Source organism: Streptomyces tamarix, assembly GCF_032423885.1.
GTDB lineage: Bacteria > Actinomycetota > Actinomycetes > Streptomycetales > Streptomycetaceae > Streptomyces > Streptomyces tamarix.
This window is the reverse complement of record NZ_JAWCTQ010000023.1, coordinates 56,813-112,628: the sequence shown is the minus strand read 5'-3', so window position 1 is coordinate 112,628 and position 55,816 is coordinate 56,813. Positions and strand designations below refer to the sequence as shown.

General features: G+C 75.0%; 52 protein-coding genes and 1 pseudogene (1 of these 53 only partly in view). 13 read left to right on the top strand and 40 right to left on the bottom strand.

Features of this window, described 5'->3' with window-relative positions; translation table 11 throughout:
- Nucleotides 1-350: 350 nt before the first annotated feature.
- Entirely contained in the window at nt 351-1,607 is a 1,257-nt protein-coding gene (locus tag RND61_RS19240) for a serine/threonine protein kinase (protein ID WP_315879233.1), read from the top strand.
- Here RND61_RS19240 and RND61_RS19235 read toward each other — a convergent pair.
- From RND61_RS19235 to RND61_RS19200, 8 genes are all read right to left on the bottom strand, one after another.
- On the bottom strand, nt 1,598-2,416 hold the full coding sequence (locus RND61_RS19235) for a TrmH family RNA methyltransferase (protein ID WP_315879232.1): 819 nt from the start codon (nt 2,414-2,416) through the stop codon (nt 1,598-1,600). The two genes, RND61_RS19240 and RND61_RS19235, sit on opposite strands and share 10 nt — an antisense overlap.
- A gap of 43 nt (nt 2,417-2,459) precedes the next feature.
- A complete protein-coding gene (gene cobA / locus RND61_RS19230; RefSeq protein WP_315879231.1) occupies nt 2,460-3,692 on the bottom strand; it encodes a uroporphyrinogen-III C-methyltransferase in 1,233 nt (410 codons plus the stop codon).
- A gap of 206 nt (nt 3,693-3,898) precedes the next feature.
- Nucleotides 3,899-7,606 (bottom strand): nicotinate-nucleotide--dimethylbenzimidazole phosphoribosyltransferase, encoded by a 3,708-nt coding sequence (gene cobT / locus RND61_RS19225; protein WP_315879230.1) that lies wholly within the window; start codon nt 7,604-7,606, stop codon nt 3,899-3,901.
- Nucleotides 7,607-7,911: 305 nt separating this feature from the next.
- The gene (cbiE, locus tag RND61_RS19220; protein WP_315879229.1) at nt 7,912-9,129 is read right to left on the bottom strand and encodes a precorrin-6y C5,15-methyltransferase (decarboxylating) subunit CbiE; all 1,218 of its coding nucleotides are present in this window, start codon (nt 9,127-9,129) and stop codon (nt 7,912-7,914) included.
- An 82-nt stretch (nt 9,130-9,211) separates the two neighbouring features.
- The gene (locus RND61_RS19215) at nt 9,212-9,904 is read right to left on the bottom strand and encodes a GNAT family N-acetyltransferase (RefSeq protein ID WP_315879228.1); all 693 of its coding nucleotides are present in this window, start codon (nt 9,902-9,904) and stop codon (nt 9,212-9,214) included.
- 85 nt (nt 9,905-9,989) lie between these two features.
- Nucleotides 9,990-10,841 carry a MetQ/NlpA family ABC transporter substrate-binding protein gene (locus RND61_RS19210; RefSeq protein ID WP_315879227.1) on the bottom strand — a complete coding sequence of 284 codons (852 nt, stop codon included), beginning with the start codon at nt 10,839-10,841 and terminating at the stop codon, nt 9,990-9,992.
- A gap of 105 nt (nt 10,842-10,946) precedes the next feature.
- Nucleotides 10,947-11,618 (bottom strand): methionine ABC transporter permease, encoded by a 672-nt coding sequence (locus tag RND61_RS19205; protein WP_315879226.1) that lies wholly within the window; start codon nt 11,616-11,618, stop codon nt 10,947-10,949.
- The gene (locus tag RND61_RS19200; protein ID WP_315879225.1) at nt 11,615-12,700 is read right to left on the bottom strand and encodes a methionine ABC transporter ATP-binding protein; all 1,086 of its coding nucleotides are present in this window, start codon (nt 12,698-12,700) and stop codon (nt 11,615-11,617) included. The genes RND61_RS19205 and RND61_RS19200 overlap by 4 nt, the downstream gene beginning before the upstream one ends.
- 547 nt (nt 12,701-13,247) lie before the next feature.
- Here RND61_RS19200 and RND61_RS19195 point away from each other — a divergent pair.
- Nucleotides 13,248-13,610: a hypothetical protein gene (locus RND61_RS19195; RefSeq protein ID WP_315879224.1), complete on the top strand. Its 363-nt coding sequence runs from the start codon at nt 13,248-13,250 to the stop codon at nt 13,608-13,610.
- A 1-nt stretch (nt 13,611) separates the two neighbouring features.
- Nucleotides 13,612-14,016, top strand: a complete 405-nt coding sequence (locus tag RND61_RS19190; protein ID WP_315879223.1) for a hypothetical protein — start codon at nt 13,612-13,614, stop codon at nt 14,014-14,016.
- On the opposite strand, the gene RND61_RS19185 is transcribed toward RND61_RS19190, so the two are convergent.
- The 3 genes from RND61_RS19185 to RND61_RS19175 form a co-directional block, all read right to left on the bottom strand.
- Nucleotides 14,013-14,495 (bottom strand): GNAT family N-acetyltransferase, encoded by a 483-nt coding sequence (locus RND61_RS19185; RefSeq protein WP_315879222.1) that lies wholly within the window; start codon nt 14,493-14,495, stop codon nt 14,013-14,015. The two genes, RND61_RS19190 and RND61_RS19185, sit on opposite strands and share 4 nt — an antisense overlap.
- Before the next feature lie 39 nt (nt 14,496-14,534).
- On the bottom strand, nt 14,535-15,101 hold the full coding sequence (locus RND61_RS19180; RefSeq protein ID WP_315879221.1) for a sigma-70 family RNA polymerase sigma factor: 567 nt from the start codon (nt 15,099-15,101) through the stop codon (nt 14,535-14,537).
- A 249-nt stretch (nt 15,102-15,350) separates the two neighbouring features.
- Nucleotides 15,351-16,535, bottom strand: a complete 1,185-nt coding sequence (locus RND61_RS19175; protein ID WP_315879220.1) for a glycerophosphodiester phosphodiesterase — start codon at nt 16,533-16,535, stop codon at nt 15,351-15,353.
- 239 nt (nt 16,536-16,774) lie between these two features.
- Here RND61_RS19175 and RND61_RS19170 point away from each other — a divergent pair, with 239 nt between their 5' ends.
- Complete coding sequence (locus RND61_RS19170) at nt 16,775-17,446, top strand: lysophospholipid acyltransferase family protein (protein ID WP_391653737.1); 672 nt, start codon at nt 16,775-16,777, stop codon at nt 17,444-17,446.
- 73 nt (nt 17,447-17,519) lie between these two features.
- Here RND61_RS19170 and RND61_RS19165 read toward each other — a convergent pair whose 3' ends face one another.
- From RND61_RS19165 to RND61_RS19150, 4 genes are all read right to left on the bottom strand, one after another.
- Entirely contained in the window at nt 17,520-19,064 is a 1,545-nt protein-coding gene (locus RND61_RS19165) for an MFS transporter (RefSeq protein ID WP_315879219.1), read from the bottom strand.
- Nucleotides 19,061-19,609: a TetR/AcrR family transcriptional regulator gene (locus RND61_RS19160; protein ID WP_315879218.1), complete on the bottom strand. Its 549-nt coding sequence runs from the start codon at nt 19,607-19,609 to the stop codon at nt 19,061-19,063. The genes RND61_RS19165 and RND61_RS19160 overlap by 4 nt, the downstream gene beginning before the upstream one ends.
- Before the next feature lie 196 nt (nt 19,610-19,805).
- Nucleotides 19,806-21,236, bottom strand: a complete 1,431-nt coding sequence (gene argH, locus RND61_RS19155; protein WP_315879217.1) for an argininosuccinate lyase — start codon at nt 21,234-21,236, stop codon at nt 19,806-19,808.
- A 114-nt stretch (nt 21,237-21,350) separates the two neighbouring features.
- Nucleotides 21,351-22,544, bottom strand: coding sequence for an argininosuccinate synthase (locus RND61_RS19150; RefSeq protein ID WP_315879216.1), 1,194 nt, complete (start codon nt 22,542-22,544; stop codon nt 21,351-21,353).
- A gap of 104 nt (nt 22,545-22,648) precedes the next feature.
- Here RND61_RS19150 and RND61_RS19145 point away from each other — a divergent pair, with 104 nt between their 5' ends.
- Together RND61_RS19145 and RND61_RS19140 are read left to right on the top strand one after the other, a co-directional pair.
- Complete coding sequence (locus RND61_RS19145; RefSeq protein WP_315879215.1) at nt 22,649-23,275, top strand: pyridoxamine 5'-phosphate oxidase family protein; 627 nt, start codon at nt 22,649-22,651, stop codon at nt 23,273-23,275.
- 27 nt (nt 23,276-23,302) lie between these two features.
- Nucleotides 23,303-23,983, top strand: coding sequence for a L,D-transpeptidase family protein (locus RND61_RS19140; protein WP_315879214.1), 681 nt, complete (start codon nt 23,303-23,305; stop codon nt 23,981-23,983).
- Between the two features lie 21 nt (nt 23,984-24,004).
- Here RND61_RS19140 and RND61_RS19135 read toward each other — a convergent pair whose 3' ends face one another.
- Genes RND61_RS19135 through argC form a run of 5 tightly spaced genes read right to left on the bottom strand, consistent with a single transcriptional unit; the run spans nt 24,005 to nt 28,814 of the window.
- Nucleotides 24,005-24,541: an arginine repressor gene (locus RND61_RS19135; protein ID WP_315879213.1), complete on the bottom strand. Its 537-nt coding sequence runs from the start codon at nt 24,539-24,541 to the stop codon at nt 24,005-24,007.
- A gap of 7 nt (nt 24,542-24,548) precedes the next feature.
- Nucleotides 24,549-25,742, bottom strand: a complete 1,194-nt coding sequence (locus RND61_RS19130; RefSeq protein WP_315879212.1) for an acetylornithine transaminase — start codon at nt 25,740-25,742, stop codon at nt 24,549-24,551.
- Nucleotides 25,739-26,641, bottom strand: coding sequence for an acetylglutamate kinase (gene argB / locus RND61_RS19125; RefSeq protein ID WP_315879211.1), 903 nt, complete (start codon nt 26,639-26,641; stop codon nt 25,739-25,741). The genes RND61_RS19130 and argB overlap by 4 nt, the downstream gene beginning before the upstream one ends.
- On the bottom strand, nt 26,638-27,789 hold the full coding sequence (gene argJ / locus RND61_RS19120; protein ID WP_315879210.1) for a bifunctional glutamate N-acetyltransferase/amino-acid acetyltransferase ArgJ: 1,152 nt from the start codon (nt 27,787-27,789) through the stop codon (nt 26,638-26,640). Before argJ ends, argB begins: the two co-directional genes overlap by 4 nt.
- Nucleotides 27,786-28,814 carry an N-acetyl-gamma-glutamyl-phosphate reductase gene (gene argC / locus RND61_RS19115; RefSeq protein WP_315879209.1) on the bottom strand — a complete coding sequence of 343 codons (1,029 nt, stop codon included), beginning with the start codon at nt 28,812-28,814 and terminating at the stop codon, nt 27,786-27,788. The genes argJ and argC overlap by 4 nt, the downstream gene beginning before the upstream one ends.
- A 179-nt stretch (nt 28,815-28,993) precedes the next feature.
- On the opposite strand from argC, the gene RND61_RS19110 reads away from it, so the two are divergent.
- Entirely contained in the window at nt 28,994-29,491 is a 498-nt protein-coding gene (locus RND61_RS19110) for a cupin domain-containing protein (protein ID WP_391653733.1), read from the top strand.
- On the opposite strand, the pseudogene RND61_RS19105 reads toward RND61_RS19110, so the two are convergent.
- Nucleotides 29,400-30,647 (bottom strand): annotated as a pseudogene (locus tag RND61_RS19105) (MFS transporter); the annotation flags it as partial. The gene RND61_RS19110 and the pseudogene RND61_RS19105 overlap by 92 nt on opposite strands.
- 38 nt (nt 30,648-30,685) lie before the next feature.
- On the opposite strand from RND61_RS19105, the gene RND61_RS19100 reads away from it, so the two are divergent.
- Nucleotides 30,686-31,270 (top strand): CGNR zinc finger domain-containing protein, encoded by a 585-nt coding sequence (locus tag RND61_RS19100; RefSeq protein ID WP_315879208.1) that lies wholly within the window; start codon nt 30,686-30,688, stop codon nt 31,268-31,270.
- Between the two features lies 1 nt (nt 31,271).
- On the opposite strand, the gene RND61_RS19095 is transcribed toward RND61_RS19100, so the two are convergent.
- Nucleotides 31,272-32,432, bottom strand: a complete 1,161-nt coding sequence (locus RND61_RS19095) for a methyltransferase (protein ID WP_315879207.1) — start codon at nt 32,430-32,432, stop codon at nt 31,272-31,274.
- 69 nt (nt 32,433-32,501) lie between these two features.
- The gene (locus RND61_RS19090) at nt 32,502-32,936 is read right to left on the bottom strand and encodes a GNAT family N-acetyltransferase (protein ID WP_315879206.1); all 435 of its coding nucleotides are present in this window, start codon (nt 32,934-32,936) and stop codon (nt 32,502-32,504) included.
- A 58-nt stretch (nt 32,937-32,994) separates the two neighbouring features.
- Between RND61_RS19090 and RND61_RS19085 the strand changes: the two genes are divergently transcribed.
- Nucleotides 32,995-33,600, top strand: coding sequence for a DUF6461 domain-containing protein (locus RND61_RS19085; protein ID WP_315879205.1), 606 nt, complete (start codon nt 32,995-32,997; stop codon nt 33,598-33,600).
- Nucleotides 33,601-33,709: 109 nt separating this feature from the next.
- Nucleotides 33,710-33,916, top strand: a complete 207-nt coding sequence (locus tag RND61_RS19080) for a DUF1918 domain-containing protein (RefSeq protein WP_315879204.1) — start codon at nt 33,710-33,712, stop codon at nt 33,914-33,916.
- A gap of 32 nt (nt 33,917-33,948) precedes the next feature.
- On the opposite strand, the gene RND61_RS19075 is transcribed toward RND61_RS19080, so the two are convergent.
- Nucleotides 33,949-35,238, bottom strand: coding sequence for a glycoside hydrolase family 10 protein (locus RND61_RS19075; protein ID WP_315879203.1), 1,290 nt, complete (start codon nt 35,236-35,238; stop codon nt 33,949-33,951).
- Nucleotides 35,239-35,523: 285 nt separating this feature from the next.
- Here RND61_RS19075 and RND61_RS19070 point away from each other — a divergent pair, with 285 nt between their 5' ends.
- On the top strand, nt 35,524-36,384 hold the full coding sequence (locus tag RND61_RS19070; protein WP_315879202.1) for a 3-hydroxybutyryl-CoA dehydrogenase: 861 nt from the start codon (nt 35,524-35,526) through the stop codon (nt 36,382-36,384).
- 46 nt (nt 36,385-36,430) lie between these two features.
- Here the strand turns inward: RND61_RS19070 and RND61_RS19065 are convergent, their stop codons facing one another.
- From RND61_RS19065 to infC, 10 genes are all read right to left on the bottom strand, one after another.
- Nucleotides 36,431-36,961 (bottom strand): NUDIX domain-containing protein, encoded by a 531-nt coding sequence (locus RND61_RS19065; protein WP_315879201.1) that lies wholly within the window; start codon nt 36,959-36,961, stop codon nt 36,431-36,433.
- Nucleotides 36,962-37,012: 51 nt separating this feature from the next.
- Nucleotides 37,013-38,356 carry a transcriptional regulator gene (locus RND61_RS19060; protein ID WP_315879200.1) on the bottom strand — a complete coding sequence of 448 codons (1,344 nt, stop codon included), beginning with the start codon at nt 38,354-38,356 and terminating at the stop codon, nt 37,013-37,015.
- A gap of 277 nt (nt 38,357-38,633) precedes the next feature.
- On the bottom strand, nt 38,634-39,719 hold the full coding sequence (locus RND61_RS19055) for a PP2C family protein-serine/threonine phosphatase (protein WP_391653728.1): 1,086 nt from the start codon (nt 39,717-39,719) through the stop codon (nt 38,634-38,636).
- Between the two features lie 214 nt (nt 39,720-39,933).
- The gene (pheT, locus tag RND61_RS19050; RefSeq protein WP_315879199.1) at nt 39,934-42,462 is read right to left on the bottom strand and encodes a phenylalanine--tRNA ligase subunit beta; all 2,529 of its coding nucleotides are present in this window, start codon (nt 42,460-42,462) and stop codon (nt 39,934-39,936) included.
- Nucleotides 42,462-43,589 (bottom strand): phenylalanine--tRNA ligase subunit alpha, encoded by a 1,128-nt coding sequence (gene pheS, locus RND61_RS19045; RefSeq protein ID WP_315879198.1) that lies wholly within the window; start codon nt 43,587-43,589, stop codon nt 42,462-42,464. Before pheS ends, pheT begins: the two co-directional genes overlap by 1 nt.
- Before the next feature lie 138 nt (nt 43,590-43,727).
- Entirely contained in the window at nt 43,728-44,888 is a 1,161-nt protein-coding gene (locus RND61_RS19040; protein ID WP_315879197.1) for a sensor histidine kinase, read from the bottom strand.
- Nucleotides 44,889-44,942: 54 nt separating this feature from the next.
- On the bottom strand, nt 44,943-45,800 hold the full coding sequence (locus RND61_RS19035) for a TrmH family RNA methyltransferase (RefSeq protein ID WP_315879196.1): 858 nt from the start codon (nt 45,798-45,800) through the stop codon (nt 44,943-44,945).
- Nucleotides 45,801-45,916: 116 nt separating this feature from the next.
- Complete coding sequence (gene rplT, locus RND61_RS19030) at nt 45,917-46,303, bottom strand: 50S ribosomal protein L20 (RefSeq protein ID WP_066950970.1); 387 nt, start codon at nt 46,301-46,303, stop codon at nt 45,917-45,919.
- A 95-nt stretch (nt 46,304-46,398) separates the two neighbouring features.
- Complete coding sequence (rpmI, locus tag RND61_RS19025) at nt 46,399-46,593, bottom strand: 50S ribosomal protein L35 (RefSeq protein ID WP_315879195.1); 195 nt, start codon at nt 46,591-46,593, stop codon at nt 46,399-46,401.
- A 118-nt stretch (nt 46,594-46,711) separates the two neighbouring features.
- Nucleotides 46,712-47,359, bottom strand: coding sequence for a translation initiation factor IF-3 (infC, locus tag RND61_RS19020; RefSeq protein ID WP_315879237.1), 648 nt, complete (start codon nt 47,357-47,359; stop codon nt 46,712-46,714).
- 379 nt (nt 47,360-47,738) lie between these two features.
- Between infC and RND61_RS19015 the strand changes: the two genes are divergently transcribed.
- Entirely contained in the window at nt 47,739-48,101 is a 363-nt protein-coding gene (locus RND61_RS19015; RefSeq protein ID WP_315879194.1) for a DUF1844 domain-containing protein, read from the top strand.
- Between the two features lie 24 nt (nt 48,102-48,125).
- Here the strand turns inward: RND61_RS19015 and RND61_RS19010 are convergent, their stop codons facing one another.
- Genes RND61_RS19010 through RND61_RS19000 form a run of 3 tightly spaced genes read right to left on the bottom strand, consistent with a single transcriptional unit; the run spans nt 48,126 to nt 50,997 of the window.
- Nucleotides 48,126-48,860 (bottom strand): SseB family protein, encoded by a 735-nt coding sequence (locus RND61_RS19010; RefSeq protein WP_315879193.1) that lies wholly within the window; start codon nt 48,858-48,860, stop codon nt 48,126-48,128.
- Between the two features lie 26 nt (nt 48,861-48,886).
- Entirely contained in the window at nt 48,887-50,167 is a 1,281-nt protein-coding gene (gene mycP, locus RND61_RS19005) for a type VII secretion-associated serine protease mycosin (protein ID WP_315879192.1), read from the bottom strand.
- Nucleotides 50,164-50,997: a hypothetical protein gene (locus tag RND61_RS19000; RefSeq protein ID WP_315879191.1), complete on the bottom strand. Its 834-nt coding sequence runs from the start codon at nt 50,995-50,997 to the stop codon at nt 50,164-50,166. Before RND61_RS19000 ends, mycP begins: the two co-directional genes overlap by 4 nt.
- A 1,246-nt stretch (nt 50,998-52,243) precedes the next feature.
- Between RND61_RS19000 and RND61_RS18995 the strand changes: the two genes are divergently transcribed.
- Nucleotides 52,244-53,446: an amino acid deaminase/aldolase gene (locus RND61_RS18995; RefSeq protein WP_315879190.1), complete on the top strand. Its 1,203-nt coding sequence runs from the start codon at nt 52,244-52,246 to the stop codon at nt 53,444-53,446.
- 4 nt (nt 53,447-53,450) lie between these two features.
- Here the strand turns inward: RND61_RS18995 and RND61_RS18990 are convergent, their stop codons facing one another.
- The 3 genes in view from RND61_RS18990 to RND61_RS18980 are tightly spaced (at most 20 nt apart) and all read right to left on the bottom strand, a layout consistent with a single transcriptional unit that may run on beyond the window.
- A complete protein-coding gene (locus RND61_RS18990; RefSeq protein ID WP_315879189.1) occupies nt 53,451-54,356 on the bottom strand; it encodes a DUF2510 domain-containing protein in 906 nt (301 codons plus the stop codon).
- Between the two features lie 20 nt (nt 54,357-54,376).
- Nucleotides 54,377-55,168 carry a 3-oxoacyl-ACP reductase gene (locus RND61_RS18985; protein WP_315879188.1) on the bottom strand — a complete coding sequence of 264 codons (792 nt, stop codon included), beginning with the start codon at nt 55,166-55,168 and terminating at the stop codon, nt 54,377-54,379.
- A gap of 3 nt (nt 55,169-55,171) precedes the next feature.
- Nucleotides 55,172-55,816: the final stretch of an aldehyde dehydrogenase family protein gene (locus RND61_RS18980; protein ID WP_315879187.1), read on the bottom strand. Its footprint extends 756 nt past the window's final position; 645 of the gene's 1,401 nt are visible here — the last part of the coding sequence; its start codon lies off the right edge, out of view; its stop codon occupies nt 55,172-55,174.

The following is a 55,816-nucleotide window of genomic DNA, read 5'->3' as shown; positions in this document are numbered from 1 at the left end:
CAGAGCACCGCGCCCGACCCGGCGCTCACGTCCCCGCCCCGCGTCCCGGCGGCCCCTCGCCCCTCCCCCGCGGCCCCGTCCGGCGGCGTACGGCCGGGCTCCGGCGGCGCGTCCCGGGCCGCGGCGCCAATCCTCCTGCCGGTAAAGGAGCTTGATCGTCCAGGGGACCGACGGCCTTGGCGGCGGTGGCCGCTGAGGCGGACTCAGGTACCGGCCGCGCGACCGGGAAACGATCGCGGAGTGAGGGCGCGGCCTATGAGCACACCCGGGTCCGGGTACGTAAGCTGGGCGACGTCAGAAGGACCGCGACGGCGGGGTGGGGAGCTCCCCACGGCAGGTAGGGGACGGACATGGCGATGATGCGGCTCCGGCGCGAGGACCCGCGTGTCGTCGGCTCGTTCAGGCTGCACCGGCGGCTCGGCGCGGGCGGGATGGGGGTCGTCTACCTCGGTTCCGACCGGCGCGGGCAGCGGGTGGCGCTGAAGGTGATCCGGCCGGATCTCGCCGAGGACCAGGAGTTCCGGTCGCGCTTCGCGCGCGAGGTGTCCGCCGCGCGGCGGATCCGCGGCGGCTGCACGGCCCGGCTCGTGGCGGCCGACCTGGAGGCCGAGCGCCCCTGGTTCGCCACGCAGTACGTACCGGGGCCCTCGCTCCACGACAAGATCGCCGAAGAGGGGCCGCTGCCCGCGGCCGACGTGGCCGCGATCGGCGCCGCCCTGTCGGAGGGCCTGGTCGCCGTCCACGAGGCGGGGGTCGTGCACCGGGACCTGAAGCCGTCGAACATCCTGCTGTCCCCGAAGGGACCGCGGATCATCGACTTCGGCATCGCCTGGGCGACCGGCGCGTCCACCCTCACCCACGTCGGCACGGCGGTGGGCTCCCCCGGCTTCCTCGCGCCCGAGCAGGTGCGCGGCGCGGCCGTCACCCCCGCGACGGACGTCTTCGCGCTCGGCGCGACCCTGGCGTACGCGGCGATGGGCGACTCGCCGTTCGGGCACGGGAGCTCCGAGGTGATGCTGTACCGCGTCGTCCACGAGGAGCCCCAGTTGCAGGGCGTCCCCGACGCGCTGGCCCCGCTGGTGCGGGCGTGCCTCGCGAAGGAGCCCGAGGAGCGGCCGAGCACGCTGCAGCTGTCGCTGCGGCTGAAGGAGATCGCCGCGCGGGAGGCGCAGGGGCTCGGCACGATGGCCCCGCCGGTGGAGGCGCGGCCCGTCGTGCCGCGCCCGGAGCGGGCGGAGCGGCTGGAGCGCGCCGACCGGGGCACGAGCGGCCGGAGGGCCGGTCGTGTGCCGCTGCGCCCCACGGAGCGGTACACCGAGCGGACCACGCAGGGACGGGCGCAGCGCACCCCCGCGCCACGGTCCCGGGGGCCGCAGCCGGTGCCGTCCAGGGCGGGCGGGGTTCGGGCCCAGCGGCACCCCTCGCAGCCGGGCGCCCGGACCGGGCCGCGTACGGGGCCGCGCCGGACCGGGGCGGCCCCGGGGACCTCGTCGGGTCTGCGGCGGCCCGCCAACCCGCGGCTGCTGCGTCAGCGGCTGTTCGTGTTCGTCGTCGTGACGCTGATCGTGCTGCTCGGCATCGCCGGGGCGCAGGCCCTTCAGGGCTGAGGGCGGCCCGCCGTCACGGCGTAGAACGCGACGGCCGCCGCGGCGCCCACGTTCAGCGAGTCGACGCCGTGCGCCATCGGGATGCGCACCCACGCGTCGGCCGCGCGCAGTGCCCGCGCCGACAGGCCGTCACCCTCGGCGCCCAGCATCAGCGCCACCCGCTCCAGACGGTGCGGGGCCGCCTCGTCGAGGGCGGTCGCCTTCTCGTCCGGTGTCAGCGCCAGTAGCCGGAAGCCCGCCTCGCGTACGGCGTCCAGGTCGTGCGGCCAGCTGTCGAGGCGGGCGTACGGGACGGAGAAGACCGCGCCCATCGACACCTTCACCGACCGCCGGTACAGCGGGTCCGCGCAGTCCGGGGAGAGCAGGACCGCGTCCATGCCGAGGGCCGCGGCGCTGCGGAAGATGGCGCCGATGTTGGTGTGGTCGTTGACGGACTCCATGACGGCCACGCGGCGGGCCGTCGCGAGCAGGTCCCGGGCCGCGGGCAGCGGCTCGCGGCGCATGGACGCCAGCGCGCCGCGGTGGACGTGGTAGCCGGTGACCCGTTCGGCGAGGTCCGGGTCCACCACGTACACCGGCGCGGGGACCTCGTCGATGACGTCCCGCATCGTGTCGACCCACTTCGCGGAGAGCAGCATCGACCGCATCCCGTACCCGGCGCGGAGGGCGCGGCGGATGACCTTCTCGCCCTCGGCGACGAACAGGCCCTCCTCCGGTTCGCGGCGGCGGCGCAGCTCCACGTCGGTGAGGCCCGTGTAGTCGTACAGGCGCGGGTCGTCGGGGTCGTCGACGGTGAGGAGTTCTGCCACGGGGAGGTGCTGCCTTGTCGGGGGTGCGGGCGGGGGGCGGGGTTCAGCGCCGGTGCTTGTCCGGGGCTTCGCGGACCACGTCGCCGATCACGATGACGGCGGGCGGGCGGACGTCCTCGGCCCGTACCCGCTCCGCGACCGTGGACAGCGTCGCGTCCACGCGGCGCTGCGTCGCGGTCGTGCCCTCCTGGACGAGGGCGAGGGGCGTGGCCGGGTCCTTGCCGTGGGCGATCAGCGCCTCCGCGATCTTGCCGATCTTGTCGACGCCCATGAGGATCACCAGCGTGCCGCGCAGCTTCGCCAGGGACGCCCAGTCGACGAGGGAGCGCGGGTCGTCCGGGGCGACGTGGCCGCTGACCACGGTGAACTCGTGGGCGACGCCGCGGTGGGTGACCGGGATGCCGGCGGCTCCGGGGACGGAGATCGAGCTGGAGATGCCGGGGACGACCGTGCAGGGGATGCCCGCCTCGGCCAGCGCCTGCGCCTCCTCCATGCCGCGGCCGAAGACGAACGGGTCGCCGCCCTTGAGGCGGACCACCGACCTGCCCTGCTTGGCGTGCTCGATCAGGGCGTTGTTGATGGCCTCCTGGGCCATGAACCGGCCGTAGGGGATCTTCGCCGCGTCGATCACCTCGACGTGCGGGGGCAGCTCGTCGAGCAGGTCGCGCGGGCCCAGCCGGTCGGCGATCACCACGTCCGCCTCGGCGAGGAGCCGGCGGCCGCGCACGGTGATGAGGTCCGGGTCGCCGGGGCCGCCGCCGACGAGGGCGACGAACGGGGCGCGGGAGCGGTGCTGGGGCGCGGCGAGGGTGCCGTCGCGCAGGCCCTCGACGATCGCGTCGCGCACGGCGGCCGAGCGGCGCGGGTCGTTGCCGGTGAGGACGGCGACGGTGACGCCCTCGATCCGGCCGGTCGCCGGGGTCCAGGCGGTGGCGGCGCCGGCGTCGTCCGAGCGCACGCACCAGGTCCTGGTCCGCTCGGCCTCGGCGGACACGCGGGCGTTGGCCTCCGGGTCGGTGGTCGCGACGAGCGCGTACCAGGCGTCGGCGAGGTCCCCGTCCTCGTACCGGCGGCGCTCCCAGCGGATCTCGCCGGCCTCGGCCATGGCCTCCACGGACGCCGTGGCGGACGGCGAGACGAGGGTGACGTCGGCGCCCGCGGCGATGAGCGCCGGGAGCCGGCGCTGGGCCACCTGGCCGCCGCCGACGACGACGACACGGCGCCCGGAGAGGCGGAGTCCGACGGGGTAGGCGGGCTGCTCGGCGTTTTCGACCATGGCGGTGTGGTCTCCTCGGCGGGTGGTACGGGGTGTGGGGCCACTGCGACGGTGAAGTGGCTGGTGAGACGGGGGTGCGCTGGCGACCACGATACGGGGCGGGGACGGGGGCGTTCGGGGCCGGGCGCGTCACGGCCGTCACGCCGCGGCCGGTCCGTCGGGGTGACGGGCCGGCCGTGGGGGGCGGGGACGCGCCCGGCGCGCCGCTACTTCTCGGTGACGCCCGCCGAGTCGAACGTCGCCACCTCGTGCATCGCGCGGGCCGCGCTCTGGACCAGCGGCAGGGCCAGCAGGGCGCCGGTGCCCTCGCCGAGGCGGAGGTCCAGGTCGACGAGCGGGCGCAGGCCCAGCTTGCCCAGCGCCGCCATGTGGCCGGGCTCGGCGCTGCGGTGGCCGGCGATGCACGCGGCGAGCGACTCGGGCGCGACGGCGCGGGCCACGAGGGCTGCCGCGCCCGCGCTGACGCCGTCGAGGACGACGGGCGTACGGAGCGACGCCCCGCCGAGGATGAAGCCGACCATCGCGGCGTGCTCCAGGCCGCCGACCGCGCCGAGCACGCCGATCGGGTCGGCCGGGTCCGGCTGGTGGAGGTCGAGGGCGCGGCGGACGACGTCGACCTTCCGGGCGTGCATCTCGTCGTTGATGCCCGTGCCGCGGCCGGTGACCTCGGCCGGGTCGGCGTCCGTGTAGACGGAGATCAGCGCGGCGGACGCGGTGGTGTTGGCGATGCCCATCTCACCGGTGAGGATCGCCTTGTTGCCGGCGGCGACGAGGTCGCGGGCGGTCTCGATGCCGACCTCGATCGCGGCGAGGACCTCGTCGCGGGTGAGGGCGGGACCGGTGGTGAAGTCCGCGGTGCCGGCACGGACCTTGCGGGGCAGCAGGCCCGGGGTGGCGGGGAGGTCGGCGGCGACGCCGACGTCGACGACGCAGACCTCGGCGCCGACCTGGTGGGCGAAGGCGTTGCAGACGGCGCCGCCGCCGAGGAAGTTGGCGACCATCTGCGCCGTGACCTCCTGCGGCCAGGCCGTGACGCCCTGGGCGTGCACTCCGTGGTCCCCGGCGAAGATCGCCACGGCGGCGGGCTCGGGGATGGGCGGCGGGCAGGTCCGGGACAGGCCGCACAGCTGCGCGGAGATGATCTCCAGCATGCCGAGCGCGCCGGCCGGCTTCGTCATGCGCTTCTGCCGCTCCCACGCCTCGCCGAGCGCCTTGGCGTCCAGCGGGCGGATGTTGGCGACGGTCTCCTGGAGCAGGTCGTGCGGCTCCTCGCCGGGCAGGGCGCGGCGGCCGTACGTCTCCTCGTGGACGACCCACGACAGGGGGCGCCTCTTCGACCAGCCCGCCTGCATCAGCTCCGGTTCCTCGGGGAACTCGTCGACGTAGCCGACGCACAGGTACGCGACGACTTCGAGGTGTTCGGGCAGGCCGAGGGCGCGGACCATCTCGCGCTCGTCGAAGAAGCTGACCCAGCCGACGCCGAGGCCCTCGGCGCGGGCGGCGAGCCACAGGTTCTCCACCGCGAGCGCGGAGGAGTACGGGGCCATCTGCGGCTGCGTGTGGCGGCCGAGGGTGTGGCGGCCGCCGCGGGTCGGGTCGGCGGTGACGACGATGTTCACCGGGGTGTCGAGGATGGCCTCGATCTTCAGTTCCTTGAACTGCTTCGCCCGGCCCTTGGGCAGCGACTTGGCGTACGCCTCGCGCTGGCGCTGGGCGAGTTCGTGCATCGTGCGGCGCGTCTCGGCGGAGCGGATGACGACGAAGTCCCACGGCTGGGAGTGCCCCACGGACGGCGCCGTGTGGGCGGCCTCCAGGACGCGCAGCAGGACCTCGTGCGGGATCGGGTCGCTGCGGAACCCGTTGCGGATGTCCCGGCGCTCCCGCATGACCCGCAAGATCGCCTCCCGCTCGTCGTCGGCGTAGCCGGGGGCGGGGGGGCCGGCGGGGGCCGCGTCCGCGGCCTCGGGGGCTTCGGCGTCGTCGGCCCGGTCCTCCCGGGCGGCCCCGTCCGCCGGGGCGGCCGGGGCGGCTGCCCCGGTGGACGGCGCGACGGGAGTCGGGGCCGCCTCGGCGGTCGGTGCGTCGACGGACGTGCCCTCGGCAGCGGGCGCCTGGGCGGGAGCCGCGTCGGTGGGGGCCTGGGTGGGGGCCGCGTCGGTGGGGGCCGGCTCCGCGGGGGCGGCCTCGGCCGGGGCTTCCTCCGCGGCCGACACCGGGGCGGTCGGCGCGTCGGCGGGAGCCGTCTCGGCGGAGGCCGTCTCTGTGGGCACCGTCTCGGCGGGGGCCTCTTCGAGCGTGTCCCCGGCGGTCGGAGCCGCCTCGGGGGCGGGCGCCGGGGCGGCGGGCACCGCTTCGGCCACGGGTTCGGCGGGCGCCTCCCCGGCGGACGGAGCGACGACGGCGACCGGCGCGGCGGGCACGCCCTCGGACGTACCGGCAGCCACCGGGTCCTGGGCGGGCGCGTCCGCGACGGGCGCCTCCGCCGACGGCACGGCCGCTTCCGGAGCCTCCTCGGCAGGCACCACGTCGGCCACCGGGGCCGCGGGCACCGCCTCGGCGGGCGCCGGAGCGGTCTCGACGTCGGCGATCCCGGCGGTCACGGCCTCGGCGGTCACAGGGGCGGCAGGCGGCTCCTCGACGGGCGCGGCGGCAGGGGTGGCGGGCGGCTCCTCGACGGGCGCGGCGACCACGGCCACCAGCTCGGCAGGCGGCTGCACGGCCGGATCGGCGGGCACCGGCGCGGCCGGGTCGACGGTCACCGGGGCGGACGCGGAGTCGACGGCCACCTGCTCGGGCGTCACCGCTCCGGCGGGCGCGACCGGGTCCTCCGCGGGCGCCTCCATCGGGGGCTCCTCCACCGGGGGCGCCGGTGCGACCGCCGCCTCGGCGGGCGCCGGCGGGGTGGCGGCCGGTACCGGCTCGGGGGCGGGCGCGGCCTCCGGCGCCAGGGGGTCGGCGGGCTGCTCGGCCGGTACGGCGGCGGGCACGGCCACCTCCTGGGCCGGGGCGCCGTGCTCGGGCACGGCGGCCTGCTCCGGGGAGGGGGCGGGCACCCCGGGGTCCCCGGCCGGGTCCTGGACCGGCTCCGGGGCGCCCGTCGCCTGCTCGGCCTGGATCTGGGCGGGAATGGGCAGCGGCTGGGCCGCCGCCGGGACGCCGTGGGCGGGGGTCGTCCACGTCGGGGCGTGCGGCTCGTGGGGCTGCTGGGGCGTCGCGGCGTGGCGGGGGGACGGCACCGGGTGCTGCGCCGGGTCGGGGTACGGGGCCGCGCCCTCCCCCGGGACGAACCCGCCCGGCGCCTCCGGAGCGACCGTTTCTGCTGCGGCGGGCCGCTGCGCCCACGGCTGCGCGTCCCGCGCCGCGGGGCCGGGCGCGTCCAGGTGCTCGGGGCCGGGAGCCGGCGGGCTCTGGACCGGCGCGGGGGCGGGCGGCACGGGGGCGGGGCCGCGGTCGGCGAGCGAGCGTACGACGCCGCCCGTGTCGGGCATGGGCGGGCCCATGTGCAGCGGCCGCCGCGGGGCCTGCTGCGGCGCCTGCGCGGGGGCCGGGGCCTGGGCGGGGTGCGGGGCGTGCACGACGCCGTGGCCGTCGGTCCCGGAGCCCTGGGCGCCCGCCTCCTGGTAGGGATGCTCGTACGCGGGAGCGGCGGCCTCCGGAGCGGCGGGCGGGTCGTACGCGGTGTGCTCGGCGGGCGGCGTCTGGGGCATCGGCACGGTGACGGGCGGGGCCGGGGCGACACCGGGCTGCGGCTCCGTCCAGGCGCCCTGGGCGCCCGGCATCAGGAGCAGATCGTCGTCGTCGGCAGCGGAGGGGTCGAGGAAGGTGTACGCGTCCGGGACGGGCATGCCCGGCTGCTCCACCATGCCTGCGTGCTCCGGCTGCCCCTCGCCCGGGACCTGGCCGGTGTCAGTCATGCGTACCCCTCGCCCATCGGTTGTGCTCCTTCAGACTTCCGCCCGCCATGGAGAACGAGCGTGCGCTCCGCGCGGCACGAACAGCGTGCGGACATCCAGCATTCTCGCCGCGTTCGGGCCCCGTGGCGGAGGCTTCCGCCACGGTCGGCTGTGGACTGCGCCACGTCGCGCGTCCCCCCGGTCGTGCTCTCCCACGCGGCACCCCCGAGAGGGCGCCTCCTGACGGGTACGGGCGAACGAAACGCCGAACACCCGGCTGTGGTGGAACGGTCGGCCAGCCTACCCGGCCGCCCGTGGCGACGGGATCACGGGGCGGGTCTGCGCCCGGCGACGAGGAAGGCCACCGAGCGGTCGCGTTCGGACCAGGTGGTGGGGTCGAGGTCGACGGACTGGAGGAGGACGCACTCGACGGTGTAGCCGCCGGCGGCGAGGGCCGCGCCGGCGGCCTCGGCCTCGTCGCGGGTGCCGGCGTGCGTGACGATCCGCTCGGGGCGGCGGTCGGCGCACGCGGCGACGACCTCCGCTCCCCCGCCGCCGACGCGCACGACGTCGGGCTCGGGCAGGCGTTCCAGTACGGAGGGGGCGCGGCCGGCGACGGCCTGGAGCTGGACGCCGAAGCGGCGGGCGGCGGCCTCGGCGCGGGCGCAGGCGGCCGGGTCGGCGTCGACGGCGATGACGGCGGCGCCGAACCGGGCGGCCTCGGCGGCGAAGGCGCCGGATCCGGTGCCGACGTCCCAGACGAGGTCGCCGACGCGGGGGCCGAGGCGGGCGAGCTGGGCGGCGCGCAGGGCGGGCGCCTCGCCGGTGCCCGGCGTGCCGGGGACGGGCCCGTCGTCGTACGCCCCGGGGGCCAGGCTCCAGCCGCGTACCGGGCCGGGGTCGGGGCCCAGGAGCCAGCCGCCCGCGGCGGGGGCGGGGACGGAACCGCCGATGGCGATGACGACGTTGGGGTCGCGCCAGGTGAGGTCGGCCGCCTTGTCGGAGGTGAGGACGGTGACCTGTTCGCCCTCGGTGCCCAGGGCCTCGCAGACGACGAAGGTGCGGTGGACGCCGTCGAGCATGAGGGCGAGTTCGGCGGGTCCGGCGCCCGGGGAGGTGAGGACGGCCACCTTGGGGTGGGCGCGGCAGACGTTGACGGCGCGGCGCAGCGTGCGGGTGTGGGCGACGACGACGCGGGCGTCGTCCCAGGGCATGCCGGCGCGGGCGAAGGCGGCGGCGACGGAGGAGACGGCGGGGACGACCTCGACCTCCAGGCCGTGCCGGGGGTCTCGGAGGGCGCGGACGACGCCGAAGAAGCCGGGGTCGCCGTCGGCGAGGACGACGGCCGTGCCGCGGTGTCCGGCGATGCGGCGGGCGGCGAGGTCGACGCTGCCGAGGCGGATCCGCTCGGCCCGCTCGGGGACCTCCGGGAGCGCGAGGTGGTGGGCGGCCCCGGCGACGAGGGTGGCGGCCGAGAGGGCGGACCGCGCGGCAGCGGTGAGGGGGGAGCCGTCCCATCCGATCACCGTGACCCGGTCGGCCATCTTCGCTGTCTCCCTGGGGGTGTCGGTGCAGGTCGGCTGTGTGAGCGTACCGGGAAGGGGGGTGTCCCGGCGGGTGGCGGGGTCAGTTCCAGTCGGGGTACGGGGAGGAGCCGGCATCGGCGTAGGGGTCGTCGGCGCCTTCGAGGTCCTCGGGGAGCAGGCTCCAGACGATCAGGTCGGTCCGGATCTCGGCCCAGGTTCCGTCCTCCGTCTGGGCGCGGGCTATCCAGGCGTTGCGCAGGACGCCCTCGCTGAGGCAGCCGATCTTCTGGGCGACCTGCTGGGAGGCGGTGTTGCCGGCGGCGGTGCGCAGTTCGAGGCGTTCGAAGCCCTGCTCGTGGAAGAGCCAGCGGGCGACGGCCAGGACGGATTCGGTGGCGTAGCCCTCGCCGCGGGCCCAGGGGGCGGTGATGTAGGAGATCTCGGCGGAGCGGGTGCGCCAGTCGGTGTGGTGGAGGCGGACGGCGCCGACGAGGCGCTGGGTGAGGAACTCGGTGACGGCGAGGGCGAGTCCGTGGCCGCCGGCGCGTTCGGCGGGGGCGGTCCTGTGGACCCACTCCTCGGCGTGGGCCGTGGTGTAGGGGTGGGGCGCGGAGGTCCAGGCGACGACGAGTTCGTCGTTCATCATCTCCGTGTGGGCGGGGATGTCCGTGTCGTCGTAGGGGCGCAGCACCAACCGTTCCGTGCTGATGGAGACGTCCGGAAAGGTGGTAGTCATGCGCAACTCCATGCCGGTGGCCGGGGACTGTTGGTGAAGGCCGTGAACGCACAGCATGCAGCATGAGCAGGTCGCCGTGCATGGCGGGACGGGAAGGGCCCCGCGCACCGGGTGGTGTGCGGGGCCCTTGGCGGGGCCGTCGTTACTTCGCGGCGCCGAAGGCGGGGACCACGGAGCCCTTGTAGGTGTCCTCGATGTACTTCTTGACCTCGGGCGAGTTGAGCAGCTCGGCGAGCTTCGTCACCCGCGGGTCGTCCTCGTTGCCGTCCTTGACGGCGAGGAAGTTGGCGTACGGGTTGCCCTCGGCCTTCTCCAGGGCGAGGGCGTCCTCGGCGGGGGTGAGCTTGGCCTCGATGGCGTAGTTGCCGTTGATGACGGCGGCGTCGACGTCGCTCAGGGCGCGCGGGATGGTGGCGGCCTCCAGCTCCTTGAACTCCAGGCCCTTCTTGTCGGTGATGTCGGAGAGCTTGGCGCCGGCGCCGACCCCGGCCTTGAGGGAGATCAGGCCGTTGTCGGCGAGGAGCTTGAGGGCGCGGCCCTCGTTGGTCGTGTCGTTGGGGACGGCGACGGTCTGGCCGGGCTTGATGTCCTTGAGCGTCTTCAGCTTCTGGGAGTAGAGGCCGAGCGGCTCCAGGTGGACGTTAACCACGGGGACGATGGTGGTCTTGTTCTTCTTGTTGAAGTCGTCCAGGTACGGCTTGTGCTGGAAGTAGTTGGCGTCGACCTGGCCGTCCTGCGTGGCGGTGTTGGGCAGGACGTAGTCGGTGAACTCCTTGACCTCCAGCTTGAGGCCGGCCTTCTCGGCGAGGTTGTCCTTGACGTACGTGAGGATGTCGGCGTGCGGCGTGGGGGACGCGGCGACGACGAGCGGCTTGGACGCGTCGTCGCCGGAGCCGGAGGAGGCCGGGTCGGAGGCGGTGCCGCAGGCGGTGAGGCCGACGGCGAGGGCGGTGATGCCGGTGAAGGCGGCGAGGGTCCTGATCTGGTTGTGCACGAAGAGTGCCTCTTTCTGGTGGGTGGGAGGCCCGGACAAGGAGTGCGGGCTCGTTCTTCGGTCGCGGGGCGGTGCGGGCCGCGCGGGGTCTGGTGGGGCGCCCGGTCAGGACGCGGTGCGGCCGCGGCGGGCGAGGAGCCGTACGACGCCGTCGCCGACGAGCTGGACGACGGAGACGACCACGATCAGGATCACCACGGTGACGAGCATGAACGTGGTGTCGAACCGCTGGTAGCCGTAGGTGATGGCCTTGGAGCCGAGTCCCTCGCCGCCGACCGCGCCGGCCATGGCCGAGTAGCCGATGAGGACGATCACGGTGGTGGTGACGGAGGAGACCAGGGACGGCAGGGCCTGCGGCAGGAGCACCTTGCGGATGATCGTGGGGATGGAGCCGCCCATGGACTGGACGGCTTCGACGAGGCCGTGGTCGACCTCGCGGACGGCGGTCTCGACGAGGCGCGCGAAGAACGGAATGGCGCCGATGGCGAGGGGGACGATCATCGCGGTCGGGCCGATGAAGGTGCCGACGACGAGCTTGGTGAACGGGATCAGCGCGATCAGCAGGATGATGAACGGCAGTGAGCGGCCGATGTTCACGATGACGCCGACGACCTTGTTGACGGCCGTGTTCTGCAGCAGCCCGCCCTTGTCGGTGAGGACGAGGAGGAGGCCGAGGGGGAGCCCGCCCAGCACGGAGACGACGGTGGCCCACAGGACCATGTAGAGGGTGTCGACGGTGCCCTGGGTGAGCAGGGGCTGCATCTCCGACCAGGTCACTTGGCGGCCTCCTTGGCGAGCGGCGACGGCGAGGCGGTGCCGGGGGCGGTGGTGGCGTCGGCGGCGGGGGCCGGGGCGGCGTCGTCGACGACGTCGACCTGGAGGCCCTGTTCGCGCAGGAAGCCGACGGGGACGACGTTCTCCTCGTAGCGGCCGGGGAGTTCGATGCGCATGCGGCCGATCTGCTTCCCGCCGACGGTGTCCATGGCGGCACCGAGGATCGATATGTCGATGTTGTAGGTGCGGGCCAGCTGGGAGACGACCGGCCGGGTCGCGGCCTCGCCGTGGAAGGTCACGTCGATGACGGTCCGGTCGGGGCCGGTGGCGTGGCCGCTGACCGGGAACAGCTCGCCGGCGAGCTCGGAGCCGGGGGTGGCGAGGAGCTCGGCGACGGTGCCGGACTCGACGACGCGGCCCTTCTTCATCAGCGCGGCGGAGTCGCAGACGGTCTTCACGACGTCCATCTCGTGGGTGATGAGGAGGACGGTCAGGCCGAGCTGCCGGTTCAGGTCGCGCAGCAGCTGGAGGATGGAGCGGGTGGTCTCCGGGTCGAGGGCGCTGGTGGCCTCGTCGGAGAGGAGCACCTTGGGGTTGCCGGCCAGGGCGCGGGCGATGCCGACGCGCTGCTTCTGGCCGCCGGAGAGCTGGCCGGGGTACGCCTTGGCCTTGTCGGCGAGGCCGACGAGGTCGAGGAGGTCGAGGGCGCGGCGGGCGCGCTCGGCGCCGGAGACGCCGAGGATCTCCAGGGGCAGCTCGACGTTGTCCTGGACGGTGCGCGAGGACAGCAGGTTGAAGTGCTGGAAGACCATGCCGATGCGGCTGCGGGCGCGGCGCAGCTCCTTGCCCGCCCGCCGGCCGCGGCCGGCGAGGGCGGTGAGGTCGGTGCCGTCGACCGTCACGGTGCCGGAGGTGGGGCGCTCCAGGAGGTTGACGCAGCGGATGAGGGAGGACTTGCCGGCGCCGCTCTGGCCGACGACGCCGAACACCTCGCCTTCGCGGACGTGCAGGTCGACGCCGTCCAGGGCGGTGACCTGGCGGCCGCGCGACTCGTAGACCTTGGTCAGGCCCTTGGTGGTGATCACAGGGTTATCCGTCACTGTCGAGTGCACGGTGCGGTGTCCGCGCCGGGCACGGGGCATTCGTCATTGCGTCGCGCGGCACGGCTGCCGGTGGGAGGCGTGTGCGCGGGGCGGGCGCGCGGTCCGCGGTTCGTACACGCGGACGCGGCCGACTGGTTGCCATCGGGTCTCGCTTCGGGGCGCGAGGCTCGTCAGGGGCCCTCTAGGAGGCGCACATTCGACACATACAACGAGCACCGGGCGTCGCCATCGCCTCAGTCGCAAGGGTGCGGATGCTCGTCGTGGTCATGGCGCCCAGTAAAGCAGACCGGGCCACGGGGCGAGCGAGGGTGTCCGCATAGCGGACACGAGGGCGGCGGGATGTGGACGGGGCGGCGCGGGCCCGATGCGCGGGCCGCGCCGGCCGCACGGGACCGGCCTGCGGAAACGCGCCGGCGTACCGGGGCACGGGCAAGGGGGCGGCCGGTGGGGCGCGGAAGCGGTTGTGGCCAAGGCCACGCGGGGCGGGGGCGGCCTCGGCGGGGGTTTTCGTCCGTAATAGTCTCGGCGCATGTTCAACGCCCTGACACTCGCGGTGTCCCTCGCCGCGCTGGCCCTCGCCGCGTGGTGCGGCTTCGCCGCGTACCGGGACCAGTCGACGAAGGACTGGCACTTCATCGGCATGGCCGTGGTGACCGCGCTCGCCCTGGCCCAGTTGGTGGTCGGCGTGGTGCGGCTCGCGCGGGGCGGCGAGGCCGACGAAGGCACGGCGATCTTCGTGGCGTACCTGCTGGGGGCGCTGTTCGCGGTGCCCGCGGCGGGGTTCATGTCGCTGGTCGAGCGGAGCCGGTGGGGATCGGCGACGGTCACGGCCGGCGCGGTGGTCCTGGCCGTGTTGGAGGTACGCCTCCACGACATCTGGTGGGAGGGCTGAGATGGCCGATCGGCTGGTCAAGGGACCCGGCATGCTGCTGGTGTGGCTGTACGGGGTGATGTCGGTCGGCGCGGTGTCGCGCTCCGCGTACCAGATCGCCACCGAGTTCGACCGGGCGCCGCTGGCGTACTCGCTGTCGGCCGCGGCGGCGGTCGTGTACGTCTTCATCACGTACACGCTGGTGCGCGGCGGCGAGACGGCCCGCAGGGCGGCGCTCGTGTGCTGCGCCGCCGAGCTCGTGGGCGTGCTCACCGTCGGGACGTGGACGGTGCTCGACCCGGCGGCCTTCCCCGACTCCACGGTCTGGTCGGAGTTCGGCTACGGCTACGTGTTCATCCCGGTCCTGCTGCCCGTGACCGGGATCCTGTGGCTGCGCCGCGCCCGCCGGGTCGCCCCGGCCGTCTAGGCGGCCTTCTCCAGGGTGACGAGGGTGAGACGGGGGCCGACCTGTTCGGTGGCCACCGCCTCGTACCCCTTCCTGCGGTAGAGCCGCAGGTTGCCCTCGCTGCGCTGGCCGGTGAACAGCCGGAAGCGCTTGGCGGCGGCCTTCGCGTCCCGGGCGAAGTGCTCCTCGATGGCGTCGAGGAGGCGGCCGCCGAGGCCGTGCCCGCGCAGCCGGGGGTGGACGATGAGCTTGCCGATGCGGGCCGTGCCCGTCTCGTCGACCTCGCCGCGCACGGAGGCGACGACCTCGTCGCCGAGGCGGGCGACGAGGGCGTGGCCGCGCTCCAGTTCGGCCTTCAGGTCGTCCAGCGGCTGGGTGAGCGGCTCGATCGTGTAGTCGCCGTAGAGTTCGGCCTCGCTCTGGTAGCAGAGGTACTGCAGCTTGAGGATCTGTTCGGCATCCTGCGCGCTTGCCGCTGAGATGGTCACGCTCATGCCCATGTGTGCACGCCTCCGGCTCACCTGATACGCCCTGTCGGTCTACCGCACCCTTCCCCGATGGGCGGGAGCGGCAACCCCTGCCGCCAGCATTCTGCGCAGACATCCCAGGCAGCGGGAACGCATCGGTCCCAAACTGCCCTGTGAGATACCCAACTTGCCTGCGATTTCCTGGTAGGTGAGGTCGTCCGGCGACAACATCGCAGTCAGCAGTCGTTGGCATCGGACCGGTGTCCGGCGGACGGCGGCACGCAGCGCGCGACGGCGCTCGGCCTGCACGGCGGCCCACTCGGGCGCGGGACCGGGCCCGGGGCCGGATCGGGTGTCGGGGGCGGGATCGTCGTCGTACGGAAGCTCCCGGACGGCCGTGCGGCGGGCGCGGCGGGCCTCCTCCCGTACGGCGCGGCGCAGCCAGTCGGCGGGGCGGGCGGGGACGCCCGGCCCGTCGAGGTGTTCGAGGAGCCTCAGCCAGACGGCCTGCTGGAGGTCGCGGGGGTCGACGCCCGACGCGGCGGCCTCGGCGTCGGACTCGGCGGTCAGGAGCGGGGCGAGCGCGCCGAACGGTTCGGGGACGGCCGGTGCGGGCGGGGCGGGTTCACGGGGCGTCATGCCGGGCACGACTCGCGGCGGGGCGGGGGCGGTTGCCGTACGGGCGGGGATTCGCCCGACGGGGTGGCCGCGGGGGCGCGCGGATGACGGCCCGCCGAGACCCCGCGGGGCGCGCGGGGTCTCGGCGGGCGGCGGGGCCGGCGAGCGGGACGGCCGGAGGCCGGCGGTGGCCGGCGGTCCCGACGGGCGGGTGGACGCGGCGGCCGGTGGTCGCGGTGCCCGGTGGTGGACGGCGACGGCCGGCGGCGGTCAGCGGTCGCGGTGGTCGGCGGCGGCGAGCAGGCCCGTGTCGGGCTGGTCGGTGAAGATGCCGTCGATGCCGGTGGCGAAGTACGCCCGGTACGCGCCGAAGACGTCGCCGTACGCGTTCGGGTCCGTGCCGCGCCGGAAGTCGGCGGGCAGGAAGGCGTTCTCGTTGCGCAGCGTGTACGGGTGGACGACCAGGCCGCGGGCGTGCGCGTCGCGGACGAGGGTGGTCGGCTCGCCGAGCCGGCCGTCGGGACCCTTGGGGACGACCAGGTCGAGGAGGGGGCCGATGCCCTGGGCGTACGAGGCGATCCAGTCGAGGCCGCGCGGCGTCACCAGGTCCGCGACGGTGCGCGGGTCACCGGCGTCGACGAAGTCGTAGGGGCGGTCGTCGGGCGTCCACAGCAGGACGACGCGCGGCGTGGCGACGAGCCCCGCCATCCGCCGCATGCTGGTCGGCTCGAAGGACTGCAGGAACGTGGGCGAGTCGGCGCGGTGGCGGCCGTAGCGGCGGAGCAGTACGGCGAGGCGCTCCTCCAGGCCGAGGCCGAGCTTGCGGAAGTACGTGGGGTGCTTGGTCTCGACGTGCAGCCACACCGGGTGCCCGCGGCGGCGGCCCTCCTTCTCGGCCCAGCGGAGCACCTCCTCGAAGCTGGGGACGGTCCAGCGGCCGTCGTACAGCGTGTTGTGCGGGCGGGTGCCGGGGATCCGCTCCTTGGCGCGCAGCGTCTTCAGCTCGGCGAGCGTGAAGTCCTCGGTGAACCAGCCGGTGAGGGACTGTCCGTCGACCGTCTTGGTGGTGCGGCGGGAGGCGAACTCGGGGTGGTCGGCGACGTCCGTGGTGCCGCTGATGTCGTTCTCGTGACGGCACACCAGGTGCCCGTCGCGGGTGGGCACCAGGTCCTGCTCGATGACGTGGGCGCCCATGTCGAGGGCGAGCTGGTAGGAACCGAGGGTGTGCTCGGGGCGGTGGCCGCTGGCGCCGCGGTGGGCGATGACCGCGGGGACGGGCAGGCCGCGGCGGGCGCCGCCGCGGGCCCCCGCCGCGCCCCCGGCGGCCGGCGCCCCGGTGCCCGCGGCCGCCGCGGCGGCCGGCGCGCCGGCGGACACGGCGGCGGCCGCGGTGGTGAGCGCCGCGGCTCCCAGTACGGTCCGGCGGGCGGGACTCCTGCGCGCACCCTGAGTCATGGGGGCTCCTCCACTGAACGTCTCATCGGTCTTCGGCCTGTCGGGCGCGGCCGATCGTAGGCGCCCCCGCGTTACGCGCGGCAGACCCCGGACGAACGCGGGGAGAACGCGGATCAACACGGCGTGTCGACCCGGTGAACCCGGTGTGCGACGGGGCGTGACCGGCGAGTATCGTCCTCACCTGCACGGTTCTCGTCGGCCGTACAGGACCGCGACCGCCCACGACACCGGAGGACTCGTTGTCCCGCTTCGCGTTCATCAAGGCAGTGCTCGGCTCGGTCCTGCGGCTGATGTTCCGCCTACGGGTGGAGGGCGCCGAGAGGATCCCCGGGTCCGGGCCGGTCATCCTGGCGGGCAACCACCTCACCTTCATCGACTCCATGATCCTGCCGCTGGTCGTGGACCGCCAGGTGTTCTTCATCGGCAAGGACGAGTACGTCACCGGCAAGGGCCTGAAGGGCCGCCTCATGGCGTGGTTCTTCACGGGGGTCGGCATGATCCCCGTGGACCGGGACGGCGCGGGCGCCGCCGTGGCCGCCCTGCACACGGGCCGCCGCGTGCTGGAGGAGGGCAGGGTCTTCGGCATCTACCCGGAGGGCACGCGCTCCCCCGACGGCCGGCTGTACCGGGGCCGTACGGGCATCGCGCGGCTGACGCTGATGACGGGCGCGCCGGTGGTGCCGTTCGCGCTGATCGGCACGGACAAGCTGCAGCCGGGCGGCTCGGGGCTGCCCCGGCCGGGCCGGGTGACGGTGCGGTTCGGCGAGCCGATGGAGTTCTCCCGCTACGAGGGCATGGACCGCGACCGGTACGTGCTGCGGGCGGTGACGGACTCCGTGATGGCGGAGGTCATGCGGCTGTCGGGGCAGGAGTACGTGGACATGTACGCCACCAAGGCGAAGGCGGCCTGACGGCCCGTCCCACGGCACGCGGCTGGGGGCCGCACCCCGCTCCCGGGGTGCGGCCCCCAGCCGCGTGCGCGCCTCACGGGTGTTCGGCGCCGCCCTCCAGCCGCTGGCCGCGCAGCAGCAGCCAGGCCGCGGCGGCCGTCGCGAGGAGGACGGCCGCGCCGACGGCCGCCGCGCTGCGCAGACCGTCCACGAACGCGTACTGCGCGGCCGTGACCAGCGCTTCGGCGGAACGTTCCGGCAGCACCGACGCCGCCTCGACGGCGCCGCCCAGCGATTCGTGCGCGGCGGCGGCCACGTCGGCGGGGACGCCCGGGGGCGTGGCGTAGTCCCGGTAGACGCCGGTCACGATGGAGCCGAGCAGGGCGATGCCGAGCGCCGCGCCCAGTTCGTACGCCGTCTCGGAGACCGCGGAGGCCGCGCCCGCCTGCTCCTTGGGGACGCTCGACAGGATGACGTCGGCGGTGACGGTGAACGCCAGGCCCGCGCCGAGGCCGACCACGAGCAGGGAGGCGCCCAGCACGGGGTAGCCGGTGGTGGGTTCCAGCACGGTCAGCGCCGCCAGGGCCAGGCCGACCCCGGCGAGCCCGCAGGAGACGACGGACCGGACGGAGAACCGCCGGGCGGCGGTGCCCGCGAGGAGCCCCGCGCCGACCGCGCCCAGCGCGGCGGGCAGTTCGGCGAGGCCGGCCTCCAGGGGGCTGCGGCCCTGGACCAGTTGCAGGAACTGGGAGAGGAAGAAGATCAGCCCCGCCAGTCCGAGGATGGTCAGCAGGTCCGCGAGGACCGCGCCCGAGAAGCCCCGGTGCTGGAACAGCCGCATGTCGAGCAGCGGCGCCGGGAGCGTGAGCTGGCGGCGCACGAACCAGACGAGCGCGGCGGCGCCGACGGCCGCCGCGGCGAACACGTCCGGGCGGGCGCCGTGCGCGGCGGCCTCCTTGATCGCGTAGACGACGCCGATCATGCCGAGGAGGGACAGGGCGACGCTCGGCAGGTCCCAGGGGCCCGGCGCCGGGTTCTTCGACTCGGGGATGAGCCGGACGCCGACGACGACGAGGACGGCCATCACGGGGAGGTTGATCAGGAAGACCGACCCCCACCAGTAGTGCTCCAGCAGGAAGCCGCCGACGACCGGGCCGACCGCGGCGCCGGCCGAGGCCATCGCGCCCCAGATCCCGATGGCGAGGCTGCGCTCGCGCGGGTCGTGGAAGAGGTTGCGGATCAGGGCGAGCGTGGACGGCATGAGGGTCGCGCCCGCGACGCCGAGCAGGGCGCGCGCGGCGATCATCATCTCGGGGGTGGTGGCGTACGCGTTGAGGACGGAGACCGCGCCGAACGCGGTCGCGCCGGTGAGGAGCAGCTTCTTGCGCCCGATGCGGTCGCCGAGACTGCCCATGGAGACGAGGAGTCCGGCGATGACGAAGGAGTAGACGTCGCCGATCCAGAGAAGCTGGGTGCCGGACGGCCCGAGGTCCTCGCTCAGGTACGGCGTGGCCAGGCCGAGCACCGTGGCGTCGACGGCGACCAGGAGGACGGCCAGGGCCAGGACGGCGAGCGCCACCCAGCGGCCCGGCCGGCGGACGGTCTCCGTGTCCTGCGCCACCTGTGGGGACGGGGTCATTTCTCCACGCTCCTGCGCGCTCCGCCGAGCAGCAACTCGACGATCATGTACTGGAAGTCCTTGCCCGCGACCCGTCCGTCCTGGACGGCCCAGGCGCAGGTGCCGACGAGGCCGTAGAGCGCCTCCGTCAGCCAGGCGGGGGTCAGGTCGAACCGGAACTCGCCCCGTTCCTGACCGCGCCGGAACAGCGCGGAGACGCGGGCGTCCAACCGGGACCAGCCCTCGTTGACCTCGCCTTCGAAGAGTTGGTTCTCGGTGACGAGGAAGGAGAGCAGACCGGCGACCGGCTCCACGCCGGCGACCAGCCGCCGCAGGGCCTCCTCGGCGGTGCCGTCGTCGAGCCGGGCGGCGTCGAGGGCTGCCTCGAACTCCCGGATCCCCAGTTCCTCCAGCGCCCTGACCAGCGCTTCCCGTCCGGCGAAGTGCCGGTGCAGCGTCGCGCGCCCGATCCCGGCGGCCCGGGCGACCTCGTCCATGGTGGCGGTCGACTTCCGCGAGAGCAGCGCGGCGGCCGCGCGGAGTACCTGGTCACGATCCACACTCATGAGACAACCATAACCCCCATGAGACAAAAATGTCTCATATGAAGAATGATTGGCTCACCCATGGAGGTCCGGGCCGTCGCGGCGTCCCCCACGCCCCGCCCGGAACGCACCGAAGGCCCCTCGCGGGGCCTTGGCGGACGTCGCGGCCTCGGCCGCGGGCGGGGGGGGGGGAGCGGGAGCGCCGCTCCGGCGTCGGCTACCTCTTCTTGGCCTCCGCCCAGGCGTGCTGGATGACCAGGTCGGCCTTCAGCTCGGCCAGCTGGGTCGCCACCGCCGCGGGGGCCGTGCCGCCGCGGCCGTCGCGGGAGGCCAGGGCGCCGGGGACGTTGAGGACCGTGCGGACCTCGGGCGTCAGGTGCTCGGAGATCTTCGCGAACTGCTCGTCCGTGAGGTCGTCCAGCTCCTTGCCCTCCGACTCGGCGACCTTCACGCACTCGCCCGCGACCTCGTGCGCCACCCGGAACGGCACCCCCTGCTTGACCAGCCACTCCGCGATGTCCGTCGCGAGGGAGAACCCGGCCGGGGCCAGTTCCTCCATGCGCGCCCGGTTCACCGTGAGGGTGGCCATCATGCCGGTGAACGCGGGCAGCAGCACCTCCAACTGGTCGCAGGAGTCAAAGACCGGCTCCTTGTCCTCCTGGAGGTCCCGGTTGTAGGCGAGGGGCAGCGCCTTCAGCGTGGCCAGCAGGCCGGTCAGGTTGCCGATGAGGCGGCCCGACTTGCCGCGCGCCAGCTCCGCGATGTCCGGGTTCTTCTTCTGCGGCATGATCGACGAGCCGGTCGAGAAGGCGTCGTGGAGGGTGACGAAGGAGAACTCCTTCGTGTTCCAGAGGATGACCTCCTCCGCGATCCGCGACAGGTTCACCCCGATCATCGCCGTGATGAACGCGAACTCCGCGACGAAGTCCCGCGACGCCGTGCCGTCGATCGAGTTGCCCGCGCTGCCGTTCTCGAAGCCCAGGTCGCGGGCGACCGCCTCCGGGTCGAGCCCGAGGGACGACCCGGCGAGCGCGCCGGAGCCGTACGGCGAGACGGCCGTGCGCTTGTCCCACTGGCGCAGCCGCTCCGCGTCCCGCGACAGGGCCTGCACGTGCGCGAGCACGTGGTGGGCGAAGAGGACCGGCTGGGCGTGCTGGAGGTGGGTGCGGCCCGGCATCGCGACGTCCGGGTGTGCCTCGGCGAGGCCCACGAGGGCGTCCTGGAGGTCCGCGAGGAGGCCGCCGATGATCCGGGCGTGGTCGCGCAGGTACATCCGGAACAGCGTGGCCACCTGGTCGTTGCGCGACCGGCCGGCGCGCAGCTTGCCGCCCAGCTCGGGGCCGAGCCGCTCCAGCAGGCCGCGCTCCAGGGCGGTGTGGACGTCCTCGTCCGCGACGGTCCCGGTGAAGGCGCCGGACGCCACGTCCCGCTCCAGCAGGTCGAGCCCGGCCAGCATGCGGGTCAGCTCGTCCTCGGTGAGGAGCCCCGCCTTGTGCAGCACCCGCGCGTGGGCGCGGGACCCGGCGATGTCGTAGGGGGCGAGCCGCCAGTCGAAGTGGACGGAGGCGGAGAGTTTCGCCAGCGCCTCGGCCGGGCCGTCGGCGAACCGGCCGCCCCAGAGCCGGACGTCACCGTTGTTGCTGCTCACTGCGTGGAACTCCTCGGGAGGGATCGGTGGTGCGGATGCGCGTCCGCCTCCCTGCGCGAAGGAGGCGGGGAGGCGGACGCGGGTGGTACCGGTGCGTTGGCGAACGAGCCGCGATCAGGCCAGGTCGCGCTTGGCGGCGATCTTCGCCGACAGGCTGAAGATGTCGATGAAGCCCTGCGCCTTCGACTGGTCGAACGTGTCGCCCGTGTCGTACGTGGCGAGGTTGAAGTCGTACAGCGACTCCTCGGACCGCCGGCCCGTGACGACCGCCCGGCCGCCGTGCAGGGTCATCCGGACGTCGCCGGTGACGTGCTGGTTGGCCTCGTCGATGAAGCCGTCCAGGGCCCGCTTCAGCGGGGAGAACCACAGGCCGTCGTAGACCAGCTCGCCCCAGCGCTGCTCGACCTGCCGCTTGTACCGGGCCAGCTCGCGCTCGACGGTGACGTTCTCCAGCTCCTGGTGGGCGGTGATCAGCGCGATCGCGCCGGGGGCCTCGTACACCTCGCGGGACTTGATGCCGACGAGCCGGTCCTCGACCATGTCGATCCGGCCGACGCCCTGGGCGCCCGCCCGCTCGTTGAGCTGCTGGATGGCCTGGAGGACCGTGACGGGCTTGCCGTCCACGGCGACCGGCACGCCCTCCTTGAAGGTGATGACGACCTCGTCGGCCTCGCGCGGCTCGGCCGGGTTGGAGGTGTAGTCGTAGATGTCCTCGATCGGCGCGTTCCAGATGTCCTCCAGGAAGCCGGTCTCGATGGCCCGGCCGAAGACGTTCTGGTCGATGGAGTACGGGGACTTCTTGGTGGTGGCGATCGGCAGGTCGGCCTTCTCCGCGAAGGCGATGGCCTTGTCGCGGGTCATCGCGTAGTCGCGGACCGGGGCGATGCACTTCAGGTCGGGGCCGAGCGCGGCGATGCCGGCCTCGAAGCGGACCTGGTCGTTGCCCTTGCCCGTGCAGCCGTGGGCGACGACGGAGGCGCCGTGCTTCTTCGCGGCGGCGACGAGGTGCTTGACGATCGCCGGCCGGGAGAGCGCCGAGACCAGCGGGTAGCGGTCCATGTAGAGGGCGTTCGCCTTGATGGCCGGCAGGCAGTACTCGTCGGCGAACTCGTCCTTGGAGTCCGCGACCTCGGCTTCGACCGCACCGCAGGCGAGCGCGCGCTTGCGGATCACGTCCAGGTCCTCGCCGCCCTGGCCGACGTCCACGGCGACGGCGATGACCTCGGCACCCGTCTCCTCGGCGATCCAACCGATGGCGACGGAGGTGTCAAGGCCGCCCGAGTAGGCGAGTACGACGCGCTCGGTCACGGGTTTCTCCTTAGCGGTGCATCCAACGATGGGTATAACTATGCAGAGCTCTGTATGTTTTGTCAACGCGGCTCCGCGCGCCCGGCGTCGGCGACAATCCCCTCATGGGACAGAGCTACGCGGCCATCGAAGGCCGGATACGGACGTTCATCGAGGAGCAGCCCGTCTTCTTCACCGCCACCGCCCCGCTGGCGGGCGACGGGCACGTCAACGTCTCCCCCAAGGGCCGCAAGGGCACCCTCGCCGTGATCGACGAGCAGACCCTGGCGTACCTCGACTTCGGCGGCAGCACCGCCGAGACCGTCGCCCACCTGCGCGAGCCGGGCAACGGGCGGATCACCCTGATGTGGTGCGCGTTCAGCGGTCCGCCGAAGGTGCTGCGGGTGCACGGGGACGGGGAGGCCGTCTTCCGGGACGACCCGCGTTGGGGCGAGTACATCGGGTACTTCGAGGGCGCGGACGGGCCCTCGGCGCGGGCGATCGTCGTCGTGCGGGCGCGGCGCATCAGCGACTCGTGCGGCTTCGCGGTGCCGTTCATGGACTACCGGGAGGAGCGCACCCAGCACGCCGAGTACTTCGCCCGGAAGACGGACGAGGAGTTCGCCGCGTACTGCGCGAAGAAGGAGCACGTCGGCCAGAGCCTCGACGGGCTGCCGGCCCTCCCGCTGCCCCTGCCGCCCCGGACGGAGGCGCCGGGAACGCCCCGGACGGGCGTGCCGGGAGCGCGCTGACGGGCGGGGCCGCCGTACGGTCGGGGCATGCGCCCCGGTCTCGTCCTCGCCGCCGCCCTGCTCCTGCTGCCCGCCCACTCCCCCGCCCGAGCCGACGCCCCGCGGCCGCACGCGCCGCCGCCCGGCGGCGGGTCCGGCAGCCAGTTGATCACCGCCGAGGCGCCCTCCGCGCGCGCCACGTCCGGGACGGTCGCCTGGTGGGAGCGGCGCGGCGGCCGGGGCTGGGTGCGCGTGGGGACGGCCCCGGCCCGGTTCGGGGCGGGCGGGCTGGTGCCGGGCGAGCGGCGGCGCCAGAACACGTCGACGACGCCGACCGGGGTGTACGCGCTGCCGTTCGCGTTCGGCGTCGAGCCCGCTCCGGCCGGCACCGCCCACCCGTACCGGCGGGTGACGCGGGCGTCGTGGTGGTGCCAGGACAACGCGTCCCGCTCGTACAACCGCTGGGTGGAGCCCCTGCCGGCGGACTGCCGGGCGACGGAGGCCGAGCGCCTGGCCGCGTACCCCGTGCAGTACGCCCACGCCCTGGTGATCGCCTACAACTACCACCGCCCGGTGCGGGGCCGGGGCGCCGGGATCTTCCTCCACGCGAACGGGAAGGGCGCGACCGCCGGGTGCGTGTCGGTGCCCGAGGAGGCGATGGAGCGCATCCTGCGGTGGATCCGCCCGGACGCGCGCCCGCGCATCGCGATCGGATGGGCGGGCGCCTGAGCGCCGCGCGGGCGGCGGCCCTCAGCGCTCCTTCTGCGCCAGGCGCAGCAGGTGGTCGGCGAGGGCCTGCCCGCCGGCCGGGTCGCGGGAGATGAGCAGCAGCGTGTCGTCGCCCGCGATGGTGCCGAGGATGGCGTGGAGCTCCGCCTGGTCGATGGCCGAGGCGAGGAACTGGGCCGCCCCGGGCGGCGTGCGCAGGACGACCAGGTTGGCGGACGCCTCGGCGGAGATGAGGAGTTCGCCGGAGAGGCGCCGCATGCGCTCCTCCTTGGCGGACTCGCCCAGCGGCGCCTGGGGCGTGCGGAAGCCGCCCTCGCTCGGCACGGCGTAGATCAGCTCGCCGCCCGTGTTGCGGATCTTCACCGCGCCCAGCTCGTCGAGGTCGCGGCTGAGCGTCGCCTGGGTGACGCTCAGTCCGTCGTCCGCGAGGAGCTTGGCCAGTTGGCTCTGCGAGCGCACCGGCTGCCGGTTGAGGATGTCCACGATCCTGCGGTGCCGCGCCGTACGGGTCTGCGGTACGGACGGGCCGCCGTGGCCGTTGTCCTGCGCCTCGCTCATCGCTGTGTCATTCTCCGGCTCGTCTCTCCCCGCTGGCCTCGTCCAGGACGCCGGGCAGGACCCGGAGGAACACGTCCACGTCGTCGTCCCCGACGATCAGCGGCGGCATGAGCCGGACGACATCGGGGGCGGGCGCGTTCACCAGGAGGCCGGCGTCCTGAGCCGCCTGCTGCACCCGCGGTGCGAGGGGCTCGGTGAGCACGATACCCAGCAGGAGGCCCGCGCCGCGGACGTGGGAGACCAGCGGGTGTCCCAGGGCCTCGATCTCCTCGCGCAGGCGCTCGCCGAGGCGCTTGACCTGGTCGAGGGTTCCCTCGGCGGCGAGGGTGTCGAGGACGGCGAGTCCGGCGGCGCAGGAGACGGGGTTGCCGCCGAACGTGCTGCCGTGGTGGCCGGGCTTGAGGAGGTCGGCCGCCTCGCCGAACACGACGGTCGCGCCGAGGGGGAGGCCGCCGCCGAGGCCCTTGGCGAGGGTGACGACGTCGGGCTCGACCCCGTGCGCCTGGTGCTCGAACCAGTGGCCGCAGCGGCCGACGCCGGTCTGCACCTCATCGAGGACGAGGAGGGTCCCGGTGGCGCGGGTGATCTCGCGGGCCGCCTCCAGGTAGCCCTTGGGCGGGACGACGACGCCGTGCTCGCCCTGGATCGGCTCGACGACGACGAGGGCGGTGTCGGTGGTGACCGCGGCCCGCAGGGCGTCCACGTCACCGTACGGGACGTGCGTCACGTCGCCGGGGAGGGGGTGGAACGGCTCCCGCTTGCCCTGCTGGCCGGTGAGGGCGAGGGCGCCCATGGTGCGGCCGTGGAAGCCGCCGTCGGTGGCCACCATGTGCCGGCGGCCCGTCAGGCGCCCGATCTTGAAGGCGGCTTCGTTGGCCTCGGCGCCCGAGTTGCAGAAGTAGACCCGGCCCGGGCGGTCGAACAGTTGGAGGAGCCGTTCGGCGAGGGCGACGGGCGGCTCGGCGACGAAGAGGTTGGAGACGTGGGAGAGGGAGGCGATCTGCTCGCCGACCGCCCGGACGACCGCCGGGTGGGCGTGGCCGAGCGCGTTGACCGCGATGCCGCCGACGAAGTCCAGGTACTCCTTGCCGTCGGCGTCCCAGACGCGGGTGCCCTCGCCGCGCACGAGCGGGAGGCGGGGCGTGCCGTAGTTGTCCGCGAGGGCGGACCGCCAGCGTTGGGTGAGCTCCTCGTTGCTCATGCGGGTGCCTCCTGTTCGTCGGGCACGACCATGGTGCCGATGCCCTCGTCGGTGAAGATCTCCAGCAGGATCGAGTGCTGGACGCGCCCGTCGATGACGCGGGCGGTGCGGACGCCGTTGCGTACGGCGTGGAGGCAGCCCTCCATCTTGGGGACCATGCCGCTGGAGAGCTCGGGCAGCAGCCTCTCCAGCTCGGTGGCGGTGAGGCGGCTGATGACCTCGTCGCTGTTCGGCCAGTCCTCGTAGAGACCCTCGACGTCGGTGAGGACCATCAGCGTCTCGGCGCCCAGCGCCGCAGCGAGTGCCGCAGCCGCCGTATCAGCATTGACGTTGTAGACATGTCCGTCGTCCTCCGATCGGGCGATCGACGACACGACGGGGATGCGGCCGTCGGCGAGGAGCGCCTCGATGGCGCCCGTGTCGAGGGCGGTGATCTCCCCGACGCGGCCGATGTCGACGGGCTCGCCGTCGATGAGCGGCTGGTGCCGGGTGGCGGTGATCGTGTGGGCGTCCTCGCCGGTGAGGCCGACGGCGAACGGGCCGTGCTGGTTGAGCAGCCCGACGAGTTCGCGCTGGACCTGGCCGGCGAGGACCATCCGTACGACGTCCATCGCCTCGGGCGTCGTGACGCGCAGACCGGCCTTGAACTCGCTGACCAGGCCGTGCCGGTCGAGGGCGGCGCTGATCTGGGGGCCGCCGCCGTGCACGACGACGGGCTTGAGGCCGGCGTGCCGGAGGAAGACGACGTCCTGGGCGAAGGCCGCCTTCAGGGCCTCGTCGACCATGGCGTTGCCGCCGAACTTGATGACGACCGTCCTGCCGTGGTGGCGGGTGAGCCAGGGCAGCGCCTCGATGAGGATCTGCGCCTTCGGGAGCGCGGTGTGCTTGCGGGTGCTCATGAGCTGTAGGCGCTGTTCTCGTGGACGTAGTCGGCGGTGAGGTCGTTGGTCCAGATGACGGCGGACTCGGTGCCCGCGGCGAGGTCGGCGGTGATGGTGACCTCCCGGTAGCGCATGTCGACGAGGTCGCGGTCCTCGCCGACGGAGCCGTTCTTGCAGACCCAGACGCCGTTGATGGCGACGTTGAGCCGGTCCGGTTCGAAGGTGGCGCCGGTGGTGCCGATCGCGGAGAGGACGCGGCCCCAGTTGGGGTCCTCGCCGTGGATGGCGCACTTCAGGAGGTTGTTGCGGGCGATGGACCGGCCGACCTCGACGGCGTCGGCCTCGGACGCGGCGCCCACGACCTCGACGCGGATGTCCTTGGAGGCGCCCTCGGCGTCGCCGATGAGCTGGCGGCCGAGGCTGTCGCAGACCTCCCGTACGGCGTCCGCGAAGTCGTCGTACGCGGGGGTGGTCCCGGAGGCGCCGGAGGCGAGGAGCAGGACGGTGTCGTTGGTGGACATGCAGCCGTCGGAGTCGACCCGGTCGAAGGTGACGCGGGTGGCGGCCCGCAGCGCCTTGTCCAGCTCGGGGGCGTCGACGTCGGCGTCGGTGGTGAGGACGACGAGCATGGTGGCGAGGCCGGGGGCGAGCATGCCGGCGCCCTTGGCCATGCCGCCGACCGTCCAGCCGTCGCGCGTGACGACGGCGGTCTTGTGGACCGTGTCGGTGGTCTTGATGGCGATGGCGGCCTTCTCGCCGCCGTGCTCGGACAGCTCGGCGGCGGCCTTCTCGACGCCGGGCAGGAGCTTGTCCATGGGGAGGAGGAGGCCGATGAGGCCGGTCGACGCGACGGCGACCTCGCCCGCGCCGACGCCGAGGACCTCGGCGGCCTTCTCGGCGGTGGCGTGGGCGTCCTGGAAGCCCCGCGGGCCGGTGCAGGCGTTGGCACCGCCCGAGTTGAGGACGACGGCGGCCAGTTCGCCGGACGCGAGGACCTGCTCGGACCACAGGACGGGGGCGGCCTTGACGCGGTTGGAGGTGAAGACGCCCGCGGCGGCGCGGCGGGGTCCGTTGTTGACCACGAGGGCCAGGTCCGGGTTGCCGTTCTCCTTGATCCCGGCGGCGATGCCCGCCGCCGTGAACCCCTTGGCTGCCGTGACGCTCACGGTGCGACTCCGATCGTCGAAAGTCCGGTCTCCTCGGGGAGCCCGAGGGCGATGTTCATGCTCTGCACCGCGCCGCCGGCGGTGCCCTTGGTCAGGTTGTCGATGGCGCTGACGGCGATGAGCCGGCCGGCCGTCCCGTCGTACGCGACCTGCACCTGGACGGCGTTGGAGCCCTGGACGGACGCCGTGGCGGGCCACTGCCCCTCGGGGAGGAGGCGCACGAACGGCTCGTCGGCGTACGCCTTCTCGTACGCCGCCCGGAGGGCCTCCCCCGTCGTCCCGGGCCGCGCCTTGGCGCTGCACGTGGCGAGGATGCCGCGGGACATGGGCGCGAGGGTGGGCGTGAACGACACGGTGACGGGCTCCCCGGCGACGGCGCCGAGGTTCTGGGCCATCTCCGGGGTGTGCCGGTGGCTCCCGCCGACGCCGTAGGGGGTCATGGAGCCCATCACCTCGGAGCCGAGCAGGTGCGGCTTGGGCGCCTTGCCCGCGCCGGAGGTGCCGGACGCGGCCACGACCACCGCCTCGGGCTCGGCGAGGCCGTGCGCGTACGCCGGGAACAGCGCGAGCGACACGGCGGTCGGGTAGCAGCCGGGCACCGCGACGCGCCTGGACCCCTCCAGCGCGGCGCGGGCGCCCGGCAGTTCGGGGAGGCCGTAGGGCCAGGTCCCGGCGTGCGGGGAGCCGTAGAACCGCTCCCAGTCGGCGGCGTCCCTCAGCCGGAAGTCGGCGCCCATGTCGACGACCAGCACCTCGTCGCCGAGCTGCTCGGCGACGGCGGCGGACTGGCCGTGCGGCAGGGCGAGGAAGACCGCGTCGTGCCCGGCGAGGGCCTCGGCGGTGGTCGGCTCCAGGACGCGGTCGGCGAGCGGGGCGAGGTGCGGCTGCAGCGCCCCGAGCCTCTGGCCCGCGTTGGAGTTGCCGGTCAGCGCGCCGATCTCGACGCCGGGGTGCGCGAGCAGCAGGCGGAGCAGTTCCCCGCCCGCGTATCCGCTCGCACCCGCCACTGCCACACGTACCGTCATCGGACCCTCCTTCTGGATGGCATGACTATACGTACTCACGCAGTTTTATTCAAAGGTCGTCCGGCGTCACCGCCGCCGCCCGCGCGGGCCGGGCCTTCGCGCGCCGGGGGGACGCCGGGGCGCGGGAGTCGTTACGATCCCCGGGCCGTGTCCCCGTTCTCGTTCCCGGGAGGAACACCGTGGCAGCGTCCCCGGCGGCGAGCGTGCTCGCCCGGATGGCCGATCTCGTCCGTGCGATGCCGGCGGACCGGGGCGGCGCCCTGTGGAGGCTCGCCGTCCAGGAGCGGCAGCTCGACGCGAACGTGGTGCGGCTGGCCCCCGGGGCGGGGGTGGCCGTCCACGTGGAGCCGGACCTGGACGTGCTGGTGTTCGTGGTGAACGGCCGCGGCGAACTGGAGGCGGACGGCGGGGCGGAGGCGCTGGAGGCCGGGTGCGTGGTGTGGCTGCCGCGCGGTTCCCGGCGGGGGCTGACGGCGGGCCCGCACGGGCTCGACTACCTCACGGTGCACCGCCGGCGTCCCGGGATGACGATCGGCCGGGCGCCCGGGGCGGAGCGGGCCGGCGGCGAGCCGGTGTGCCTGCTGGACCGGGTGTGCCCGGAGTGCGGCCGGCTCGCGCCCGAGGGCGCCGAGGTGCGCTTCTGCGCGCGGTGCGGCACCGCCCTGCCGGAGCGGTGACGGCCGCGGCCAGGAGGTGGACGGCGGCGGCCGCCAGGAGGACGCCCGGCAGGGAGACGTCGGCGAGCGGGCCGGCGGCGGCCGCTCCGAGCGCGAAGCCGCTGGTCTTGAGACTGGCGCCGGTCGTGAAGACCTGACCGCGCAGCCGGGGCGGCGCCTCGCGGTGCCGGATCGCGAACAGCGCCGTGAGCTGCGGCCCCTCGCCCAGGCCCGCGAGCACCGCGGCCGCCACGAGCACCACGGCCGCCGCGAGCGGCGCGGGGTGGCCGGCGACCGCGGCGAGCGGCAGGGCGGCGCCCTGGAGGAGGGTGGCCGCGCGGAACAGGGTCTCCGGGGCCGGTGGCCGGCGCAGCCGCGCGAGCACGGCGTTCGCGGCGAGCGCGGCGCCCGCGAGGACGGCGAGGAGCAGCGCCCCGTGTCCGGCGCCGCCGAGGTGCCGCTCGCCCAGCAGGGGCGTACAGGCGACGAGGACGCCCTGCGCCGCGCAGGACAGGACGGACGCGCCGGTCACCCGGGCCAGCGCGGGGGTGCGGGCGAGGGCGCGGAACCCGGCGGCGACCTCCCCGGCCAGGCGCCCGGAGCGCGGCGGGGGCGCCGCCGCGCGAGGGAGGGCGCGGGCCGCCGGGAGGGCCGCCGCCAGCAGGGCCGCCGCGGTGAGGACGGCCGCCCCGGCGCCGTACAGGGTGGCCACGGCGGCCGTCAGGGCGGGGCCGACGAGGGCGGCGACGTGGAAGGTCATCGCGTCGAGGGCCGTGGCGCGCGGCAGGCTCCGCGGGCCCGCGACCCGCGGGAGCTGGGCGGTCCAGCCGCCGGACAGGGCCGGGGCCAGCAGCCCGGAGGCGGCCGCGATCAGGAGGGGTACGGCCGCCGGGGCGCGTCCGAGGCACACCAGGACGGCGGCGAGGCCCGCGGCCTGACCGGCGAGCGCCCCGGCGAGCAGCCGGCCGGGCCGCGCCGAGCGGTCCAGCAGTGCGCCGAGCACGGGGCCGCCGACCGCCGCGGCGGCGGTGCTCGCGGCGAGCAGGGCGGAGGCGGTGGCGGACGATCCGGTGACGGCGAGCCCCGCGAGGAGCAGCGCGGGGCCGGCCATCTCGTCGCCCGTGCGGGCGACGGCGGCACCGGCCGCGTACCGGGCGAGGGCGTGGCGGTCTCTCACGCGCGGCACGTTACGTGCGTAACGGAAAACCGCACCAGATGCGTTACATTCCAGGGGTGTACGCCGACGACCGCTCCTCCCGCCACTCCGTGCGGGCCGTCGCCCGCCGCACCGAGGCCCTGGTCAACGCCCTGACCAGCGACGACCCCTCCCCCACGCCCGGAGCGGTCGCCGCGCTGTTGCGGGAGCACGGCGAGAACGAGCCGGTCGCCGTCTCCGGGCGGGACGTGGCGGAGATGCGGGCGGCGGCGCTGGCCCTGCGCGGGGTGTTCGCCGCCGACGGCCTCGACGCGGCCGTCGCGGAGCTGAACCGGCTCCTCGCCCGCGGCCCCGGCCCGCTGCGGCTCGCCTCGCACGGCGGCGACAGCCCCTGGCACCCGCACCTGGACGGGTCGGACGACGCCCCGTGGGGCGAGTGGTTCCTGGCCTCGTCGTGCCTGTGCCTGGCGGTCCTCGTCTGGGACCGGCAGCGCCCGCCGGGCGGTGTCTGCGCGGCGCCGGGCTGCGGGAACGTGTACCTGGCACTGGGCAGCGGGGTGCCGCGCCGCTACTGCTCGCGGCGGTGCGCGACCCGCGAACGGGTGGCCGCGCACCGGCGCGCCCGGGCGGGAGGGGACCGGTAGGTCAGCGCTTCACGGCGCGCAGCACCACGAACTTCGGGTCGCTCCCGACGACCTCGCAGTTGCCGAACATCCGGCGCAGGGCCACGTGGTAGCCGAGGTGGCGGTTGCCGACGACGCGCAGTTCGCCCCCGCTGCGCAGGACGCGGCGCGCGGCGGCGAACATCCGGCGGGCGGTCGCGTCGCTGAGGGCCTGGTGGCTGTGGAACGGCGGGTTGTTCAGGACCACGTCGACGGAGCCGTCCGGGACGTCCGCCGCGGAGTCGCCGACCACGAAGCGCGCCTTGGCGCCGGGCGGCGCGGAGGCCCGGAACGTCTCCTCGGCGGAGGCGACCGCCTGGTACGACTCGTCGGTGAGGATCACCTCGGCGTCGGGTTCCGCGACCGCGACCGCGAGGCCGACCACACCGTTGCCGCAGCCCAGGTCGAGGACGCGGGCCCCGCCGAGGCCGCTCGGCAGGTGCCCGAGGAACAGGCGGGTGCCGATGTCGAGCCGGTCGGCGCAGAAGACGCCCGCGTGGTTGACGACGGTCAGCCCGGCCACCGCCGGGGCGTCGCCGGGCAGCGCGTACCGGTGCGGCCAGGGGTTCGGGGGGCGGTGGAGGGCCGGGTCGGGGGTCGTGTGGACGAGCCGGGCCTTCTTCACCGCGAGGGAGGTGCGGGTGGGGCCGACGAGCCGCTCGAAGAGGGCGAGCGTGGAGGTGTGGATCTCCTTGACCATGCCCGTGCCGACGACGGCCGTCCCGGCGTGGAGGGCGGGCGCGAGGCGGTGCAGTTGGTCCTCCAGGAGCGCCAGGCTCTTGGGGACGCGGACCAGCAGGGCGTCGACGCGGGCGGGCGGGGCGTCCCGGGTCGTCAGGAGGCGGACGCGGTCCCCGGCGCGGCCGGCGCGGGCCAGGTTGGCGCGGGTGGCCTCGCGGCCGAGGTACGAGTCGGTGATCTGGACCAGCTCGCCCGGTCCCGGGTGGCCGGCGAGCGCGGTGGCGAGCGCGCCCCAGCGGTCGCCGACCACGGCCACGGTGCCCGAGAGCGCGGGGGCGCCGGGCTCCGCGAGGTACCTCAGCAGGTACTCGTCGGCGGCGTCCCAGGCGCGGAGGGGGTCGCGGGGGTGCTCGGGGAAGCGGGTGAGCGCGTGGTCGCCCCATGACGTGGTCAAACGGTTCATCGTGGGGTTCAGGCTAGCGGGTGCCGGGCGGGCGGGCGTGCCGCGGGCGGGGCGCCCGCCCGCCCGGCGCTACCGGAGGTCCAGGGCCATCCAGTGGCGCGGGTCCTCCAGGGGCCTGAAGCCGATCTTCTCGTACACGCCGTGGGCGTCCTGCGTGGCCAGCGCGACGCGCTTGAGGCCGTACGGGGCCAGGTGGTCGCGGACCGCCGAGACCAGGGCGGTGCCGAGGCCCCCGCCGCGGGCGGCGGGGTCGACGTACACGTCGCAGAGCCAGGCGAAGGTCGCGAGGTCGGTGACGACCCGCGCGTACGCGGCCATGGTGCCGCTCTCCCCCTCGTACGCGCCGAAGTTGAGCGAGCCGTCGATGGCGCGGTCCTGCTTCTCGCGGCTGCGGCCGAGCGCCCAGTACGCGTCGGTGGACAGCCACCGGTGGATCCGTGCGCGGTCGAGTCGGGCAGGGTCGGTCGAGATCTCGTACGGGCCGAAAGCGATCGTCTCCTTCATGGTCGAACGTTCGCAGGGGGGAGGCCCGTTGTCAGTGGCGGGTGCCACGATCGGAGGCATGGACGCGACTGCTGCCGACTACCGCTGGCTCGGTGACCACTGCCCGGAGCTGATCGAGGCGTACTGCGTGACGCTGGTGCACGCGGTGTCCCCCGTGGAGGCGCTCGGGCGGTTGCGCGCGCGTGCGGACGGCCGGGTGACGGGGATAGCCGCGCTGGTCGAGGCCGCGGGGGAGGCGTGGAAGGCGTCCGGCGGCGACCGGCACTTCCTGGGCCTCTGCGCGGTGGACGGCTGGACGCTGATGGTCGAGCCGAACGGGTACCTGGGCAGCCTCGACGAGGCGGCGGTCCCCCTGTCGCGGGGCACGGAGCTGGTCACGCACTTCCGGAACGTGAACGCGGTGGACCACTTCAGCCGGTACGCGGACGGCGGGCTGCGGCTCCACTTCGAGCCGCTGTTCCCCTGCGCGCGGGACGGCGCGGACCCGGACGGGGCGGTGGCGCTGATGCGGGAGGTGGGCTTCGACCTGCGCGAGGACGACGCGGACCTCGAAGTGACGACGGAGGCGGCGTTCGCCCTCGCGGAGCGGCTGACCGGGGTGCGGCTGTCGCCGGAGCTGCTGGACGGCGCGGAGTTCCTCACCGGGTCGGCGCCCGTCTTCTGAGGCGGGCGGGGGTGCTCCGAGTGACGCGGACCACATGTCCGGACGTAGACTCCCCCATACGGAGATATCGACCGTATGCGGAGATACCGACGCGAGGAGGTCACTCCCGATGGAAGCAACCGTGGGCGACAAGCTGCTGGTGCACGGCCGGGTCGTCGGCCGGCACGACCGTACGGCCGAGATCGTCGAGGTCCTCGGCGAGCACGGCCACCCGCCGTACCGCGTCCGCTTCGACGACGACGGGCACGAGGCCGTGATGTCCCCGGGCCCGGACGCCGTCGTGCGTCACAAGGAGCGGTTCGAGGCGGGCCCCTGACCGGCCCCGCCCCGTCCCGTCTCCCGTGCGTCTCACCATCCCGGAGGGCGGACCGGTGTCGGGTAGTGGTCGGCCACGACCCTGGCCATCGCCCCGATCCGGTCCGCGACCACGTCCCGGGCGCCGAAGAAGGCGTGCCCCAGCACGTGGTCGTGGCCGCGGGCGAGGGTGAGGTGCCGGGACAGCTCCGCCGGGTCCTGCCACGGGGCGGGCGCCGCCGGGTCCCCGGCCCGGTACAGGCCCTCCCCCACGTACAGGTGGACGCCGGTGCCGCGCACCACGTCGTCCCACCACGGCACGAGCGTGGCGTAGTCGGCGGTGCCGAAGCCGATGTGCCAGTACAGCTGGGGGGCGATGTAGTCGACCCAGCCTTCCTTGACCCATCCGCGGGTGTCGGCGTACAGGTCGTCGTAGGCCTGCAGGCCGCGCGTGTCGGAGCCGCGCGGGTCGGTCGTGGCGTTGCGCCAGATGCCGAAGGGGCTGATGCCGAACCCCACGTCCGGCTTGACCGCCTTGATCCGCGCGGACATCTCGGCGACCAGACGGTCGACGTTGTCCCGCCGCCAGGCCGCCCGGTCGGGGAAGCCGCCGCCGTGCGCCTCGTAGGCCGCGTCGTCGTCGAAGACCTGCCCGGCCACCGGATAGGGGTAGAAGTAGTCGTCGAAGTGGACGGCGTCGAGGTCGTAGCGGCGCACGGCGTCGAGCATCGCGTCCTGGACGAACCGCCGGACCTGCGGCAGGCCCGGGTTGTAGTAGAGCTTCCCGCCGTAGGGGACGACCCAGTCCGGGTTGCGGCGCGCCGGGTGGTCCGCGGCCAGGCGCGAGGGGTCGGCGTGCGTGGCGACGCGGTACGGGTTGAACCAGGCGTGCAGGTGCAGGCCGCGCCGGTGGGCCTCCGCGACGGCGGTGCCGAGCGGGTCCCAGCCGGGGTCCTTGCCCTGGACGCCGGTGAGACACTGGGCCCACGGCTCGTACGGCGAGGGCCACAGGGCGTCGGCGGTCGGCCGCACCTGGAGGATCACCACGTTGAGACGGCGCTTCACGGCCTGGTCGAGCAGGGCGATCAGCTCGGCGCGCTGGTCGGCCGCGGGCAGTCCGGCGCGGGAGGGCCAGTCGCGGTTGGTGACCGTCGCCACCCACATCCCCCGGAACTCCTCCGCGCCCGCGCCGCCGCGCCGGTGCTTGCCGTCCCCGTCGTCCCGCTCCCCCGGTTCCGGTCCCGCCAGGCCGGTCGCGTCGCCGGAGACCAGCAGCGACGCCACCAGCCCCGCCGCTGCCGCGACCAGTCCGCGCCGCCCGACGCCGCCGTTCCCGTACCTCATGTGCCACCCCAGCCTTCCCGTCGGTCCCCGGTCCGCTCCGGTCTCCACCGGTACTCCCGGCGCTCCCGGACCTCCGTGATCGTCGCGACCGCCTCGCGCCCCGTGCACCCGGGGGACGGGAGCGGGCGCGCCGGACCGCATGTCCGTCCCGCAGAGCATGCCCGGCCCGGACGGCCGTCGATCCGCGCGAACGGAGTAACGTCGTGGGGTCGAGGCGGGGGTGCCGGAACCATACGGCCGCCCCGCCACCCGAAGATCAGCGAAAGGCACGAGGTGACGGACTCAATGGCCGACATTGCACGCGTCGGAGTGGTGGGCTGCGGTCAGATGGGCGCGGGCATCGCGGAGGTGTGCGCCCGCAGCGGCCTCGAGGTCAAGGTGGCCGAGACCACCGGCGAGGCGCTGGAGATCGGCCGTACCCGGCTGTACAACTCCCTCGACAAGGCCGCCCAGCGCGGCAAGATCAGCGAGGAGGAGCGCGACGCGACGCTGGCCCGGCTGAGCTTCACGACCGACCTCGGGGAGTTCGCCGACCGCGACCTGGTCATCGAGGCGGTCGTCGAGAACGAGCAGGTCAAGACGGAGATCTTCCAGGTCCTCGACCAGGTGGTGACCCGGCAGGACGCCATCTTGGCGTCCAACACGTCGTCCATCCCGCTGGTGAAGCTGGCCGTGGCGACCTCCCGCCCCGACCAGGTCATCGGCATCCACTTCTTCAACCCGGCGCCGGTCCAGCAGCTGGTCGAGCTGATTCCTGCGCTGACCACCTCGGAGAGCACGATCAGCCGGGCCCAGGACGTGGTCGGGAAGGTGCTCGGCAAGCACGCGATCCGCGCCCAGGACCGGTCCGGCTTCGTGGTGAACGCGCTGCTGATCCCGTACCTGCTGTCGGCGATCCGGATGTTCGAGTCCGGCATCGCCAGCCGCGAGGACATCGACAACGGCATGGAGATGGGCTGCGCCCACCCCATGGGCCCGCTCAAGCTGTCCGACCTGATCGGCCTCGACACGGTCGCGTCGGTCGCCGACTCGATGTACGCCGAGTACAAGGAGCCCCTGTACGCGGCTCCCCCGCTGCTCCAGCGCATGGTGGACGCGGGCCGCCTGGGCCGCAAGACCGGCTCGGGCTTCTACGCGTACTCCTGAGCCCGGGGGGCCGGCGCCCGCCGGACCCGGCCCCCGCGCCCGCCGGTCACCCCAGGCGCAGACGGTGCAGCATCAGCAGGCCGGCCGCCGTGTTGGCGGCCGGGACCTCCCCGCGGGCGACCATGTCGGGGATGAGTTCGAGCGGTATCCACGCGCGGCGGGTGGACTCGACGGCGTCCTCCGGCTCGCCGATGTAGGTGGCCTCCGGGGACCAGTACAGGTGGTGGCGGGCGTCGGTGAGGCCGTTCGCCGGCTCGACGGTCAGCAGGTGCCGGAGCGGGCCGGGGCGCCAGCCGGTCTCCTCCTCCATCTCGCGCGCCGCGGCGGCCTCGACGGCCTCCCCGTCCTCGACGACCCCCGCGGCCAGCTCCCAGCCCCAGGTGTCGGTGATGAACCGGTGCCGCCACAGCAGCAGCACCTCGTTGGCCTCGTTGACGGCGGTGGCCGCGGCGACCGGGCGGAGCCGGATGAGGAAGTGGTCGAGGCGCCGCCCGTCGGGGAGGGCGACGTCGGCCAGGTTCACCTTGAACCAGCGGTTCTCGTACACGGTCTTCTCGCTGAGGTTCGTCCACTCCACGGTCCTGCCACCTTCCGACGTGTTGGTGGCAATATCGCAGCAGCCGCCCCGTCAGACCGGAACGCGCAGGGCCGCTTCGATCCGCTCGGCCGCCTCTTCCGCGTCACCCGAGCCACTGGCCACCAGACGCTCCCGCACCTCCCGCAGACGGCCCCTGAGCCGCTGCGACTCCATCCCGCGGGCCCGCTCGGCCATCTCCGCCGCCGTCCTCGCCGCCCCGTCGGGCTCCCCCTGGCTCAGTTGGATCTGGCTGAGAATCGCCAGCCGGTGGACCCGTCCCCGGTCGTGCGCCGGCGTCCGCACGGCGGCGACGGCGTTCTCCCGCGCCCCGGGGAGGTCACCCAGACGCAGCAACGCCTCCGCCACCTGCACGTTGACCAGCCCCGGTTGGACGTACCCGGTCTCGTCCGGCTCGTGGCCGGGTCTGATCCGCTCCGCCTCCCACTCCGCGCGGTGGACGCACCGCAGCGCCTCCGGCCCGTCGCCGAGGTGCGCGTACGCCTTCGCCTGCATCGCGTACAGGTCGGCGGCGAGCGCCGGGGTGACCCGCTGCCGGGCCGCCCGCAGCGCCGCCTCCGCGAACGCCACGGCCTGCCGGTACTCCCCCATGAACAGCGCCTGGTTGACCAGCAGCGCGATGACGTAGGCGCCCAGCCCGCGGTCGCCGCTCGCCTTCGCCAGCCGCAGGGCCTGGTGGAAGTAGCGCTGCGCCAGGCCCAGTTCGTCGGAGTCGTACGCGCAGATGCCCGCCACCGCGACCAGCCCGCCCGCTGCCCGGTGCAACCGCCGCCCCAGCGCGTCTCCGTAGGCGCCGCGCAGCAGCGGGGCCGTCTCCGCGTTGAGGAACCCGACGATCCGCGCACGGGTCGCGATGCCCCCGGTCCTGCGGTACATCAGCTCGTAGTGGGCCCGGGCCGCGCGGAGCGTCTCGATGTCGGAGGCGCTGACGCGCGTGTGGCCGTCGCGCGACACGTCGGCGTCCTCGGGCGGGTTCTCCCACTCCCACACCGGCATCACCGCCGGTGTCCCGGTCACCGCGGCGACCCCCCGCAGGTGCGGGCGCTGCTGTTCGTCGGACCGCCACAGCGCCGTGGCCCGCTCCACGAACCCGGACAGCGGCGTCCCGTGCGGCGGGGCGGTCCCGTTCCCCGGTACGCCCAGCCCGATGTCGTCCAGCGCGACCGGGCGGCCCAGCCGGGCGCCCAGCACCTCGCAGATCAGGTCCGGCACCTGGCCGCGAGGCCGCTGGCCCCTCAGCCAGCGCGCCACCGCCGTGTGCTCGTACCGCAGCGCCAGACCGCGTGCGCGGCCCGCCTGGTTGACGTGGGCGGCCAGGCCCGCGTGGGACATCCCCGCCTCGTCGAGCAGGGCGTCGAGCAGGGTGTTGGGCTGCATGGGTGCCCCTCAGGGTGCCGTGTTCCGCCGGGCGCCCCGCGACGGGGTGCCCGATTCGCACGGGGTGTGAATGAAGTGCCCGTATGCGTGCCCCGCGCACTCTCCCGCCATGCGCCGGGGTCCGGTTGACTTGACGCCTCCCGGGAGGCGGCCGGGCCGCCGGCTCCCCCCTCGTGCGGGCGGCGGACCGTCCGCGCGCCGCCCGCCCCGCCGGTCCGCCCGACACGTTCCGGCGGGGCGGGTGGGGGCGCCGGTCCGCACCGTCCGCGTCCAGCCGCTACCGGGAGGACGGCGCGGGCCGGGTGCGGTGCGGGCCGGGCTCCCCGGTGCGGGCCGGCACCAGGACGCGCTCCGCGGGCACCCGGTCGTCGCGGACGACGACGAAGGACACGTCGTCCGCGAGACGGCCCCCCGTGTGCGCCAGCAGCGCCGCCCGGACGTCCTCGATGACGGCGGCCGGCGTCCGCGGCGCCCGCCGCGCGATCCGGCCGAGCACCTCCTCCAGCGGGAAGAACCGGCCGGCGGCGTCCCGCGCCTCCCCCGCGCCGTCCGTGTGGAGGAACAGCGCCTCGCCCGGCAGCAGCCGGTCGCAGCGCCGCACGGGCAGGGTGTCCGGCAGCGGGAACGCACCGAGCGGCGGCAGCGGCTCCCCGGCCGCGAGGGGCTCGGCCGCGGCCCCGATCCGGTACGGCCAGGGGTGGCCGCAGTTGAGGACCAGCACGTCGCCGTTGTGGTGGATGTCCAGCAGCAGGACGGTGACGAACTCCTCGGCCGGGGGGCTTCCCGACGCCGGGTGCCCGGCGCCCTCGTCCCGCGTCCGCTCCCCCACGTACCGCTGGAGCGCCCGGTCGAGCCGCCGCAGCAGGCCGCCGAGCCCCGGCTCCTCGTACGCCGCCTCCCGGAAGCTGCCCAGGACGGCGGCGACCGCGCCGAGCGCGGCCAGCCCGTGGCCCCGCACATCGCCGATGATCACGCGCACGCCGTACGGGGTGGCCACCGCCTCGTACAGGTCGCCGCCGACGACCGCCCCCGGCAGGGCCGGCAGTTGCGTGCCGGCGACGGACAGCCCGCCGAGGCGGGACGGCAGCGGGCGCAGCAGGACCCGCTGGGCTGCCTGGGCGACGGCCCGGGTCTGCCGCAGCTCGCGGCGCAGGCTCCGGCAGACGCCCACGACCAGGCCCGTGCCGACCGCGAAGAGGAGGGCGCCGCCGGCGATCCGCGTCACCATGTCGTCCGGCCGGGCCGGGGCCGGCGGGCATATCGGCTTGCCCGTCGCGGCGGCGCTCCACGGCACCGGCGGGGCCAGGGGGGCGAGCGGGCCGACTCCGCGCGCACAGGGCTTCCGGGACCATCTACGGATCATGCGGACCGCCCTTCTTCAGGCCCCTTGTCGCGGTCGGGACGATTCTGTCGATCGTCCCGTCTCGCGGGGAACGTCCACCAGACTTCTCACCCGGATGAGTGAGAAACCGTGCGAACGCCCCCGGCTCCCCGGCCGCGGAAAGGCGGAAAGGGGCGCATCCGGCGGTCCGGACGCGCCCCTCCGTACGGGCGACGGGCAGTTTCCTGACGGTACGTCAGGCGCCGCGCAGCACCGCCCCGGTGCGCTCCGCGGCGAGCGCCACGGCGGCGTCACGGGCGGCCGTGGCCTCCTCGACGGTCAGCGTACGGTCCTCGGCGCGGAACCGCAGCGCGTACGCCAGGGACTTCTTGCCCTCGCCGATCTGCTCGCCGGTGAACGTGTCGAACAGCCGGATGGACTCCAGCAGTTCGCCCGCGCCCTCGCGGAGCACGCGCTCCACCTCGGCGGCCGGCACGCCCGCGTCGACGACGAGGGCGACGTCCTGCGTGGCCACCGGGAACGTGGAGATCCGCGGGGCGCGCACGGGGCCGGCGGAGGCCCGCTCGACGAGGTCGAGGTCGAGCTCCATGGCGCACGTGCGGGCGGGCAGGCCGAACGCCTTGACGACGCGCGGGTGCAGCTCGCCGGCGTGGCCGACGATCCGCTCGGCGCCGTCGACGACGACGACCAGCTCGGCGCAGCGGCCCGGGTGCCACGGGCCGTACTGGCCCTGGCGGACGACGAGGTCGGTGCCGGCCTCGCGGGCCACGGTCCGGGCGGCCTCGACCGCGTCGGCCCAGTCGGCCGGGCGGCCCTTGCCCCACCAGCCGGCCTGCTCGCGCGCCCCGGCGAGGACCACGGCGACGTGCCGCGGCTGCTCGGGCAGGACGGCGTTGACGCCGGCGATCTCCGCGTCGGTCGGACGGCGGTCGACGGTCAGCCGTACCGCGACACCCGGCTCGGCGGGGACGTGGAAGACCAGGCCCGTCTCGAATAGGGCCAGGTCGTGGCTGCCGCGGCCGTCGTTGCGGCGCAGCGCGCCGAGGAGGCCGGGCAGCAGCGTGGTGCGCAGCGCGGGCTCCTCGTCGGAGAGCGGGTTGACGAGCTTGACGACCCGGCGGCACGGGTCGTCCGCCGGCAGGTCGAGCTGGTCGAAGACCTGCTCGCTGACGAACGGGTAGGTCAGCGCCTCGACGTAGCCGGCGCCGGCGAGGGCGCGGCCCACGCGGCGGTGGACGCGCTGGCGCTCGGTGAGCCCGCGGCCGGCGGGCGGCTTGGGCAGCGTCGAGGGCAGGTTCTCGTAGCCCTCCAGCCGGATGACCTCCTCGGCGAGGTCGTTCGGCTCGGCCAGGTCGGGGCGCCAGGACGGGACGGTGACGACCAGCTCGTCCTGCCCGTACACGTCGCAGCCGATCTCCTGGAGGCGGCGGACGACGGTCTCGCGGCCGTAGGCGACGCCCGCGACGCGGTCGGGGTGGTCGGCGTGCATGGCGACCGTGCGCGGGGCGCTCGGCGCGATGATCTCGGTGACGCCGGCCTCGGCCGTGCCGCCCGCCAGGAGGACCAACAGGTCGACGGTGCGCTGCGCGGCGGCGGCCGCGGCCTGCGGGTCGACGCCGCGCTCGAACCGCTTGGACGCCTCGGAGGACAGCTTGTGGCGGCGGGCCGTGCGGGCGATGGAGATCGCGTCGAAGTGCGCGGCCTCGATGACGACCTCGGTGGTGCCGCGGACCTGGCCCGTCTCGGGGTCGGTCCCGGCGTCGGCGATCTCGGTGTTGGCGCCGCCCATGACACCCGCGATGCCGATGGGGCCGCGGTTGTCGGTGATGACGAGGTCGGCCGGGTCGAGGACGCGGACCGTGCCGTCGAGGGTGGTGATCTTCTCGCCGGGCTCGGCGCGGCGCACGCCGATCGGGCCGTCGAGGCGGCTCCGGTCGTAGGCGTGGAGCGGCTGGCCCAGTTCGAGCATCACGTAGTTGGTGACGTCGACGGCGAGGGAGACCGGGCGCATGCCGGCCTTCTGGAGGCGGCGCTGGAGCCAGATCGGGGACCGGGCCTCGGGGTCGAGGCCGACGACGGTGCGCGCGGTGAAGCGGGAGCAGCCGACCGGGTCGGCGACCTGGACCGGGTAGCCGTACGAGTTCGGCGCGGGCACGTCGAGGAGCGCCGGGTCGCGCAGCGGCAGCCCGTACGCGATGGCCGTCTCGCGGGCGACGCCGCGCATCGACAGGCAGTAGCCGCGGTCGGGCGTGACGGCGATGTCGAGGACCTCGTCGTACAGCTCCAGCAGGGCGGTGGCGTCGGTGCCGACCTCGTGCTCGGGCGGCAGGACGATGATGCCCTTGGTGCCGTCGTCGCCCATGCCGAGCTCGTCGGAGGAGCAGATCATGCCGCGGGACACCCGGCCGTACGTCTTGCGCTCGGCGATGCGGAAGTCGCCGGGCAGGACGGCGCCGGGGAGGGCGACGACGACCTTGTCGCCCGCGGCGAAGTTCCGGGCGCCGCAGATGATCTCCTGGGGCTCGCCGGTGCCGTTGGCCGGGCCGACGTCGACGGTGCAGAAGCGGATCGGCTTCTTGAACTCGGTCAGCTCCTCGATGGTGAGGACCCTGCCCACCACGAGCGGGCCGGTGAGGCCGGCGCCGAGCTGCTCGACGGTCTCGACCTCCAGGCCGGCCGAAATCAGTTTGGCCTGTACGTCACGGCCGGTCTCCGTCGCCGGCAGGTCGACGTACTCCCGCAGCCACGAAAGCGGGACCCGCATCAGATCTCCATCCCGAACGGCCGGGTGAACCGGACGTCACCCTCGACCATGTCTCGCATGTCCTCGACGTTGTGGCGGAACATCAGCATCCGCTCGATGCCGAACCCGAAGGCGAAGCCGCTGTACTTCTCCGGGTCGACGCCGCACGCGACGAGCACCTTGGGGTTGACCATGCCGCAGCCGCCGAGCTCGATCCAGCCCTCGCTGCCGCAGGTGCGGCAGGGCCGGTCCGCGTCGCCGACGGACTCGCCGCGGCAGACGTAGCAGAGCATGTCCATCTCGGCGGACGGCTCGGTGAACGGGAAGAAGTTCGGGCGGAGCCGGGTCTTCATGTCCGGCCCGAACAGCGCCTGGACCATGTGGTCGAGGGTGCCCTTGAGGTCGGCCATGGTGAGGCCCTCGTCGACGGCGAGGAGCTCGATCTGGTGGAAGACCGGGGTGTGCGTGGCGTCGAGCTCGTCGGTGCGGTAGACGCGGCCGGGGCAGACGACGTACACGGGCGGCTCGCGGTCGACGAGCGTGCGCGCCTGCACCGGCGAGGTGTGGGTGCGCAGCACGATGCCGGACTCGTCGCCGCGGGTGCCCTCCGGCCCCTGGACGAAGAACGTGTCCTGCATCTGGCGGGCCGGGTGGTCGGGGACGAAGTTGAGGGCGTCGAAGTTGAACCACTCCGCCTCGGCCTCGGGGCCCTCGGCCACCTCGTAGCCCATGGAGACGAAGACGTCCGCGACGCGCTCCATGAGGGTGGTCAGCGGGTGCCGGGCGCCGGCCGGGGTGCGGTCGTAGGGGAGGGTGACGTCCACCGCCTCCTCGACCAGCACGCGGGCGTCGCGCTCGGCCTCCAGTTCGGCCTGGCGGGCGGCCAGGGCCTTGGACACCGCGCCGCGCGCCTGGCCGACGCGCTTGCCCGCCTCGGCCTTCGCGTGCGGGGGCAGGGCGCCGATCTCTCGGTTGGCGAGGGCGAGGGGCGAGGTGCCGCCCGTGTGGGCGACCTTCGCGTGGGCGAGCTCGTCGAGATCACCGGCGGCGGCGAAGGCGGCGAGCGCCTCGTCCCGCATCCGCTCGATCTCTTCCGGTTTCAGTGCCTCGACCTCGACTGGGTCGTACGACTTGTTGGGTGCCGACATCTCTTCCCGTACTTCCGAATGGGCTGGCTGGGGCCCCCGCTCGACGACCGAGGACGCAAAGGTGCCAAAGGTCGAGTCTAACGGGGTACGGCTGTCGCGGATGAGCCCGTGGGTGCCGCCGGGGCCGGACCGTCGGGGTCAGTCCCCCTGGGTCAGGTACGCCGGGGCGCCCACGGGCAGGGTAAATCGGAACTCGGCGCCGCCCGCGGGGGCGCGGCCGACGGTGATGGTGCCGCCGTGGGCCTCGACGAGGCCCTTGACGATGTACAGGCCGAGACCGGTGCCACCGCGGGTGCTCCCCCGCCAGAAGCGGGTGAAGACACGGCCCATCGACTCCTCGGGGATGCCGGGGCCTTCGTCGCTCACGGTGACCGCCGTTCCTTTCTCCTCGTCCTGCGGGCCGGTGGGGGCCACCTCGATGGTGACGGTTCCCTCCCCGTGGCGCACCGCGTTTTCCAGGAGGTTCGCGAGGATCTGGTCGATCTTGTCGGGGTCGGCCCACAGGTCGGGCAGGGGGCGGCGGACGCGGACGAAGAAGCGGTCGGGCGACTGGCCGCGGGCGGTGTGGCCCTGGACGTGGCGGCCGACCGCGGCGGCGATGTCGACGGGCTGGCGGCGCACCTCCAGCCGGCCGGAGTCGATGCGGGAGATGTCGAGGAGTTCCGTGATGAGCCGGGTGACGCGGTTGGCGTCGGCGTCGACGGTCTCCAGGATGAGCCGCTTCTGGTCGTCGGTGAACCGCTCCCACTTGGCCAGGAGGGTCTGGGTGAAGCCCCGGACCGAGGTCAGCGGGGAGCGCAGTTCGTGGGCGACGGTGGCGATCAGATCGGCGTGGGCGCGCTCGGTGCGGCGGCGGGCCTCGGTGCCGCGGAGGGTGACCACGACCCGGCGGACCGGGCCGAGCGGCTCGTCCCTCACGTACCGGGCGGCGACGAGGACCTCCCGGCCGCCGGGCAGCAGCAGGTTCCGCTCGGGCTGGCCGGTGCGGGTGGCGAGGCCGCCGTAGGGGTCGGTCAGCGGCCACCAGCGGCGGCCCTTGAGGTCCTCCAGCGGGAGGGTCTCCTCCAGGCGGCGGCCGAGCGCCCGGTCGCGGGGCACGGCGGTGATGCGGACGGCCTGGGCGTTGAAGCAGACGACCCGGCCGTCGGCGTCGGCGACGACGAGCCCGTCCGGCAGTTCGTCCGGGTCGTACCCCCGGCCCGCGGGGGCGCCGGGGTCGTGCGCGGGGGCGCCGGGGCGGGCCGCCCGGCGCGTTAAGGCGCCGCGGTCCTCCGCGTGGCTGCTCGTGTCGAGCGTCATCCCCGTGTCCCACTCCTCGGTGTCGCGCGACGGGTCTTCGAGCCCGTCACCCTACTAGCTCGGGGTGACGGAGCGGCACCCTCCCGCCGCGCGCTGTGCCCGGGCGGAGGCGTAGAGGCACACGGCGGCGGCGGTCGCGAGGTTCAGGCTCTCGGCCTTGCCGTGGATGGGGACGCGGACGACGGCGTCGGCGAGGGCGCGGGTCTCCTCGGGGAGCCCCCACGCCTCGTTGCCGAAGATCCACGCGGTGGGACCGCCCATGGTGCCCGCGTCGAGTTCGGCGTCGAGGTCGTCGTCGCCCGCGCCGTCGGCGGCGAGGACGCGGGCCCCGGCGGCCTTGAGGCCGGCGACGGCCTGCTGGACGGGGACGCCGACGGCGACCGGCAGGTGGAAGAGGGAGCCGACGGAGGCGCGGACGGACTTGGGGTTGTACAGGTCGACGGAGGCGTCGGTGAGGACGACGGCGTCGGCGCCGGCCGCGTCGGCGCAGCGCAGGACGGTGCCGGCGTTGCCCGGGTCGCGTACGTGGGCGAGGACGGCGACCAGCTTGGGGCGGGCCGCGAGGATCTCCTCGAAGGGCGAGTCGAGGAAGCCGCACACGCCGACGATGCCCTGCGGGGTGACGGTCTGGGAGATCTCGGCGAGGACGGCGTCGGAGGCGTGGTGGACGCGGGCGCCGGCGGCGCGGGCGGTGTCGACGATGTCGGCGTACCGGGTGGCGGCCTCGGCGGTGGTGAAGAGTTCGAGCAGCGTCGGCCCGCCGCCCGGCCCCCGGTGTCCGGCGGCCTCGCGGACGGCCTGCGGCCCCTCGGCGATGAACCGGCGCTCCTTGCTCCGGAAGTTCCGCTTGGCGAGGCGGCGCGCGGCGGCGACGCGCGGGGAACGCGGGGAGATCAGCTCGGGGGTGCCCATGGTGCTCGGCGGCTCTTTCTGGCTGCGGGGGCCGGGGTCGTGGCGGGACGGCGAACGCGCCGGACCCGCAGGCGCGGGCCTGCGGGTCCGGTCGGAAGAACGGCGGCCTGGGGAGGTCAGGCGGCGGCCTTCGGGGCGTTGACGTCGCTCGGGAGGGCCTTCTGGGCGACCTCGACGAGAGCGGCGAACGCGCCCGCGTCGTTGACCGCGAGCTCGGCCAGGATCTTGCGGTCGACCTCGACGTTGGCGGCCTTCAGACCCTGGATGAAGCGGTTGTACGTGATGCCGTTGGCCCGGGCGGCGGCGTTGATGCGCTGGATCCACAGCTGGCGGAAGTCGCCCTTGCGCTTCTTGCGGTCGTTGTAGTTGTAGACCAGCGAGTGGGTGACCTGCTCCTTCGCCTTGCGGTACAGGCGCGAGCGCTGGCCGCGGTAACCGCTGGCCTGCTCGAGGATCGCACGGCGCTTCTTGTGAGCGTTGACTGCGCGCTTGACGCGTGCCACTTGTTAACTCCTTGTAGCGGGGCCGCTGGGGGTGGTCACACGGCCCGGAAACGAATGGGTCCCGGCTTCGGGGGCTTCGGATCAGACGATCGGGGTCAGATGCCCAGCATCTTCTTGATCTTGGCGCTGTCACCCGGGGCCATCTCGGCGTTGCCAGAGAGGCGGCGCGTCAGCTTGGACGACTTGCGCTCGAGCAGGTGGCGCTTGCCGGCGCGCTCGCGGAGCACCTTGCCCGAGCCGGTGATCTTGAAGCGCTTCTTGGCACCGCTGTGCGTCTTGTTCTTCGGCATAGCGCCGTTATCTCCTCGTCAGTGGCGCTCCCAGCCGGTCCGGGGACCGGCGCGCGGGAGCGTCAGGTGGATCGGTTTCGAGTCCTGGGCGGGATTGCCCCGGACACGGCCTTGGAGGCTACTGGGCGGACGGGTCCGCCTCGGCGGGCGACGGGTCCGCCTCGGCGGGCGGCAGGTCCGCCTGGGCGGGCTGGCCCTGGCGCTCCGCCTTGCGGGCGGCCTGCGCCTCGCGGGCCTCGGCCATGGCCTCGGTCTTCTTCTTGTGCGGGCCGAGAACCATGATCATGTTGCGGCCGTCCTGCTTCGGGTTCGACTCGACGAAACCGAGGTCCTGGACGTCCTCCGCGAGCCGCTGCAGGAGTCGGTAGCCGAGCTCCGGCCGGGACTGCTCGCGTCCGCGGAACATGATCGTGATCTTGACCTTGTCGCCCTGCTTGAGGAACCGGACGACGTGACCCTTCTTGGTGTCGTAGTCGTGCGGGTCGATCTTCGGCCGGAGCTTCATCTCCTTGATGACCGTGTGCGCCTGGTTCTTGCGCGCCTCACGGGCCTTCATGGCCGACTCGTACTTGAACTTCCCGTAGTCCATGAGCTTGCACACGGGCGGACGGGCGTTCGCCGCGACCTCGACCAGGTCGAGGTCGTACTCCTGGGCAAGCTCCAGGGCCTTGGCGAGCGGAACGATTCCGACCTGCTCGCCGCTGGGACCGACAAGTCGCACCTCGGGAACGCGAATCCGGTCGTTGATGCGGGGCTCGGCGCTGATGGATCCTCCTCGGTAGCACCACGCGACCGCCTGGCGGACGGACGCGTAACGTCTGTGTTTGGTGAGACCAACCGCGCCGGCGCATGAAAAATGCCCCGGACGGGACACAGGCGGGGCTCCTGGCGATACCGGAGCACCGCCACGGCGAACCGCGGGGCGCTGTACTCGGGCGGGTCCATCGTCCGTACGGAACGATGGGCGCCGCCTGACCGGTGACCCGCCGTCCCAGAGGACGGCCAGGTGGGAGACGGAGCCTCCACTTGTGGGCCGGAGCTCATTGGTTCCGGCCGGTCGTCACACCAGGCTACCAGTTGCCCGGTGGTCGGCCCAACCGGGCGGGCGGCGTCCGGCGCTCCGGGGAGCGCCTATCGTGTGGGGCATGAGTGACGCCACGCCCAGCGAGCCCGGACCCGACTTCGCCGCCATGACCCGCGACATCGCGGAGGTCCCCGCGGTGGAGGTGATCGTCACGGTCGCCGTGAACCTGATGAGCGCCGCGGCCGTGAAGCTCGGGCTGACCGAGGAGGGCGACGCGTACAAGGACCTCGACGAGGCCCGCAAGCTGGTGCACGCCCTGGCGGGCCTGCTGGACGCCGGCGCGACGGAGATCAGCTCCTTCCACGCGGCGCCGCTGCGGGACGGGCTGAAGTCCCTCCAGTTGGCGTTCCGCGAGGCGTCGCTGGTGCCGGACGAGCCGGGCCAGGGGCCGGGCGAGAAGTACACCGGCCCGGTCTTCGGCTGACCCGGGCGGCCCGTCCGCCCTCCCTCATCCCCTCACGTAGAAGGGCCCGCCCGGCGGGGCGGCCCCGGCCGGCAGCAGCGCCAGGTCGAGGCCCCGCACCAGGCGGGCCCTCAGCGTCTCGTCCGCCGCCATGGCCGCCGCCAGGCGGCGCGCCGCCTGCGCGGGCGCCGCGTCCGGGGCGAGGACCAGGGCGAGCGTGCCGTCGGCGCCGCCGCCGCGGCCCAGGTAGGCGCGCAGCACCGCCGGCTCGGCGGCGACGACCGCGCGCACGGCGTCGGTGACGGCCGGGTCCGCGAGCGGGTCGGTGCTGGTGCGGCCCTCGGCGAGGGCGAGCAGCGCCCGGCCGGTCAGCTCGTACGGCACCGGGCCCGCCATGTCCAGGACCACCGTGTCGGCCTTCTCGTGCGCGGCGGCCTGGAGCGCCTGGTGCAGCGGTACGGCGACGGGGCGGGCCTGCGGGTCCCAGCGGGCCAGCGCGTCGGTGGACGTGAACGCGGGCAGCGCGCGGCGGTCGCCCGCGGTGAGCGTGGGCACCGCCATGTCGCTGGTCTTCTCGCGGCGCAGCCCGTTCCCGTCCTCCTCGACCTCGCCGAGGACGGCGACCACGGGGACGAGGAGGCGGGCCCCCCGCAGCGCCTCCAGTACGCGCGGCTCGGCGCCGCGGTCCTCGGCCCAGGCCGCGAGGGCCTCGGCGAGCCCGGGGTCGGCGGAGCCGTCGTCGTCGGAGAAGCCGGGGTCGGGAATGTTCTTGAGCGCCACGCGCCGAGCCTATCCGGGCGTCCCGCTCACCCCGTACGGCGCCCCGTGCGCCACAGCGCGGCGGCGGTCACCACCAGCAGCGCGCCGACGCCGCCCGTGACCGGGGCGACCAGGCCGACGGGCTCCTTCGGCCCGGGTTCGCGGCGCGGGCCGGGGCCGAAGTACGCGCGGTCGTAGCCGGTGACGGCGGCCTTGAGGTCGGCGGGGCGGAGCGCGGCGCCGGCCTCGATCGCGGCGGCCGGGTCGACCGTCCCGTACCCCTTGTCGTCGTCGCGTCCGCCCTCGGGGCCGCCCTGCGCCGTGTCGGCGAGCAGCTTCTTGATCTGGGAGGGCGTGAGGCCGGGGTGCGCGGCGCGGACGAGGGCGACGGCGCCGGAGACGAACGCCGCGGCGGCGCTGGTGCCCCAGCCCTCGTAGTACTTGCGGTCCGGGTCGGCGATGACGACGTCGACGCCGGGCGCGCTGACCGTGGCGTACCAGCGGCTGGTGGAGAACGAGGCGCGGGTGCCGAAGCGGTCGACGGCGGTGACGGCGATCACGCCGGGGTAGGCGGCGGGGTACGAGACGCGGTCGCCCTTCTCGCCGCCGTTGCCGGCGGAGGCGACGACGACGGCCCCCTTGGCGAGGGCGTACTGGACGGCGGCGTCCTCGGCGGCCTCGGGGTGGGCGGACTCGCTGTCGTCGCCGAGGGAGAGGTTGATCACGTCGGCGCCCTGGTCGGCGGCCCAGCGGATGCCCTGGGCGAGGGCGCCGCCGCGGGTCTGGCGGGCGCGGGAGCGGGCCTTGTCGGCGCCTTCGAGGATGACGCGGACGGGGAGGATCTTCGCCTCGGGGGCGACCCCGATGACGCCGTCGCCGTTGCCGGGGCCGTGTCCGTGGCCCGCGATGATGCCGGCCATGGCGGTGCCGTGGCGGGCCCAGGCGCGGTCGCCGCGCTCGGCGCCGAAGCCGACGAGGTCCTTGCCGGGCAGGACGTTGCCGGCGAGGTCGGGGTGGTCCTCGTCCACACCCGTGTCGAGGACGGCGACGGTGACGCCCTCGCCCCTGGTGGTGGTCCACGCCTGTTCGGCGTTGATCGCCTCGTTGCCCCACTGGCGGGCGCGGATGCCGTCCGCGCGGGCGGGGGCGGCGGGGAGGAGGGCGAGGGCGGCGGCGGTGAGGGCGGCGAGGAGGAGGCGGGGGGTGCCCGGGGCGCCCGCCGTGCGGGCGGCGCGGGCGCCCCGGGTGGGGCGGGTGGTTCGAGTGGTGTCGGGGGTTCGAGTGGCGTGGGTAGTTCGAGTGGTGTCGGTGGTGTGGGGGTGCTTCACCGGTCCTCCTTCCGCGCGGGCGCCTCGGTCGCCCTGGTGACCGCCGCGCGCAGGCCCTGCTCCACCCGGTCCGCGACGCCGCGCGCCTCGTGGCCGAGCCCGGCCTGGGCGGGGGCGGTCGTCTGGCCCTTGGCCATCGCCTGCTGGGCGGGCTGGGGGCGGGGCACGGCGCGGCCGTCCGCGAAGCCGGACACGCCGTAGACGACGACGGGGACCTCGGTGAGGACGTTCACGTACCAACTGGCGCGCTGGGCGTCGCCGAACCGGGCCGCGACGGTGCCAGGCGCGGCGAGCGCGGGCGGTATGAGGTCGGGGCTCTTGTCGAGGCCGCCGTCGGTGAAGCGGGCGTGGAGGGCGGTCATGCCGGCGGCGTCGGTCCCCATGAAGACCATGCCGACGGTGGTGACGCTGCTGGACGTCGCGTCCGTGTACGTGGCGCGGAGCACGCGCAGGCAGCCGGCGGGCGCGAGGGCGGCGGCCAGCCGGGGCTGGAGCGCGGTGGCACAGGGCGCGTCGGGCGCGACGGCGACGCGCGTCCAGACGCGGTCCGCCCCGCCCGGGCCGGCGCCGTCGCCGTCGAGGACGCGCGGGAAGAGGGTGTCGACGGGGGTGCTGTGCCAGAGCGTGGCGGCCTCGGTGTAGGCCGTACGGCCGGGGATGCCCTCGGAGTCCTGGAGCACCCAGGCGCCGGCGGCCGCCCCGCCGGCGAGCCCGAGCCCGAGAACGAGGCACGCGGCGGCGGCCAGGGTCCGCGCGGGGCGCCGCGGAGCACGGACGGGCCGCAACTGCACGGTCGTCTCGTGGAGCGCCTCGGGCGGGGCCCAGTACACAAACGGGTACGGCCCGGGCGGGGACGCCGAGGGCGTGGGACCGGCGTTGCGCGGGCCGGGGACGGCGGCTGCGTCCGGCCGCCGTGGCGGCACGGCCGGGGGCGGGGGGACGGCCCCCCGCGGGGGCGGGGGCGGTACCGGTCCGGCCGGTCCGGACGGCCGCCCGTCCCCCGCGGCGGCGGGGCGGCGGTCGGCAGGGGCCGCTTCCGGGATGGCGGCGGCGGCCGGACGGCGGCCGGCACCAGCCGAGCGGGCAGCGGCCGTTCCGGGGGCGGGAGCCGTCCCGGGGGTAGGGGCCGTCCCGGGGGTGGAGGCCGTCCCGGGGGCGGAGGCCGTCGAACCGGCGGCCGTGGGCAGGGAGGCAGAGGCCGTCCGGCGGGGGCCGTCGCCGGACGCGGACGACGGGGGCGTCCGCCCGGCACCCGCGTCGGCCGGGCGGACGGGGTCCGGGGCGGCGGGCGAACGGCGGCCGGTGCTCGCCGAACGCCCAGCGGCCGTCCCGGGGGCGGAGGCCGTCGAACCGGCGGCCGTGGGCAGGGAGGCAGAGGCCGTCCGGCGGGGCCCGTCGCCGGTCGCGGACGACGAGGGCGTCCGCCCGGCACCCGCGCCGGCCGGGCGGACGGGCTCCGGGGCGGGGCCGTGCGGCTCGCGCCCCACCGGCGGGGCGTCGGCGCCCCGGGGCGCCGGGCGCGGGCGCGTCGTTCCGGTGTCGTGCGATGCGGAAGCGGCGGCCGGGCGGTGGGCGGGCGGCTCCTGGGCGCCGGGCGGGGTGGCCGGGCGGCCGGTGTCGGGCGGGGCGGCCGGTGTCGGTGGAGTGGCCGGTGTCGGTGGGGCCGAAGGGGCGCGGGCGGCCGGGGAGTCGGCGCCCCGGGGCGCCGCCGGGCCGCCGGGTCGCGCGGCCGGACGCCCGGCGCGGGGCGCGGGCGCGGGCGTGGCCCCAGGCGCGGGCGCACTGCCGGGGGGTGTGCCGGCGGGGGACGGGTGGGGGGCGGGGCGGAGGCGGGCGGCGGTCTCCGCGGAGGGCTCGGGCCGAGGGGCCGGGCGTCGTGCCTCGGTGCTCATCGGCCCCCCTCGTCCTCGTACCGGTGACGCCGTCGGAGCAGGCCCGTTCGCCGGCGTGTAGGCGTCACTCTAAAGGCTGCCGACGGGCCCGCGGGAACGCGGCCGCAGGTCGGGGCGGATCTGACCGGAACGTCCCGCCCCCGGCCCCTACCCCCGGGTAACGGGGTCTGGCACGCTCTGGCCCATGACTCCCCGTGCCGCTGACCGCGCCCGTTACGACCGGGCCACCGCGCGTCTCGACGCCCCGCTCGCCGTCGTCGACCTGGACGCCTTCGACGCCAACGCCGACGACCTCGTACGCCGTGCCGGGGGCAAGCCGATCCGGGTCGCGAGCAAGTCGCTGCGCTGCCGCGCGCTGCTGGAGCGGGTGCTGGCACGGCCCGGCTTCGCGGGGGTGATGTCGTTCACGCTGGAGGAGTCGCTGTGGCTGGCGCGGTCCGGCTTCGACGACGTGCTGCTGGCGTACCCCTCGGCGGACCGCGCCGGTTTCGCGGAGTTGACCGCCGACGCCGAACTCGCCCGCTCCGTCACGGTGGTGGTGGACGACGCGGCGCAACTGGACCTGATCGAGGCGGCGCGCGGGAACGGCCGGGAGGTGGTGCGGGTCTGCCTGGAGCTGGACACCTCGCTGCGGCTGCTCGGCGGGCGGATACGGATCGGCGCGCTGCGGTCACCGCTGCGGGGACCGGCCGAAGTGGCGGAGCTGGCCCGCTCCGTGGCGCGCCGTCCGGGGTTCCGGCTGGTGGGGCTGATGGCGTACGAGGGGCACGTCGCGGGGGTCGGTGACGCGGTCGCGGGCCGGCCGGTGCGGTCGCGGGCGGTGCGGCTGATGCAGTCGGTGGCGCGGCGGGAGCTGGCGGAGCGGCGGGCGGCCGTGGTGGCGGCCGTGCGGGCCGTCGCGCCGGACCTGGAGTTCGTGAACGGCGGCGGCACCGGGAGCGTGCAGTACACGGCGGCCGAGGACGCGGTGACGGAGGTCGCCGCGGGGTCGGGGCTGTACGTGCCCCGGCTGTTCGACGACTACACGTCGTTCAGCGGCCGGCCCGCCGCCCTGTTCGCGCAGCCGGTGGTGCGCCGGCCGGGCGTGGGCGTCGTGACGGTGCTGGGCGGCGGGTACCCGGCGTCGGGTGCGGCGGGCCGGGACCGGCTGCCGGTGCCGTACCTGCCGGAGGGGCTGCGCTACGACCCGATGGAGGGGCCGGGCGAGGTGCAGACGCCGCTGCTGGGCGCGGCCGCCGACGATCTGCTGATCGGCGACAAGGTGTGGTTCCGGCACGCGAAGGCGGGCGAGTTGTGCGAGCGGTTCGACCGGCTGCACCTGGTCGAGGGCGACCGGGTGACGGCGGCCGTGCCCACCTACCGCGGCGAGGGGCGGACGTTCCTGTAGCGGGTCAGCCGTCGCCGCCGGGGGCGATGCTGCTGCCCACGCCGCCGCTGGTGGAGCCGCCGATGGGGCGGATGCCCTCGGTGATCTCGTCCATGACGGAGAGCGGCGGCCCGTCCGGCCCGGCGTCGAAGGCGAACCGTACGGCGACGGGCTGTTCGACCCCGCCGGGTGACGGGAAGACCAGCGACTGGACGTGGCCACCGGGGCCCTTGCCGGTGGTGACCCGCCAGCGGACGAGGTAGCCGGTGCGGCCGGCGACGACGACCTGGCGGGCGGCGACGACCCGGTGCGCCGTGACGCCCCCGTACGGCTTGTTGCCGAGGACGTCCTCGCCGTACAGCTGCTCGGCGGCCTCCGCGACGTCCTGTTCGGCCATCGCCCGGTGGGTGGTGGCGGCGGAGGCGAGCGTGCGGGACAGGACGCGGCCGGGGCGGCAGAAGCGGGTGCTGTTGGGGCACGGGCGGTCGCCGGTCGTGACCATGGTCGGGGCCTGGTCGATGCCGAGTTCCGCCTTCTCCCAGCCCTTCGGCAGGGGCAGGCTGATGCCGTTGAGCTGGTCGACGAGGACGGAGCCGTCCCCGCTCGGGGCGGGGGACGGCCGGGCCGCCGGGGTCGACGCGGCGGGCGCCGGGACGGAGGGGACGGCGCCGGAGGGGGCCGGCGGCGCGGCGGCCGGGGTCTCGCCGCCGCCGGGGCGGAGGAGGACCGCGGCGGCCGTGACCGCCGCCACGGCGAGCGCCGCGACGGCGATCCGGGTCCCACGGCCGCCGTACCGCCCCGGGGGTGCGACGGCCGCCGGCGGGCCGCCCGCGGGGCGGGTGTGGCCGGTCCAGGCGGTGCCGTCCCACCAGCGCTCCACCGCGGGTGCGGCCGGGTCCGGGTACCAGCCCGGCGGTGTCGTCATGTTCATGCGGTCAGGGTAGTCAGCCCTCAGAGGGGGGTGACGTAGGCGCCGGAGATCCCGCCGTCGACGAGGAAGTCGGTGGCGTTGACGAAGGAGGCGTCGTCGCTGGCGAGGAAGGCGACGGCGGCGGCGATCTCCTCGGCCTCGGCGAACCGGCCGAGGGGGATGTGGACGAGGCGGCGCGCGGCCCGCTCGGGGTCCTTCGCGAACAGCTCCCGCAGCAGCGGGGTGTTGACGGGGCCGGGGCACAGGGCGTTGACGCGGATGCCCTCGCGGGCGAACTGCACGCCCAGCTCGCGGGAGAGGGCGAGGACGCCGCCCTTGGAAGCCGTGTACGAGATCTGGCTGGTGGCGGCGCCCATGCGGGCCACGAAGGAGGCGGTGTTGATGATGGAGCCCCGGCCCTGGCGGCGCATATGGGGGATGGCCGCCTTGCAGCAGAGGTAGACGGAGGTGAGGTTGACCTCCTGGACGCGCCTCCACGCCTCCAGTCCGGTCTCCAGGATCGAGTCGTCGTCGGGCGGGGAGATGCCCGCGTTGTTGAAGGCGACGTCGACGCTGCCGTACGTGTCGTACGCGGCCTGGAACAGCGCCTCGACCTGGCCGGGGTCGGTGACGTCGACGCGTACGAAGAGGCCCCCGGTCTCGTCGGCGGCGGCCTTGCCGGTCGTCTCGTCGATGTCGCCGCACACGACGCGGGCGCCCTCGGAGGCGAGGCGGCGGGCGGCGGCGAGGCCGATGCCGCTGCCGGCGCCGGTGACGACGGCCGTGCGTCCGACGAGGCGGCGGCAGACGGGGGTGTCCGTGCTCTCGGTCATGGGTCAGCCTTCCGTGCTGATGAAGACGTTCTTGGTCTCGGTGAAGGCGGTGAGGGCGTCGGGGCCCAGCTCGCGGCCGACGCCGGACTGCTTGAAGCCGCCGAAGGGGGTCCAGTAGCGGACGCTGGAGTGGGAGTTGACGGAGAGGTTGCCGGCCTGGACGGCGCGGGAGACGCGCAGGGCGCGTCCCACGTCGCGGGTCCAGACGGAGCCGGACAGTCCGTGGTCGGTGGCGTTGGCGAGGCGCACGGCGTCGTCCTCGTCGTCGAAGGGGAGGACGACGGCGACGGGGCCGAAGACCTCCTCGGTGGCGGCGGGCGCGTCGGGGGCGAGGCCGGTGAGGACGGTCGGCGGGTACCAGAAGCCGGGGCCCCGGGGGGCGCTGCCGCGCAGGGCGGCGGCGCCGTCGGGGACGTAGGACCGTACGCGGTCGAGCTGGGCGCGGGAGATGAGGGGGCCCATCTGGGTGCCCTCGTCGGCCGGGTCGCCGACGACGACCTTCTCCAGGGCGGGGGCGAGGAGTTCGAGGAACCGGTCGTGGACGGTGCGCTGGACGAGGACGCGGGTGCGGGCGCAGCAGTCCTGGCCGGCGTTGTCGAGGAACGACATGGGCGCGGCGAGGGCGGCGGCCTCGACGTCGGCGTCCGC

Coding starts and splice junctions, on each gene's coding strand:
- RND61_RS19165 (WP_315879219.1), bottom strand. CDS start 19,064: ATGACCCCGTCCCCACAGGTGGCGCAGGACACGGAGACCGTCCGCCGG.
- pheT (WP_315879199.1), bottom strand. CDS start 42,462: ATGCGGGTCCCGCTTTCGTGGCTGCGGGAGTACGTCGACCTGCCGGCG.
- RND61_RS19175 (WP_315879220.1), bottom strand. CDS start 16,535: ATGACTCAGGGTGCGCGCAGGAGTCCCGCCCGCCGGACCGTACTGGGA.
- RND61_RS19180 (WP_315879221.1), bottom strand. CDS start 15,101: ATGACGCCCCGTGAACCCGCCCCGCCCGCACCGGCCGTCCCCGAACCG.
- RND61_RS19185 (WP_315879222.1), bottom strand. CDS start 14,495: ATGGGCATGAGCGTGACCATCTCAGCGGCAAGCGCGCAGGATGCCGAA.
- RND61_RS19085 (WP_315879205.1), top strand. CDS start 32,995: ATGGACGCGACTGCTGCCGACTACCGCTGGCTCGGTGACCACTGCCCG.
- RND61_RS19140 (WP_315879214.1), top strand. CDS start 23,303: ATGCGCCCCGGTCTCGTCCTCGCCGCCGCCCTGCTCCTGCTGCCCGCC.
- RND61_RS19055 (WP_391653728.1), bottom strand. CDS start 39,719: ATGATCCGTAGATGGTCCCGGAAGCCCTGTGCGCGCGGAGTCGGCCCG.
- rpmI (WP_315879195.1), bottom strand. CDS start 46,593: ATGCCGAAGAACAAGACGCACAGCGGTGCCAAGAAGCGCTTCAAGATC.
- RND61_RS19240 (WP_315879233.1), top strand. CDS start 351: ATGGCGATGATGCGGCTCCGGCGCGAGGACCCGCGTGTCGTCGGCTCG.
- pheS (WP_315879198.1), bottom strand. CDS start 43,589: ATGTCGGCACCCAACAAGTCGTACGACCCAGTCGAGGTCGAGGCACTG.
- RND61_RS19075 (WP_315879203.1), bottom strand. CDS start 35,238: ATGAGGTACGGGAACGGCGGCGTCGGGCGGCGCGGACTGGTCGCGGCA.
- RND61_RS19190 (WP_315879223.1), top strand. CDS start 13,612: ATGGCCGATCGGCTGGTCAAGGGACCCGGCATGCTGCTGGTGTGGCTG.
- cobT (WP_315879230.1), bottom strand. CDS start 7,606: ATGACTGACACCGGCCAGGTCCCGGGCGAGGGGCAGCCGGAGCACGCA.
- RND61_RS19035 (WP_315879196.1), bottom strand. CDS start 45,800: ATGGGCACCCCCGAGCTGATCTCCCCGCGTTCCCCGCGCGTCGCCGCC.
- RND61_RS18990 (WP_315879189.1), bottom strand. CDS start 54,356: ATGAACATGACGACACCGCCGGGCTGGTACCCGGACCCGGCCGCACCC.
- cbiE (WP_315879229.1), bottom strand. CDS start 9,129: ATGGCCGACCGGGTCACGGTGATCGGATGGGACGGCTCCCCCCTCACC.
- RND61_RS18995 (WP_315879190.1), top strand. CDS start 52,244: ATGACTCCCCGTGCCGCTGACCGCGCCCGTTACGACCGGGCCACCGCG.
- argC (WP_315879209.1), bottom strand. CDS start 28,814: ATGACGGTACGTGTGGCAGTGGCGGGTGCGAGCGGATACGCGGGCGGG.
- RND61_RS19080 (WP_315879204.1), top strand. CDS start 33,710: ATGGAAGCAACCGTGGGCGACAAGCTGCTGGTGCACGGCCGGGTCGTC.
- RND61_RS19060 (WP_315879200.1), bottom strand. CDS start 38,356: ATGCAGCCCAACACCCTGCTCGACGCCCTGCTCGACGAGGCGGGGATG.
- RND61_RS19015 (WP_315879194.1), top strand. CDS start 47,739: ATGAGTGACGCCACGCCCAGCGAGCCCGGACCCGACTTCGCCGCCATG.
- RND61_RS19040 (WP_315879197.1), bottom strand. CDS start 44,888: ATGACGCTCGACACGAGCAGCCACGCGGAGGACCGCGGCGCCTTAACG.
- RND61_RS19135 (WP_315879213.1), bottom strand. CDS start 24,541: ATGAGCGAGGCGCAGGACAACGGCCACGGCGGCCCGTCCGTACCGCAG.
- RND61_RS18985 (WP_315879188.1), bottom strand. CDS start 55,168: ATGACCGAGAGCACGGACACCCCCGTCTGCCGCCGCCTCGTCGGACGC.
- RND61_RS19195 (WP_315879224.1), top strand. CDS start 13,248: ATGTTCAACGCCCTGACACTCGCGGTGTCCCTCGCCGCGCTGGCCCTC.
- RND61_RS19215 (WP_315879228.1), bottom strand. CDS start 9,904: ATGCTGTGCGTTCACGGCCTTCACCAACAGTCCCCGGCCACCGGCATG.
- RND61_RS19130 (WP_315879212.1), bottom strand. CDS start 25,742: ATGAGCAACGAGGAGCTCACCCAACGCTGGCGGTCCGCCCTCGCGGAC.
- cobA (WP_315879231.1), bottom strand. CDS start 3,692: ATGGTCGAAAACGCCGAGCAGCCCGCCTACCCCGTCGGACTCCGCCTC.
- RND61_RS19160 (WP_315879218.1), bottom strand. CDS start 19,609: ATGAGTGTGGATCGTGACCAGGTACTCCGCGCGGCCGCCGCGCTGCTC.
- RND61_RS19145 (WP_315879215.1), top strand. CDS start 22,649: ATGGGACAGAGCTACGCGGCCATCGAAGGCCGGATACGGACGTTCATC.
- RND61_RS19095 (WP_315879207.1), bottom strand. CDS start 32,432: ATGAACCGTTTGACCACGTCATGGGGCGACCACGCGCTCACCCGCTTC.
- RND61_RS19100 (WP_315879208.1), top strand. CDS start 30,686: ATGCGTTACATTCCAGGGGTGTACGCCGACGACCGCTCCTCCCGCCAC.
- RND61_RS19090 (WP_315879206.1), bottom strand. CDS start 32,936: ATGAAGGAGACGATCGCTTTCGGCCCGTACGAGATCTCGACCGACCCT.
- RND61_RS19070 (WP_315879202.1), top strand. CDS start 35,524: ATGGCCGACATTGCACGCGTCGGAGTGGTGGGCTGCGGTCAGATGGGC.
- argB (WP_315879211.1), bottom strand. CDS start 26,641: ATGAGCACCCGCAAGCACACCGCGCTCCCGAAGGCGCAGATCCTCATC.